General features: G+C 73.9%; 58 protein-coding genes (2 of these 58 cut by a window edge). 28 read left to right on the top strand and 30 right to left on the bottom strand.

The genetic code is table 11. From position 1 onward, the window contains the following. Positions 1-71, top strand: partial view of a HelD family protein gene (locus AC2H4J_RS20250; protein WP_487466709.1) — the 3' portion only. 2,236 nt of this gene lie to the left of the window's left edge; only the last 71 of its 2,307 coding nucleotides appear in the window; its start codon lies beyond the left edge, outside the window; the stop codon is at positions 69-71. A 32-nt stretch (positions 72-103) separates the two neighbouring features. On the opposite strand, the gene AC2H4J_RS20245 is transcribed toward AC2H4J_RS20250, so the two are convergent. Further along, positions 104-763 (bottom strand): hypothetical protein, encoded by a 660-nt coding sequence (locus tag AC2H4J_RS20245; protein WP_487466708.1) that lies wholly within the window; start codon positions 761-763, stop codon positions 104-106. A 99-nt stretch (positions 764-862) separates the two neighbouring features. On the opposite strand from AC2H4J_RS20245, the gene AC2H4J_RS20240 reads away from it, so the two are divergent. Further along, a complete protein-coding gene (locus AC2H4J_RS20240; protein ID WP_487466707.1) occupies positions 863-1,714 on the top strand; it encodes a DUF1206 domain-containing protein in 852 nt (283 codons plus the stop codon). A 3-nt stretch (positions 1,715-1,717) separates the two neighbouring features. Here AC2H4J_RS20240 and fabG read toward each other — a convergent pair whose 3' ends face one another. From fabG to AC2H4J_RS20225, 3 genes are all read right to left on the bottom strand, one after another. After that, positions 1,718-2,467, bottom strand: coding sequence for a 3-oxoacyl-ACP reductase FabG (gene fabG, locus AC2H4J_RS20235; RefSeq protein ID WP_487466706.1), 750 nt, complete (start codon positions 2,465-2,467; stop codon positions 1,718-1,720). Between the two features lie 81 nt (positions 2,468-2,548). After that, entirely contained in the window at positions 2,549-3,763 is a 1,215-nt protein-coding gene (locus AC2H4J_RS20230; RefSeq protein ID WP_487466705.1) for an acetyl-CoA C-acetyltransferase, read from the bottom strand. A gap of 99 nt (positions 3,764-3,862) precedes the next feature. Continuing rightward, positions 3,863-4,234, bottom strand: a complete 372-nt coding sequence (locus AC2H4J_RS20225; RefSeq protein WP_487466704.1) for an STAS domain-containing protein — start codon at positions 4,232-4,234, stop codon at positions 3,863-3,865. 159 nt (positions 4,235-4,393) lie between these two features. On the opposite strand from AC2H4J_RS20225, the gene AC2H4J_RS20220 reads away from it, so the two are divergent. Continuing rightward, positions 4,394-4,684, top strand: a complete 291-nt coding sequence (locus tag AC2H4J_RS20220) for a hypothetical protein (protein ID WP_487466703.1) — start codon at positions 4,394-4,396, stop codon at positions 4,682-4,684. 14 nt (positions 4,685-4,698) lie between these two features. Here the strand turns inward: AC2H4J_RS20220 and AC2H4J_RS20215 are convergent, their stop codons facing one another. Continuing rightward, positions 4,699-7,662 carry a sacsin N-terminal ATP-binding-like domain-containing protein gene (locus AC2H4J_RS20215; RefSeq protein ID WP_487466702.1) on the bottom strand — a complete coding sequence of 988 codons (2,964 nt, stop codon included), beginning with the start codon at positions 7,660-7,662 and terminating at the stop codon, positions 4,699-4,701. A 157-nt stretch (positions 7,663-7,819) separates the two neighbouring features. On the opposite strand from AC2H4J_RS20215, the gene AC2H4J_RS20210 reads away from it, so the two are divergent. The 3 genes from AC2H4J_RS20210 to AC2H4J_RS20200 are packed head-to-tail and all read left to right on the top strand — an operon-like array spanning position 7,820 to position 11,473. Then, a complete protein-coding gene (locus AC2H4J_RS20210) occupies positions 7,820-8,278 on the top strand; it encodes an ATP-binding protein (RefSeq protein ID WP_487466701.1) in 459 nt (152 codons plus the stop codon). Positions 8,279-8,300: 22 nt separating this feature from the next. Beyond that, entirely contained in the window at positions 8,301-9,854 is a 1,554-nt protein-coding gene (locus AC2H4J_RS20205) for an aldehyde dehydrogenase family protein (protein ID WP_487466700.1), read from the top strand. Then, the gene (locus AC2H4J_RS20200; RefSeq protein ID WP_487466699.1) at positions 9,851-11,473 is read left to right on the top strand and encodes a GMC family oxidoreductase; all 1,623 of its coding nucleotides are present in this window, start codon (positions 9,851-9,853) and stop codon (positions 11,471-11,473) included. Before AC2H4J_RS20205 ends, AC2H4J_RS20200 begins: the two co-directional genes overlap by 4 nt. 74 nt (positions 11,474-11,547) lie before the next feature. Here AC2H4J_RS20200 and AC2H4J_RS20195 read toward each other — a convergent pair whose 3' ends face one another. The 3 genes from AC2H4J_RS20195 to AC2H4J_RS20185 all read right to left on the bottom strand — a co-directional run bounded on the left by AC2H4J_RS20195 (position 11,548) and on the right by AC2H4J_RS20185 (position 14,413). Next, positions 11,548-12,075: a hypothetical protein gene (locus AC2H4J_RS20195; RefSeq protein WP_487466698.1), complete on the bottom strand. Its 528-nt coding sequence runs from the start codon at positions 12,073-12,075 to the stop codon at positions 11,548-11,550. A gap of 582 nt (positions 12,076-12,657) precedes the next feature. Next, complete coding sequence (locus AC2H4J_RS20190; RefSeq protein WP_487466697.1) at positions 12,658-13,065, bottom strand: DUF4265 domain-containing protein; 408 nt, start codon at positions 13,063-13,065, stop codon at positions 12,658-12,660. Positions 13,066-13,099: 34 nt separating this feature from the next. Then, positions 13,100-14,413, bottom strand: a complete 1,314-nt coding sequence (locus AC2H4J_RS20185; RefSeq protein ID WP_487466696.1) for an MFS transporter — start codon at positions 14,411-14,413, stop codon at positions 13,100-13,102. A 351-nt stretch (positions 14,414-14,764) separates the two neighbouring features. On the opposite strand from AC2H4J_RS20185, the gene AC2H4J_RS20180 reads away from it, so the two are divergent. After that, complete coding sequence (locus tag AC2H4J_RS20180) at positions 14,765-16,345, top strand: DEAD/DEAH box helicase (RefSeq protein ID WP_487466695.1); 1,581 nt, start codon at positions 14,765-14,767, stop codon at positions 16,343-16,345. An 80-nt stretch (positions 16,346-16,425) separates the two neighbouring features. Here AC2H4J_RS20180 and AC2H4J_RS20175 read toward each other — a convergent pair whose 3' ends face one another. Continuing rightward, complete coding sequence (locus AC2H4J_RS20175) at positions 16,426-16,962, bottom strand: helix-turn-helix domain-containing protein (RefSeq protein ID WP_487466694.1); 537 nt, start codon at positions 16,960-16,962, stop codon at positions 16,426-16,428. A 57-nt stretch (positions 16,963-17,019) separates the two neighbouring features. Between AC2H4J_RS20175 and AC2H4J_RS20170 the strand changes: the two genes are divergently transcribed. From AC2H4J_RS20170 to AC2H4J_RS20150, 5 genes are all read left to right on the top strand, one after another. Further along, positions 17,020-17,367 (top strand): hypothetical protein, encoded by a 348-nt coding sequence (locus tag AC2H4J_RS20170; protein WP_487466693.1) that lies wholly within the window; start codon positions 17,020-17,022, stop codon positions 17,365-17,367. Between the two features lies 1 nt (position 17,368). After that, positions 17,369-18,295, top strand: a complete 927-nt coding sequence (locus AC2H4J_RS20165; protein WP_487466692.1) for an alpha/beta hydrolase family protein — start codon at positions 17,369-17,371, stop codon at positions 18,293-18,295. 89 nt (positions 18,296-18,384) lie between these two features. After that, positions 18,385-18,894, top strand: a complete 510-nt coding sequence (locus AC2H4J_RS20160) for a hypothetical protein (protein WP_487466691.1) — start codon at positions 18,385-18,387, stop codon at positions 18,892-18,894. Between the two features lie 63 nt (positions 18,895-18,957). Next, a complete protein-coding gene (locus tag AC2H4J_RS20155; RefSeq protein ID WP_487466690.1) occupies positions 18,958-19,443 on the top strand; it encodes a cupredoxin domain-containing protein in 486 nt (161 codons plus the stop codon). Further along, positions 19,443-19,868, top strand: a complete 426-nt coding sequence (locus tag AC2H4J_RS20150) for a hypothetical protein (RefSeq protein ID WP_487466689.1) — start codon at positions 19,443-19,445, stop codon at positions 19,866-19,868. Before AC2H4J_RS20155 ends, AC2H4J_RS20150 begins: the two co-directional genes overlap by 1 nt. A 65-nt stretch (positions 19,869-19,933) precedes the next feature. On the opposite strand, the gene xylA is transcribed toward AC2H4J_RS20150, so the two are convergent. Further along, positions 19,934-21,094 carry a xylose isomerase gene (xylA, locus tag AC2H4J_RS20145; protein WP_487466688.1) on the bottom strand — a complete coding sequence of 387 codons (1,161 nt, stop codon included), beginning with the start codon at positions 21,092-21,094 and terminating at the stop codon, positions 19,934-19,936. Beyond that, positions 21,091-22,413: an ROK family transcriptional regulator gene (locus tag AC2H4J_RS20140; RefSeq protein WP_487466687.1), complete on the bottom strand. Its 1,323-nt coding sequence runs from the start codon at positions 22,411-22,413 to the stop codon at positions 21,091-21,093. The genes xylA and AC2H4J_RS20140 overlap by 4 nt, the downstream gene beginning before the upstream one ends. A gap of 193 nt (positions 22,414-22,606) precedes the next feature. Between AC2H4J_RS20140 and AC2H4J_RS20135 the strand changes: the two genes are divergently transcribed. After that, positions 22,607-24,052: a xylulokinase gene (locus AC2H4J_RS20135; protein WP_487466686.1), complete on the top strand. Its 1,446-nt coding sequence runs from the start codon at positions 22,607-22,609 to the stop codon at positions 24,050-24,052. A gap of 137 nt (positions 24,053-24,189) precedes the next feature. Next, positions 24,190-25,611, top strand: a complete 1,422-nt coding sequence (locus tag AC2H4J_RS20130; RefSeq protein WP_487466685.1) for an NAD(P)/FAD-dependent oxidoreductase — start codon at positions 24,190-24,192, stop codon at positions 25,609-25,611. A 19-nt stretch (positions 25,612-25,630) separates the two neighbouring features. Here AC2H4J_RS20130 and AC2H4J_RS20125 read toward each other — a convergent pair whose 3' ends face one another. Next, positions 25,631-26,797 (bottom strand): carboxylate-amine ligase, encoded by a 1,167-nt coding sequence (locus AC2H4J_RS20125; RefSeq protein WP_487466684.1) that lies wholly within the window; start codon positions 26,795-26,797, stop codon positions 25,631-25,633. Positions 26,798-27,043: 246 nt separating this feature from the next. On the opposite strand from AC2H4J_RS20125, the gene AC2H4J_RS20120 reads away from it, so the two are divergent. From AC2H4J_RS20120 to AC2H4J_RS20110, 3 genes are all read left to right on the top strand, one after another. Then, positions 27,044-27,997: a S1C family serine protease gene (locus tag AC2H4J_RS20120; RefSeq protein WP_487466683.1), complete on the top strand. Its 954-nt coding sequence runs from the start codon at positions 27,044-27,046 to the stop codon at positions 27,995-27,997. A gap of 62 nt (positions 27,998-28,059) precedes the next feature. Continuing rightward, the gene (locus AC2H4J_RS20115) at positions 28,060-28,989 is read left to right on the top strand and encodes a GGDEF domain-containing protein (RefSeq protein WP_487466682.1); all 930 of its coding nucleotides are present in this window, start codon (positions 28,060-28,062) and stop codon (positions 28,987-28,989) included. A gap of 63 nt (positions 28,990-29,052) precedes the next feature. Beyond that, positions 29,053-29,568: a DinB family protein gene (locus tag AC2H4J_RS20110; RefSeq protein ID WP_487466681.1), complete on the top strand. Its 516-nt coding sequence runs from the start codon at positions 29,053-29,055 to the stop codon at positions 29,566-29,568. Between the two features lie 2 nt (positions 29,569-29,570). Here AC2H4J_RS20110 and AC2H4J_RS20105 read toward each other — a convergent pair whose 3' ends face one another. The 6 genes from AC2H4J_RS20105 to AC2H4J_RS20080 all read right to left on the bottom strand — a co-directional run bounded on the left by AC2H4J_RS20105 (position 29,571) and on the right by AC2H4J_RS20080 (position 36,506). Then, a complete protein-coding gene (locus AC2H4J_RS20105; protein WP_487466680.1) occupies positions 29,571-30,752 on the bottom strand; it encodes a vWA domain-containing protein in 1,182 nt (393 codons plus the stop codon). Continuing rightward, entirely contained in the window at positions 30,745-31,668 is a 924-nt protein-coding gene (locus AC2H4J_RS20100; RefSeq protein ID WP_487466679.1) for an AAA family ATPase, read from the bottom strand. Before AC2H4J_RS20100 ends, AC2H4J_RS20105 begins: the two co-directional genes overlap by 8 nt. Further along, positions 31,652-32,545 (bottom strand): XdhC family protein, encoded by an 894-nt coding sequence (locus AC2H4J_RS20095; protein ID WP_487466678.1) that lies wholly within the window; start codon positions 32,543-32,545, stop codon positions 31,652-31,654. Before AC2H4J_RS20095 ends, AC2H4J_RS20100 begins: the two co-directional genes overlap by 17 nt. A 91-nt stretch (positions 32,546-32,636) precedes the next feature. Then, the gene (locus tag AC2H4J_RS20090) at positions 32,637-35,051 is read right to left on the bottom strand and encodes an aerobic carbon-monoxide dehydrogenase large subunit (protein ID WP_487466677.1); all 2,415 of its coding nucleotides are present in this window, start codon (positions 35,049-35,051) and stop codon (positions 32,637-32,639) included. A gap of 73 nt (positions 35,052-35,124) precedes the next feature. Further along, the gene (locus AC2H4J_RS20085) at positions 35,125-35,616 is read right to left on the bottom strand and encodes a (2Fe-2S)-binding protein (protein WP_487466676.1); all 492 of its coding nucleotides are present in this window, start codon (positions 35,614-35,616) and stop codon (positions 35,125-35,127) included. Positions 35,617-35,618: 2 nt separating this feature from the next. Next, positions 35,619-36,506: an FAD binding domain-containing protein gene (locus tag AC2H4J_RS20080; RefSeq protein WP_487466675.1), complete on the bottom strand. Its 888-nt coding sequence runs from the start codon at positions 36,504-36,506 to the stop codon at positions 35,619-35,621. 109 nt (positions 36,507-36,615) lie between these two features. Here AC2H4J_RS20080 and AC2H4J_RS20075 point away from each other — a divergent pair, with 109 nt between their 5' ends. Continuing rightward, on the top strand, positions 36,616-37,554 hold the full coding sequence (locus tag AC2H4J_RS20075) for a LysR family transcriptional regulator (protein WP_487466674.1): 939 nt from the start codon (positions 36,616-36,618) through the stop codon (positions 37,552-37,554). 61 nt (positions 37,555-37,615) lie between these two features. Here the strand turns inward: AC2H4J_RS20075 and AC2H4J_RS20070 are convergent, their stop codons facing one another. The 4 genes from AC2H4J_RS20070 to AC2H4J_RS20055 form a co-directional block, all read right to left on the bottom strand. After that, entirely contained in the window at positions 37,616-37,876 is a 261-nt protein-coding gene (locus tag AC2H4J_RS20070; protein WP_487466673.1) for a hypothetical protein, read from the bottom strand. A 64-nt stretch (positions 37,877-37,940) separates the two neighbouring features. Then, the gene (locus AC2H4J_RS20065; RefSeq protein WP_487466672.1) at positions 37,941-38,882 is read right to left on the bottom strand and encodes a hypothetical protein; all 942 of its coding nucleotides are present in this window, start codon (positions 38,880-38,882) and stop codon (positions 37,941-37,943) included. Between the two features lie 57 nt (positions 38,883-38,939). Continuing rightward, the gene (locus AC2H4J_RS20060) at positions 38,940-40,109 is read right to left on the bottom strand and encodes an AI-2E family transporter (protein ID WP_487466671.1); all 1,170 of its coding nucleotides are present in this window, start codon (positions 40,107-40,109) and stop codon (positions 38,940-38,942) included. 80 nt (positions 40,110-40,189) lie between these two features. Then, positions 40,190-40,660: an ArsI/CadI family heavy metal resistance metalloenzyme gene (locus tag AC2H4J_RS20055; RefSeq protein WP_487466670.1), complete on the bottom strand. Its 471-nt coding sequence runs from the start codon at positions 40,658-40,660 to the stop codon at positions 40,190-40,192. A gap of 100 nt (positions 40,661-40,760) precedes the next feature. Between AC2H4J_RS20055 and AC2H4J_RS20050 the strand changes: the two genes are divergently transcribed. The 3 genes from AC2H4J_RS20050 to AC2H4J_RS20040 are packed head-to-tail and all read left to right on the top strand — an operon-like array spanning position 40,761 to position 42,213. Then, on the top strand, positions 40,761-41,123 hold the full coding sequence (locus AC2H4J_RS20050; RefSeq protein WP_487466669.1) for a metalloregulator ArsR/SmtB family transcription factor: 363 nt from the start codon (positions 40,761-40,763) through the stop codon (positions 41,121-41,123). Continuing rightward, complete coding sequence (locus tag AC2H4J_RS20045) at positions 41,120-41,824, top strand: aquaporin (RefSeq protein ID WP_487466668.1); 705 nt, start codon at positions 41,120-41,122, stop codon at positions 41,822-41,824. Before AC2H4J_RS20050 ends, AC2H4J_RS20045 begins: the two co-directional genes overlap by 4 nt. After that, entirely contained in the window at positions 41,821-42,213 is a 393-nt protein-coding gene (locus tag AC2H4J_RS20040) for an arsenate reductase ArsC (protein WP_487466667.1), read from the top strand. The genes AC2H4J_RS20045 and AC2H4J_RS20040 overlap by 4 nt, the downstream gene beginning before the upstream one ends. Here AC2H4J_RS20040 and AC2H4J_RS20035 read toward each other — a convergent pair. The 3 genes from AC2H4J_RS20035 to AC2H4J_RS20025 are packed head-to-tail and all read right to left on the bottom strand — an operon-like array spanning position 42,206 to position 43,598. Next, positions 42,206-42,865 carry an HAD family hydrolase gene (locus tag AC2H4J_RS20035; RefSeq protein ID WP_487466666.1) on the bottom strand — a complete coding sequence of 220 codons (660 nt, stop codon included), beginning with the start codon at positions 42,863-42,865 and terminating at the stop codon, positions 42,206-42,208. The two genes, AC2H4J_RS20040 and AC2H4J_RS20035, sit on opposite strands and share 8 nt — an antisense overlap. Then, positions 42,862-43,329, bottom strand: coding sequence for a PTS sugar transporter subunit IIA (locus AC2H4J_RS20030; protein ID WP_487466665.1), 468 nt, complete (start codon positions 43,327-43,329; stop codon positions 42,862-42,864). The genes AC2H4J_RS20035 and AC2H4J_RS20030 overlap by 4 nt, the downstream gene beginning before the upstream one ends. Then, entirely contained in the window at positions 43,326-43,598 is a 273-nt protein-coding gene (locus tag AC2H4J_RS20025) for a PTS sugar transporter subunit IIB (RefSeq protein ID WP_487466664.1), read from the bottom strand. Before AC2H4J_RS20025 ends, AC2H4J_RS20030 begins: the two co-directional genes overlap by 4 nt. Positions 43,599-43,805: 207 nt before the next feature. Between AC2H4J_RS20025 and AC2H4J_RS20020 the strand changes: the two genes are divergently transcribed. The 4 genes from AC2H4J_RS20020 to AC2H4J_RS20005 all read left to right on the top strand — a co-directional run bounded on the left by AC2H4J_RS20020 (position 43,806) and on the right by AC2H4J_RS20005 (position 48,008). Continuing rightward, positions 43,806-45,137: a PTS transporter subunit EIIC gene (locus AC2H4J_RS20020; protein ID WP_487466663.1), complete on the top strand. Its 1,332-nt coding sequence runs from the start codon at positions 43,806-43,808 to the stop codon at positions 45,135-45,137. An 89-nt stretch (positions 45,138-45,226) separates the two neighbouring features. Further along, entirely contained in the window at positions 45,227-46,444 is a 1,218-nt protein-coding gene (locus AC2H4J_RS20015) for an N-acetylglucosamine-6-phosphate deacetylase (protein WP_487466662.1), read from the top strand. 1 nt (position 46,445) lies between these two features. Then, positions 46,446-47,228: a glucosamine-6-phosphate deaminase gene (nagB, locus tag AC2H4J_RS20010; RefSeq protein ID WP_487466661.1), complete on the top strand. Its 783-nt coding sequence runs from the start codon at positions 46,446-46,448 to the stop codon at positions 47,226-47,228. 15 nt (positions 47,229-47,243) lie between these two features. Beyond that, positions 47,244-48,008, top strand: coding sequence for a GntR family transcriptional regulator (locus AC2H4J_RS20005; RefSeq protein WP_487466660.1), 765 nt, complete (start codon positions 47,244-47,246; stop codon positions 48,006-48,008). 12 nt (positions 48,009-48,020) lie between these two features. On the opposite strand, the gene AC2H4J_RS20000 is transcribed toward AC2H4J_RS20005, so the two are convergent. The 5 genes from AC2H4J_RS20000 to AC2H4J_RS19980 all read right to left on the bottom strand — a co-directional run bounded on the left by AC2H4J_RS20000 (position 48,021) and on the right by AC2H4J_RS19980 (position 52,908). Next, positions 48,021-48,581 (bottom strand): DUF4334 domain-containing protein, encoded by a 561-nt coding sequence (locus tag AC2H4J_RS20000; protein ID WP_487466659.1) that lies wholly within the window; start codon positions 48,579-48,581, stop codon positions 48,021-48,023. Continuing rightward, entirely contained in the window at positions 48,578-49,456 is an 879-nt protein-coding gene (locus tag AC2H4J_RS19995; protein ID WP_487466658.1) for a lysophospholipid acyltransferase family protein, read from the bottom strand. Before AC2H4J_RS19995 ends, AC2H4J_RS20000 begins: the two co-directional genes overlap by 4 nt. A 74-nt stretch (positions 49,457-49,530) precedes the next feature. Further along, positions 49,531-50,811, bottom strand: a complete 1,281-nt coding sequence (locus tag AC2H4J_RS19990; protein WP_487466657.1) for a lipase family alpha/beta hydrolase — start codon at positions 50,809-50,811, stop codon at positions 49,531-49,533. Positions 50,812-50,848: 37 nt separating this feature from the next. Continuing rightward, positions 50,849-51,742, bottom strand: coding sequence for a cyclase family protein (locus tag AC2H4J_RS19985; protein ID WP_487466656.1), 894 nt, complete (start codon positions 51,740-51,742; stop codon positions 50,849-50,851). Next, entirely contained in the window at positions 51,739-52,908 is a 1,170-nt protein-coding gene (locus AC2H4J_RS19980; RefSeq protein ID WP_487466655.1) for a glycerate kinase, read from the bottom strand. Before AC2H4J_RS19980 ends, AC2H4J_RS19985 begins: the two co-directional genes overlap by 4 nt. Before the next feature lie 85 nt (positions 52,909-52,993). Here AC2H4J_RS19980 and kce point away from each other — a divergent pair, with 85 nt between their 5' ends. The 3 genes from kce to AC2H4J_RS19965 all read left to right on the top strand — a co-directional run. Next, positions 52,994-53,914 carry a 3,5-dioxohexanoate:acetyl-CoA acetone transferase gene (gene kce, locus AC2H4J_RS19975; RefSeq protein ID WP_487466654.1) on the top strand — a complete coding sequence of 307 codons (921 nt, stop codon included), beginning with the start codon at positions 52,994-52,996 and terminating at the stop codon, positions 53,912-53,914. Continuing rightward, positions 53,911-54,612, top strand: a complete 702-nt coding sequence (locus AC2H4J_RS19970; protein WP_487466653.1) for a GntR family transcriptional regulator — start codon at positions 53,911-53,913, stop codon at positions 54,610-54,612. Before kce ends, AC2H4J_RS19970 begins: the two co-directional genes overlap by 4 nt. Before the next feature lie 162 nt (positions 54,613-54,774). Then, on the top strand, positions 54,775-55,675 hold the 5' portion of the coding sequence (locus AC2H4J_RS19965; RefSeq protein WP_487466652.1) for a zinc-dependent alcohol dehydrogenase. The gene runs 155 nt beyond the window's last position; the window shows 901 of its 1,056 coding nt (coding positions 1-901); the start codon lies at positions 54,775-54,777; the stop codon falls past the right edge of the window.

The following is a 55,675-nucleotide window of genomic DNA, read 5'->3' as shown; positions in this document are numbered from 1 at the left end:
CGACGCAGCGGCTCGGCGTGGTCCAGCCCGGCGAGCTCCTGCCGGAGCTGTCCGGCCTCACGACGCGCTGAACCCGGGGGGACTTTCTGGTCCGAAAGTCCCGTCAGGTCAGGCTGCAGCCACCCGCGCCGCAGGCGCAGCCCGCGCAGGCCGACGGGACGGGCGCCGGAGGCGGCTCGGCAGCCACCCGGCGCAGCCCGACGGACGCGACGATCAGCGGCACGCCGAGCACGGCGACCGCCAGCGCGGCCACCACCGTGGCGACGTCGGCGGCCCGGGCCCAGCCCTGCGCGACGCCGGTGGCGACCAGCAGCCCGGTGACCAGGACGGTCCAGACGAGCAGCGCCTGCCCACCCCGGCGCGCGACCGCGCCCCGGCCGAGCAGCCCGACCGCTCCGGCGGTCAGGACGACGGGCACGACGACCAGCAGCACCCGCGCGGCCACGACACCCGAGGACGAGGCCACGGCCAGTGCGGCGGCGCCGAGGCCCAGGGCACCGGCGCCGAGGCTCCGGGCACGGCCCGCCAGCGATCCACCGACCGCACCGGATCGGGCCCCGCGCAGGAGCAGGGCGCCGCGGACGGCGAGGAACAGGCCCGACGCGCCGAGCAGCAGCCGCGCACCAGCGGCGTCCCAGAACACCGAGACGACCGCGACGGCGATCATGCCGATGCCGAGCGCCAGCCACTGCGGCCAGGCCCGCCGCGCGTCGTCGGGTGTCGCCACTCCGGAGCTGCCCGCGGTCAGGATGCCGTTCGCCACGCCCCCAGTGTCCCTCACCCGGAGCGGCGTTCGGCAGGCACCGTCCCCGTGTCCTGTGGCACGCTGAACCGCTGGTCATCGAGTCGGAGGAGCCTGACCATGAGCGCACGTGGAACGGCTCGGACAGCGATCGGCGATGCCCAGGAAGCGGGCAACAGCGAGACGCTCGAGAACCTGGCCCGCATCGGCCTGCTCGCCTACGGCGTCGTGCACCTGCTGGTCGCCTGGATCGCGGTGCAGTTGGCCTGGTTCGGCGGGGGCGGCAAGTCGGCGGACCAGTCCGGGGCGATGTCGACGCTGGCCGATTCCCCGGTGGGCAAGCCGCTGCTGTGGGTGATCGCCGTCGGGCTGATCGCCCTCGCCGCCTGGCAGGCCGCCGAGGTGCTCCGATGGCGCGGCCAGTGGACCGCGTCGGGGAAAGCCCGCGTGAAGGCGCTGCGCAAGTCCGGCAAGGCGCTGGTCAAGACCGTCGTCTACGTGGTGCTCGCCGTGCTCGCCATCAAGTTCGCCGTCGGCAGTGGCCAGTCCAGCTCCCAGCAGCAGCAGAAGACCACGGCCGGTGTGTTCGCGTGGCCGGCCGGCCGGTGGCTCGTCGGGGCCGTCGGCCTGGTTCTGGTCGGCGTGGGCGTCTACCACGTCTACAAGGGCCTGAGCGAGCGCTTCCTCAAGGAGATCGACACGTCCGACGCGTCGCCGTCCGCCCTGCGTCTGGTCAAGCGGCTCGGGCAGGTCGGCTTCCCCGGCAAGGGCGTCGCGCTGGCCGGCGTGGGGGTGCTGCTGCTCTGGGCAGCCATCACCTTCGACCCGTCCAAGGCTCGCGGCCTCGACGGTGCCATGCACGAGATCCTGGACCTGCCCTTCGGGCAGATCCTGCTCACGCTCGTGGCGCTGGGCATCGCCGCGTTCGGCGCGTACCTGTTCGTGCGCGCCCGCTACCCCGAGCGCACCTGAGGACTATGCGCGCGGGCCGCCGGCGACGTAGATGACCTGGCCGGAGACGAAGCCGGCGCCCTCGCTGACCAGGAACGACACCGTGTGCGCGATGTCCTCGGGCTGGCCGGCCCGGGCGACCGGGATGGCCGCGGCCCGGGCCTGCACGTAGGGCTCCCACTCCTGCCCGATCCGCGCCGCGGTGGCCTTCGTCATCTCGGTGACGATGAAGCCGGGCGCGATCGCGTTGGCGGTCACCCCGAACTTGCCCAGCTCGATGGCGAGGGTCTTCGTGAAGCCCTGCAGCCCGGCCTTCGCGGTGGCGTAGTTCGCCTGTCCGCGGTTGCCGAGCGCCGAGGTGCTGGACAGGTTGACGATCCGGCCCCACTTCTGCTCGGTCATGTACTTCTGCACGGCCCGGGCCATGAGGAAGGAGCCCCGCAGGTGTACGTGCATGACCAGGTCCCAGTCGGCGTCGGTCATCTTGAACAGCAGGTTGTCGCGGGTGACGCCCGCGTTGTTCACCAGGACGACCGGCGGCCCGAGCTCGGTAGCGATCCGCTCGACCGCGGTCTGCACCTGGTCGGAGTCGCCGACGTCGGCACCCACGGCGAGCGCGCGGCCACCGGCGGCCTCGATGGCCTGCACGGTGTCGCGGGCGTCGTCCTCCTTCAGGTCGATCACCGCCACGGCGAACCCGTCCTGCGCCAGCCGGAGCGCGGTCGCCGCCCCGATCCCCCGCGCGGCGCCGGTGACGATCGCGACCCGGGCCATCAGGCCATCCCCCCCGTTCGTTCCCGCGGAACGCTCCGCTCCTCGCTCGTTCCTCGCTGCGATGCTCACGTTCCTGTCCACTCACGCCACCCGCTCGAACAGCGCGGCCAGGCCCTGGCCGCCGCCGATGCACATCGTCTCCAGGCCGTAGCGGGCGCCGCGGCGGTCCATCTCGCGCAGCAGGGTGGCCAGAATCCGGCCGCCGGTCGCACCGACCGGGTGGCCGAGCGAGATGCCCGAGCCGTTGACGTTGGTCCGGTCGAAGTCGCTGTCGGTGAAGCCCCACTCGCGCGTCACCGCCAGCACCTGGCTGGCGAACGCCTCGTTGAGCTCGATCAGGTCGACGTCGGCGAGCTTGACGTCGGCCAGCGCCAGCGCCTTCGCCGTCGCCGGCACCGGGCCGATGCCCATCGTCCGCGGCGGCACCCCCGCCACCCCCCACGAGACGAGCCGGGCCAGCGGGCGCAGTCCGAGCTCCGCGGCCTTGTCCGGGTGCGTCACGACCGCGACGGCGGCGCCGTCGTTCTGCCCGCTGGCGTTGCCTGCGGTCACGGTCGCCTCGGGGTCGTCCTTGCCCATGATCGGGCGCAGCTTCGCGAGGGTCTCCACGTTCGCGTCCGGGCGGATGTGCTCGTCGCGCTCGACGACGGTGTCGCTCTTGCGGCCCTTCACGGTCACCGGCACGATCTCGTCGGCGAACCGGCCGGCGTCGGCGGCCGCGGCTGCGCGCTGGTGACTGCGGACGGCGTACTCGTCCTGCTCCTCGCGGGAGATCTTGTACTCGGCGCGCAGGTTCTCCGCCGTCTCGATCATGCCGCCGGGTACCGGATGGTTCTTGCCGCCCGCTGTCACCCGGCCACGCGCCAGGCCGTCCTGCAGCAGCACGCCCGGTCCGGCCTTGACGCCCCAGCGCATCGCGGTGGAGTAGAACGGCGCGTTGCTCATCGACTCCGCACCTCCGGCCAGCACGACGTCGGAGGCGCCCGACTGCACCTGCATGGCGGCGTAGAGCACCGCCTGCAGCCCCGAGCCGCAGCGCCGGTCGATCTGCAGCCCCGAGGCGGTGACCGGCAGGCCCGCGTCCAGGGCGGCCACCCGGCCGATCGCCGGCGCGTCCATCGTGGGATAGCAGTGCCCGAGCAGGACGTCGTCGACCGACTCCGGCGGCAGTCCGGTGCGCTCCATCAGCGCCCGGATCACCGTCGCGGCGAGCTCGTGCGGCGGCACGTCTCGCAGGGAACCGCCGAACCCCCCGACCGGGGTCCGCAGTGGCTCACAGATGACCGCTTCTCGCACGGTGGTCCTCCCGGCTCGTCGGCGACGTTCGTCGCCACGAGTCTGCCCCCGGGCCGAACCGGCCGCGCAGGGGCCCTGCCGAAGCGTCCGCGAGGAGGGTCAGGCGACCTGGGTGGCGTCGCCGACCTGCTCGGCCTGCAGCAGGTCCCACAGGCCGGTGATCTGCAGCGGGCGCACAACGGCGCGCGAGCCGGCGAGCACCCGCATCCGGACGTCCTGGCGGACGGCGCGGCGGTGCATCGTGGCCAGCACGCAGAGCCCGGCGGAGTCGAGGAAGGTCACCCCGCGAAGGTCCACGGTGAGCTGGCGGACCTCGGCGTCGAGCAGTTCGCTCAGGTGCTGGCTCAGCAGCGGGGCGGTGGTGGAGTCGATCTCCCCCGCGGCGCGGACGGCAGCCGAGGAGCCGGCGTGCGAGACGTCGAAGGTGACGAGTTCGTCACCGGGGCTGGGGTCAAGTGCAGGCGCGGTCACGGGATGCCTCTCAGGCCAGCCATCCGGACCAGTGGAAGAACGGTCGCGACGAAATGCGACGCAAGGACACCGACACTGGTTCACGGCTTCCTGTTGAACCGCTTCCGCTGAAGGTAGGTGATCATCGGGCCGCCTGGCAAGTGGGCGGATACTGAGGGGGTGACGATGCGGATCGTGTTCTGGGGTGTCCTGGTGGCGGCCGTCTCCGCCCTCGCGTTCGTGCTGCTGGACCCGATCGTGGCCGCGTTCCTGGTCACCCTGCTGGTGACCGGGGCGGTCATCGCGTACGTCGCCCGCGACTGGGACAAGCACCCCACCTTCGAGGAACGGGAGCAGGTCCGCGCGCGCAAGCGGTCGGAGAAGTGGGACCGCAACCAGGCCGCGCGTGATCGCGACCGGGCCCGGTGGGAGGCGCACCAGGCCAAGCACGGGGGCACGCGGAATGCCTAGGGAGGCATAGCGCCTCACTGCGCGACCGCGTCCTCCGCGGCCAGTTCAGGGCCGCGGTCGGGCGAGGCGAATGCCTCCGCGAGCGCCTGCCGCAGCGGCCACGCGCCGGCCCGCCAGGCCAGCGCCCGGCCGAGCGCCTCCGGGGTGCCGTCGACGTGGTCGACGTCGTCCTCGGGCCACCAGCTCACCGTCCGTCCGGCCACCGTCAGCCCGTCGTGCACGGCCACCTCCCCCGCGAGCTCCCCGACGCCCAGCCGGGCCGCCGCGAGCCCGGCCCCGGGCAGCTCCGCCCAGCGCAGCCGCCGCCCACGATCGGTCATCCGGCCGGCCACCTTCTCGCTCGCCAGCGGCAGGTCCAGCAGATCGGCGACCGCTCCTGGCCGCCCGCCCGCGGCCACCAGCGGCTCGTCGACCAGTGACAGCAGGTAGGGAACATCGAGGACGACGGCGTCCTCCACCACGCGATCGGGGGCCACCCGCACTCGTTCGGGCGGGTCGACGTCGACCCCGTCGAGCGCGGTCGCGAGCCGGGCGTAGACCGTCCGCAGCACCTCGGGACGGACCGTCCGGGCCGGGTCGCCGAGCCGGTCGAGCAGGTCGATGGCGCCGTCCACGTCGGCCAGGACGTCGTCGACGGTGGCGGGCGGGCGCAGCCGCTCCAGGACCTCGGCGCCCCCGGTCGCCGCTTCGTACAGTCCCTGTAACTCGGTGCCCCCCGGATGCCGCAGCCGGTCGGGCCGCGCGCCGTCCAGCACCGGGTGCACCGACAGCCACCACCGCAGGTAGCCGGGCGCGGCGACGCCCTCCAGCACGACGTCGGCCCACGCCTCGGACGGCGCGGCGGCCAGCATCGGTAGCGCGCGCCGCCAGTTCCGCACGAGCTCCAGGTCGCGTACCGCCGTTATCGGGGGCCAGACCGGCGGCGGCCCGTCCGGCGGCAGTCGGTCGAGCACCGCGTCGGCCCAGCGGTCGGCGCCGTCCACGTCCAGCTCGTCAGGCTCGTCGCCGCGTACCAGCGCGAAGGTGTCGAGCACCCCGACCGCGCGCAGCGCTGCCGGATCGGCGGTCGCGGCGGTCTCGGCGTCGAGGACCCCCAGCGCGCCCTCCTCGAGCACGGCGGCGAGCCCCGAGCCGGGGAGCACCAGCTCCCCGGCGGGCGCCCAGCCGCCTGCCGCGTCGGGCAGCGCCAGTTCGGCCAGCCACGGCAGCTCCCCGGGCTCAGGCCGGGCCGCGCTCACCAGCGCGAGGACGGCGTGCGCCAGGTCCGCGGGGTCGGGCGCGCCGTCGAGGGTGTCCTCCACGACGTCCATGGACGTCTCCACCGCAGTGCGGACGGCGGGGTCGGCGAGCACCGCGGCCGCGGTCGCGGGTACCGCCCCGAGCCGCTCCAGCAGCCGCCGGGCCGCGGGGTGCTGCACGGCGGCGGGCTCGGCGAGCCGCAGACCGAGCGGGCCGAGGCGCTCGACCGGAAGGCCCTCCTCGGGCAGGAGCACCCCGGCCGGGCCGTGCGCGGTGCGGCCGTCGGCGAGCGGCACCGGGAGCGCCGCCAGCTCCTCCCGGTCGACGCCGTCGAGGGCCTCGTACAGCCGCCCCCACCACGCGGCCGCCCGCTGCACCCCGCGGACGGCCTCGACCGCCTCGGCCGGCCCGATCCGCCGGATGCCCAGCGCCCCGAGGGCCGGGGTGTCCGATCGCCGCGACCAGTCCGCCGGCAGCAGGCCGGGCAGCACCTCGGCCAGGACGTCGACCCGTTCCTCGGTCGCGTCGTCCAGCACGGCGGCCCGCTCGGGGAGCTGCCGGTCCTCGGGTCGCCCCGCGACGGGCAGCCAGGCGGTGGAGCGGAGCCGGTCGAGCACCGCAGTCCCGAGGGCGGCGTCGAGGGCGGCCCCGGCCAGGCCGGCCCGCGGCACCAGGCGCAGCAGCACCGGATCGGGGGGCAGTGCGACGACGAGGTCGGCGAACGTGTCGGCCGCGGCGGCGACCAGCGCGTCGGTGACCGGCCCGGGTGCCACGTGCCGCCGGTCGGGAGCGAGGGGGAACGGCGCGATCAGCCGCAGCGGCAGCGACAGCGGCTCGTCGCTCGGGGTCGGCGCGTGCACCACCTGTCCCGCCGGCAGCGGCTCCGGGACGCCGTCGTCGGTCGGAACGGCCCAGGTCACCATCCACCCGCGGCGCGACCGCTCCTCGACGGGGCGGTCGGCGAGCAGGGCGGGGTCCAGCTCACCGGTGCGCTGCGCGACCCGCCAGACCGTCGTCCGCCCGTCATCGGTGAGCGCGGCCGACCCGTCGGCCCACTCGATGTCCAGGCTGCGCGGGACCCCGTCGAGGACGACCTCGACGGCCGCGAGCCCGGGCAGCGCGAGCAGCAGGTCGGCCGGCAGCTGCGCCAGGGCCGCCGCCACCGCCGACCGGGCGCCCTCGCGCAGCGGCAGCACCACCTCGGTGGCGAAGCCGGCCGGAACGCTCCCGGCGGCGGGCCAGGGCAACCGGAGCACCGGCACCACTCCCCCGCGCCGGCCCAGCTCGCCGGCCAGCGCCGGTAGCGCGGCCACCTCGGCGCGGGTGTGCTGCGCGCTGAACCGCACACCCCCGTCGATGCCGACCACCCCCGGGTCGTCGCTGACCGCGAGCACGGCCGCGAAACCGACCCCGAAGCGCCCGACGCCGGCCGCCTGCTCGCGCTTCGCCGACGCCCGCAGCGACGCGAGCCCCTGCACGCCGTCGGCATCCAGGGGGGCGCCGGTGTTCGCGGCCCGCAGCGTGTCCGCGGTCAGCTCCAGACGCAGGCGGCCGGGCACCCCGTCACGCACCGCGGCGTCGGCGGCGTTCTGCGCGAGCTCCACGAGCAGCCGGTCGCGGTAGCCGCCGCGGACGAGGTCCTCCTCGGCGTTGGCGTCCTCTCGGAAGCGCGCCGGTGAGGCCGCCCACGCGTCGAGCACGCGAGCGCGGATGCCCGCGGTGTCGAAGGGGTCGGTCACGGGGCCATCGTGGCAGCGGCCGGTTCAGCGCCGGCCCAACTTCCGGGTGACACGGGGGTTGGCGCGACCCGCGAACGGGCACCGCTCCTTCCGTAATCCGCGACCGGACCCGTGCCGCGGCGATGCGGTCTGGACGGGGCCGGGTAACGACGAGGCGGTGGCGGTGGGGCTCTGGCAACCGGCACGCCTGCCTCCGGGCTACCGGGAGATCTGGTGCCAGGAGCTCTCGCACCTGGCCGAGCTGGCGAAGCTCCGGGCCCGGCTCCGGACCACGCTCACCGGCAGCAGGACCGTCGAACGACCAGATCGCGAGCACTGGTCGGAACGCCTGGTGCTCGTCGCCGACGAGCTCGCGTCCAACGCTCTCCGGCACGCCCGTCCCCCGGTGGCCGTCGCGCTGAGCCGGCTCGCCGGCCGCTGGCTGGTCACGGTCAGCGACTGGTCCACCGAGGTGCCGCCGGAGCCGGCGCAGGGGCGGGACCCGGGCCTGGGCGGCTTCGGGCTCTACGTGGTCGCGGACCTGTCCGCCGCACACGGGTGGTCCCGGCAGCACGGCAAGAAGTCGGTCTGGGCCGTCATCGAGGCCGACCCGACGGAGAACTCGTCCCGGAAGTGACTCGCGGGTAACCTGCGACAGCATGTCGCTCGTGGATCAGCTGGACACCGTCACCGACGTCTCCGCCGGCAGCGTGGACCGCCATGCCACCACCCGGACCTTCGAGTCGACGAACCCGGCCTCCGATGCCGTCGTCGGCGTCTTCCCCGTGCACGACGCCGACGCCGTGCGCGAGACGGTGGATCGCGCACGGGCAGCCGGAGCGCAGTGGGCCGCGCTCGGCTTCGACGGCCGCAAGCAGCGGCTCGCCGCCTGGCGCGGCTACCTCGCCCGGCGGATGAACGAGCTGGCGGACCTGGTCCACCGCGAGAACGGCAAGCCGCACGCCGACGCGATCCTCGAGATCACCCTGGCCATCGACCACCTCGCCTGGGCCGGGGGCCACGCCGCGAAGACCCTCGGTCCGCGCCGGGTGCGAGCCGGGATGCTGGCGGCCAACCACGCCGCCTACCTGGAGTACCAGCCGCTCGGCGTCATCGGCGTCATCGGGCCGTGGAACTACCCGGTGTTCACGCCGATGGGCTCGATCGCCTACGCCCTGGCCGCCGGCAACGCCGTCGTCTTCAAGCCGTCGGAGTTCACCCCGGCGATCGGCGCCTGGCTGGCGGCCGCGTGGCGGGCCGCCGTACCCGACAGCGCCGACGCCTTCCAGGTCGTCACCGGCTTCGGCGAGACCGGCGCCGCCCTGTGCCGGGCGGGCGTCGACAAGGTGGCCTTCACCGGCTCGGCACCGACCGGCAAGAAGGTCATGGCCGCCTGCGCGGAGAACCTCGTGCCCGTGCTGATGGAGCTCGGCGGCAAGGACGCGATGATCGTCGACGACGACGCCGACGTCGTGGCCGCCGCCGATGCGGCCGTGTGGGGCGCGATGAGCAACGCCGGGCAGACCTGCATCGGCATCGAGCGCGTCTACGCCACGAGCGCCGTCTACGACCGGTTCGTCGCCGAGGTCACCGAGCAGGTGCGGAAGCTCCGCCCGGGCTCGGACGACGAGGCCACCTACGGGCCGATGACGATGGCCTCGCAGGGCGGCATCGTGCGCCGGCACATCGAGGACGCCGAGAGCGCCGGCGGCCGGATCGTGCGGGGGGACGCCGACCCCGGCCTGTTCCCCAGCGAGAACTTCCTCGTGCCCACGGTGCTGCTCGACGTGCCCGAGGACTCCGCCGCCATCCGCGAGGAGACGTTCGGGCCCACCCTGTCGATCGCCAGGGTGCGGGACGCCGAGGAGGCGCTGGAGCGGGCCAACGCGACGTCCTACGGGCTCGCCGGGTCGGTCTTCTCCAAGTCCAAGGCGCGCGGCCTCGACCTCGCCCGCCGGATGCGCAGCGGCATGACCTCGGTGAACTCGGTGCTGACGTTCGCCTCGGTGCCGGCACTGCCCTTCGGCGGGGTGGGCGACAGCGGCTTCGGGCGCATCCACGGCGAGGACGGCCTCAAGGAGTTCACCCGCGCCAAGTCGATCACCCGTCAGCGCTACGGGCTGCCGGTCAACCTGAGCAGCTTCAACCGTCCGGCCTCGGCCATGGACGGGGTCGCGCGGATCATGGGCATGATCCACGGCCGGCACCGGTGAGCCGGCCCCTGGACGGCGAGGAGTTCGACGTCGTCGTCGTCGGCGCCGGGTCGGCCGGCTGCGCGCTGGCCGGCCGGCTGACCGAGGACCCGACGCTGCGGGTGCTGCTCCTGGAGGCGGGCGGCTCGGACAAGGTGCTCGAGGTGCAGGTGCCGGCCGGGCTCTACAAGACCTGGCGCACCCGGCTCGACTGGAACTACACGACCGAGCCGCAGCCCGGGCTCGGCGGCCGCAAGCTGTTCTGGCCGCGGGGCAAGCTGCTCGGCGGCTCCTCGTCGATCAACGCGATGATCTACATCCGGGGTGCCGCGGCCGACTACGACGAGTGGGCGTCGCTCACCGGCGACGGGGCCTGGTCGTACGAGCACGTGCTGCCGCTGTTCCGGCGCATGGAGGACAACGCCCGCGGCGCCGACCGGTACCACGGCGTCGGCGGACCGCTGCGCGTCGAGGACCTGCGCTCGCCGCACCCGTGGACGCGCGCGGTCATCCAGTCGGCGGTCGCCGCCGGCTACCCGCGCAACGACGACTTCAACGCCGCGAGCCAGGAGGGCGTCGGCCAGTACCAGGTGACCCAGAAGCGCGGACGGCGCTGGTCGTCGGCCGACGCCTATCTGCACCCGGCGCAGGCACGGCCCAACCTGACCGTGCGCACCGGTGCGTTCACGACCCGGGTGCTGGTCGAGGGCGGCCGCGCGACCGGCGTCGAGTACCGCGCCGGCGGGCGGGTGCACACGGTGCGCGCGACCCGCGAGGTGGTGCTCTCCGGCGGCGCGATCAACAGCCCGCAGCTACTGATGCTCTCGGGCATCGGTCCCGGCGACCACCTGCGCGAGGTCCGGGTCGACGTCGTCCACGACCTGCCGGGTGTGGGCGCCGGTCTCCAGGACCACCCGCTCGTGCCGGTGGTGTGGAACGTGCGGTCGGGCAAGTCGCTGTTCCGGGCCGAGTCGCCGGCGGGCTACGCGCAGTGGTTCGGCGCCCGCCGCGGCCCGCTGACCTCCAACCTCGCCGAGGCCGGCCTGTTCACCCGGTCCAACCCCGAGCTGTCCGCCCCCGACCTGCAGTTCCACTTCCTGCCCGTGAAGTTCTGGAAGCAGGCCGAGGTCGACCCGGACGTCGACGCGTTCACCGCCGCGACCGTGCTGGTGCACGTCCACTCGCGCGGCTCGGTGCGCCTGCGGTCGGCCGACCCGACGTGGGCGCCGGCGATCGACGCCGGTTACCTGACCGACGAGCGCGATCTCGACGCCCTGGTCTGCGGCGTGGAGAAGGCGCGCGAGATCGCCTCGGCCGGTCACCTTGCCGCGGTCCTGGGCGACGAGTGGTCACCGGGTGGCACCGTGCGCGGCCGGGAAGGGCTGCGCGCCGCGGTCAGGGACACCCTCGAGTCGCTGTACCACCCGGTGGGGTCCTGCCGGATGGGCACGGACAGCCAGGCTGTCGTCGACTCCCAGCTGCGGGTGCACGGGCTCGACGGCCTCCGGGTCGTGGACGCCTCGGCCATGCCGACCCTCGTGCGGGGCAACACGAACGCACCCACGATCCTCCTCGCCGAGCGTGCCGCCGACCTGATCCTCGGCCGCACCGTCGACCCCGCGCTGGCCGCCGCCCAGTAGGTTGTCTGCCCGACGCGGAGTGAGCCGGGACCCGAAGGTCCCGGCTCACCTGTCTCTCGCCCCCGACGTACCGGTTACGGACCCGTGATGGTGATGTAGTCGCCGGTGAAACCGGTGAAGTGCAGCGTGTAGGTGAAGCTGGAGAGTGCGATCGTTCCGCCGAGCAGCTCCTTGGTCCAGTTGCCGTTGGGGCAGGTCGCCTGGGCCTCGAAGGCCGACGCCGACGGGACCGGTCCGGAACTCAGCGCCGGTACGTCGAGCCGGCCGTTCTTCGACCGGAGCTTGCCGGTCGTGGTGGGCGCTGATTTCGCCTGGGACTTGACGTCCACGATCTGACCGCCGTGGTTGCGGCACTGGACGGTGGCCGTGTAGATGGCGTTCAGGGTCGCCGTGGCGTCCGCGTTGCCGACGCCTGCGAGTTCGTATGCGGTACAGGTGACCAGGCCGGTCGAGCCGACGCCGCAGCTGATCGTTCCGGTCTGCAGGTGCGTGCCCGTGGGGGCCGCAGCTGCGTTCGTCGTCGTGACGACCGCGGCCTGCGCCGTCGTCGTGAAGAACAGTGTCATCAGAGCTGAGACGAGGATGAACAGGATTCGCTTCATGATGCCTTTCGTCGTAGTTCTAGGAAGCGGTGCCGAGCGCCGGCAGCGGCGGGGCGGCGGATATGGGCTTCTGAGACGCGGACGGCCCACCGCAGGGGCCCTCTGACGGGGGTCGGGAGGCCAACACGGCGGTCACGCTGCCGTGACCCGGCCGTTCACGGATGCGGAGAAGAGCGGGCGCGGCGAGCGGGAGGGTCGAGAACACGACACCTCTACCCTTACTCAGGGTAACCGGCCTGCTGCCTCCTCGGGCTCCCGGACGGCTTGTCAGGGCGAACCATCCACCCGCCAACAGGCGGCGTCAAGAGCCGAAAGGACCGCGCACGCGGGAGTAGCGCATTCGGGCGGCGGCGATCAGCAACTCGCGTGCGCCACTACGCTGAGTTACTAAGTGTCAACCTCTTCTGAGCAGCACATCGCACCGATGTCCGCCTGGGTGCGGCGGAGGAAGCCCCCTCAGCTCCGCCTTCCCGGCAACACCGAGCGGCCGGTCTCGTACACCCACCGTCCGGCGCGCTGCTCATCGGCGAGGACGTCGGCGACCTGCTGGGCGACCGCACCGTCGGCGGAGACGGCGACGAGCTACGGCGTGTACACGTCGAACCACCACCCCAACGGCTCAAGGTCCTGCTGGAACGCGACCCATGACCGGTCGTCCGGGTCGTGCGCGTCGGGGAACACCACACGGAAGGTGAACCGCCCGGGGTCGTGCACCGGCCGCACCGCGACCAGCGGCCCCTCGGCCGAGGACACGATCTCCACCTCGTCGCCCAGGTTGAGGTCGTTGGCGAAAACCGGGACGGCGGCGATGACCGCGAGGTCGGGCTGCGGCGTCACGGCGAGCAGCCCCTCCCAGGCGGGTTCGCCATCGGGATCCGGGCCGAGCGAGATCCACACCGTCTCGGTCGCGGTGGCGGCGTCCGGGTGCACCTCGAACCCGCCGTCCCGCCAGCGGCCGGCGCGGCTCGGGTGTTCGACGTACTGCGGCACGCACCCGACCCCAGGGTCGCCGGGGCGCCGACGCTCAGCCGTGCGCCTGGGCCGCGGCTGCTTCCTCCGGGTTGGTGGGCAGCAGGGTCTCCGTCGGCGGCGGCGGGTTGCGGCGGATGGAGATCGACGTAGTCGCGGCCACCATGCACAGGCCGCCGGCGAGGAACCAGGCGAGGTCGTAGGAGCCGGTGACGTCGCGGATGACCCCGCCGCCGAAGGCCGCGACCGCGGACCCGAGCTGGTGCGAGGCGAAGATCCAGCCGAACACGACCGGGGCGCGAGCCCCGAAGTGCTCGCGGCACAGGGCCAGGGTGGGCGGCACGGTCGCCACCCAGTCCAGGCCGTAGAAGACGATGAACGCGACCATGCTGACCTGCAGGTCGGGGCTGAACAGCGTGGGCAGCGCGAACAGCGACAGCCCGCGCAGCGCGTAGTAGGCCAGCAGCAGCACCCGCGGGTCGGCGCGGTCGGTGAGCCAGCCGGAGAAGATCGTGCCCGCGATGTCGAAGAGCCCGACGACGGCGAGCAGCCCCGCCGCGGTGGTCACCGGCATCCCGTGGTCGTGCGCGGCCGGGATGAAGTGCGGCTGCACCAGCCCGTTGGTCGACATCCCGCAGATGAAGAAGCCGACGGCGAGCAGCCAGAACGGCCGCTTGCGCGCGCCCTCGGCCAGGCCGCGGACGGCGTTGCGGGCGGCGCCGGTGCGCACCGGCTCGACGTCGTCGTCCGCCGTCCCGCCGTACGGCGTCACGCCGAGGTCGCGCGGGCGGTCGCGCAGCAGCCAGGCGACCAGCGGGATCACCGCCACCGCTGCGGCGGTGGTGCCGAGCGACGCCGCCCGCCAGCCGTGGGCGGAGTCGACGGCGGCGACCACCGGCAGGAAGATCAGCTGCCCCGCCGCGCCGCCCGCGGTGAGGATGCCCGAGACGAGCCCCCGGCGTTCGACGAACCACCGGCCGGTCACCGTGGCCACCAGCGACAGCGCCATCGAGCCGGTGCCGAGCCCGACCAGCACGCCCCAGAGCAGCACCAGCTGCCAGCCCGCCGTCATGAAGACGGTGAGCCCGCTGCCCAGCGCCACGACGAGCAGCGCGCACACGACCACGCGGCGGATGCCGATCCGCTCCATCAGGGCCGCGGCGAAGGGCGCCGTCAGCCCGTAGAGGGCCATGTTCACGGCGATGGCGGCGGAGATCGTCGAGACCGACCAGCCGAACTCGGCGCGCAGCGGGTCGATCAGCACGCCCGGGACCGCGCGGAACGCGGCGGCACCCACCAGGGCCAGGAACGTCACCGCGGCGACCCACCAGGCGGGATGGATCCGGTGGGCACGGGTCGGGACGGTCACGGCATCCAGCATGACAAGCCGCACCGACCGCCACGACGATCCGGTCTGCCGTTCGGAGCAGGAATCCGGCCAGCGGACCGCGCAGCCGTGATCCTGCGCTCACCCGATGTGACGTGTCACTCCCCCGATCCGGGACCACGCCGGGCGGCCATCTGGTTGAGTAGGACGTACCGGCGCCGCCCTCGCTCATCCGGAGCGGCAGGAATCGACGTCGGGCTGAGGCTGCGCCACCGAGGTGCGCCCGGCTGACCGACGTCTCGCCGACGACGTGAGCCCGCCCTGCCCCGTGCAGGCGCGCCTGCGCTCGCGCTCGCCGAGGTGTCGCTCGGCCACTCGAGTGTTGAGGAACCGATGACTTCACCCAGCAACGCCCCCGACCGTCCCCGCCGCAGCCGCGGCGGCCGGGGTCGCGGCGGCCGTCCCGCCGGCGACCGCCCGGTCCAGGACCAGGCCCGTACGCAGACCGCCGTCCCCACCCCGCCCCTGCTGCCGGCCGGTGACGTGGCCACCGTGCTGCCGACCGACACCACCTTCGACGCCCTGGGCGTCCCCGCGCCCCTGGTCGAGGTGCTCACCGCCAGCGGCATCACGGCCCCGTTCCCGATCCAGGTCGCGACGCTGCCCGACAGCCTCGCCGGCAAGGACGTGCTCGGCCGCGGCCGCACGGGCTCCGGCAAGACGCTGGCCTTCAGCATCCCGCTGGTCGCCCGCCTGGCCGCCTCGGACAGCCGCAGCCAGCCCAAGCGGCCGCGGTCGCTGATCCTCGTGCCGACCCGCGAACTGGCCAACCAGGTCGCCGCCGTGGTCGACCCGATGGCCCGCGCCCTCGGCATGCGGACGACGACCATCTTCGGCGGCGTCGGCCAGAACCCGCAGGTGCAAGCGCTCGCCGGCGGCCTGGACGTCGTCATCGCGTGTCCGGGCCGGCTGGAGGACCTGATCCAGCAGGGCCACTGCGACCTCGGCGCGATCGAGGTCACGATCCTCGACGAGGCCGACCACATGGCCGACCTCGGTTTCCTGCCGGGCGTCAAGCGGATCATGGACCGCACGCCGAAGGTCGGTCAGCGGATGCTGTTCTCGGCCACGCTGGACAACGGCGTCGACGTCCTGGTCCGGCGCTACCTGACCAACCCGACCACGCACTCGGTCGACCCGGCGGTCGCCCCGGTCAGCACCATGACCCACCACGTGTTCCGCGTCGACGCCGCCGACAAGGGCCGGATCGTCCAGGAACTGGCCTCCGGCCTCGGCCGCAGCGTGCTGTTCACGCGCACCAAGCACCAGGCGAAGAAGCTCGCGAAGCAGCTCACCGCGGCCGGCGTGCCCGCCGTCGATCTGCACGGCAACCTCAGCCAGAACGCGCGCGAGCGCAACCTCGAGGCGTTCACCGCCGGCACGACCCGGGTGCTCTGCGCGACCGACATCGCCGCGCGCGGCATCCACGTCGACGACGTCGCCATCGTCGTGCACGTCGACCCGCCGGCCGAGCACAAGGCCTACCTGCACCGCTCCGGCCGCACCGCGCGCGCCGGCGCCGAGGGCGCCGTCGTCACGATCGCCACGCCCGACCAGGCCGGCGAGGTGCGCACGCTGGCCCGCCAGGCCGGGATCACCCCCGAGGTGTCGGCGATCAAGCCCGGCGCCCGGGAGATCACCGCGCTGGTCGGCCCGGCCGCGCCCTACGTCGAGCCGGCCCCCGTCGCCGAGCCGCAGCCCCAGGGCAACGGCGGCGGACGGCGCCGCGGCGGCTCGGGCCGCGGCTCCTCCGGCGGCGCCTCGTCCGGTGGCCGCAACAGCTCCGGCGGTGCCGCGAAGTCCGGTGGCTCGGGCCGCGCGTCCGGTCCGGCACGCACCCGCGCCGAGCTGGCCGCCCGGGCCGGCTCGTCGTCGGCGGCGTCCTTCAGCGCCCGCTCCCGCCGGGGCCGCTGACCCGTCCGCGCGTCGACCGAGGCCCGTGGCCGTCCCCTTCCGGGGCGGCCACGGGCCTCGGTCGTTCCGTGCGGGTCGGTCTACTCGGCCGGCAGGTGGACCGTGCTGACCAGCCGTCGCCGCCGCGCTCCACCAGGCCCGTGGGCGATGCGTTCCTGCAGCACGGCCGACAGCTCGGCATGCATCTGGTCGAACTCCTCGTCGGTGACCCAGACGGCGGCCTGCCGGTAGCCCACGCGGTCGCCGGCCAGATCCGGCGTCGTCCCGGGCGGGACCCGGGCGAGATACCGGCCGAAGTCGCCGAGCAGCGCAGCGAGGAACGAGGCGAACGCGCGACCGTGCTCCTCGACGGTCATCGTCGCGGCGTCCTCGGCGGACACCGAGGCCGCCTCGGTCACCAGCCGGTAGCTGCGCTCCGCGGCGCCGCGCACCTTCCGCTCCGCTGCGACGGTCAGCACCCCGGCCTCGACCAGGGTGGCCACCTGCCGGTAGAGCGTCGCCATCGGGACGTCGGGGAGCTCCGCGCGCAGGTCGCCGGTGGTCAGCGTGCGATCGCCCAGGAACGCCAGGACGACACGCAGCCGCACCGGGTGCAGCAGCAGGTCTGCGGTCGTCACGGCAGCTCCATCGTTATCAGTCTTGACAATAGTCGCGGAAGTGATAATAGTGGGGGCATGGCAACCGTGCAACTGACCCCGACCACCGTCACCGTCCACCTCACGCTCGGCGAGAAGATCGGCGGGCTGCTGCGCGACCTCGAGATCCCCGTGACCGCCGTCCGGAGCGTCGAGGTCGTCGAGCGCCCGCTGGCCGAACTCCGGGGCCTGCGTGCGCCGGGCCTCGCCCTTCCCGGGCTGCGCAAGGTCGGCACGTGGCGCCGGCCGGGCGAGCGCACCTTCGTGAGCATCCGGAGGGACCAGCCGGCGATCCGGCTGCGCCTGTCGGGCCAGCGGTACGACACCCTGCTCCTCGGGGCCGACGACGCCGCCGGCCTCGCCGCCGCCGTCTCCCCCACCGCCTGACGTGCGCGAGCTGCCCCTGACCATGCCCGGCGATCCACCGCTGGCGGGCACGCTGACCCTGCCCGACGGCGACCTCCCCGTTCCCGGCGTGGTGATCGCCTCCGGCTCGGGTCCCCTGGACCGCGACTCCAACCATCGCCGCGGCCGGTTCGAGGTCGCCCGCCGGCTGGCCCACGCCCTGGCCGACGGCGGGCTGGCCTCGCTGCGCTACGACAAGCGCGGTGTCGGCGACAGCCCGGGCGACTGGCGCCGGGCCGGCCTGTACGACAACGTCGACGACCTCGGCCGGGCCCGGGACGCACTCGCCGCACGCCCCGAGGTCGACGCCGATCGCCTGCTGGTGGCGGGGCACAGCGAGGGCGCGATCCTCTCTGCCGCGGTCGCCGCGCGCACCCCGTCGGTCATCGGCGTCGTCCTGCTGTCGATGAGCGCCACGCCGGGCGAGGAACTGCTGCGGTGGCAGGTCCGGCAGATCGCCCCGACCCTGCCCGCCCCGGTCCGGGGACTGCTGCGGCTGTTCCGCACCGACCTGGAGAAGAAGGTGGCGGCCAACCACGACCGCATCCGGACCACCACGACCGACGTCACCCGGATCGGCGGGGCCAGGGTGAACGCCCGCTGGACGCGCGAGTTCATGGCCCACGACCCGCGCCGCGACCTGAGCCGCCTCCCCTGCCCCGTGCTGGCGATCACCGGCGACAAGGACCTCCAGGTCGACCCGGCCGACCTCGACGTCATCGAGGCCGTCGTCCCGGGGCCGGTCACCGCGCACCGGTTCCGCGACGTCACGCACACGCTGCGCACCCAGCCCGGGCTCCCGTCGCTGAGCCGCTACCGGCGAGAACTGCGCCGCCCGGTGGACGCCGAGGTCATGGCGGCGGTCGTGAGCTGGTGCCGGGAGGTGGCAGCCGGCGCCGCGACGGGCTGACCACTGGCGAGCAGGATTGGCGGGGAGCAGCCTGGGCACCGTCCCGACGTCCGGCTCCCGACAACCGCATCCCACGCAGCGAGGTCCCCATGGGTCTGCCCATCACCCTGTCCGAGATCGCTCCCCGCATCTCCGCCGGCGCGTTCATCCTCAACAGCGGCCTCGGCAAGCGCGGGGCCGACGCCGAGGCCGCGGCCGGCATGCACGGCTTCGCGGCGGGCACCTACCCGTTCCTGAAGAACCTGCAGCCGCAGCAGTTCGCCTCGCTGCTGTCGACGACGGAGATCGCCGTCGGCGCCGTCCTGCTGACCCCGTTCGTGCCGACAGCGGTCGCCGGGGCCGCGCTGACCGCGTTCTCCGGCGGTCTGCTCGGGCTCTACCTGCGGACGCCGGGCATGCGCAAGCCCGGCAGCCTCGCGCCGACCGAGCAGGGCCTCGCGATCGCGAAGGACAGTTGGCTGCTGGGCATCGGCATCGGCCTGCTCACCCGCGGCACGATCGACCGCCCGCAGCCGCGGCGGATCCGGAAGGCGGCGAAGAAGGTCGCCAAGGCCGAGGCGAAGGCCCGCAAGATCCACAAGCGCAACGTCGGCGGGTGAACCGATCGGGACCCGGCGTCGTGGTCAGGGGGGACAGGCCGCCACCGACCACGAGGAGAGCCCGTGTCCCGCATCCCCCACCTGCGCCGCATCTCCCGCCTGGCGACCGGCGCCGCGGTGCTCGCCCTCGGCCTCGGCGGGCTGACCGCCTGCGGCGGGGGCGCCTCCGGCTCGAACGCCGGCGCGAGCACGACGACCGCGTCGGCGGCCGCGTCGAGCAGCGCCGACTCCTCGGCGGCCGCGTCGTCGGACTCGGGCAGCTCGTCGGAGACGGAGGCGCTGACGGCCACCGAGACCAACTTCAAGATCAAGCTCGACGAGGACCACGTCAAGGCCGGCAGCTACACGATCACGGTGGTCAACGACGGCGAGGCCACGCACGACCTCGCCGTCGAGCAGAACGGAACCACCATGGCGAAGTCCGACAGCATCGGCCCGGGTGACAAGACGACCCTGAAGGTCGACCTCGCGCCGGGCCAGTACGTCTTCTACTGCTCCATCGGCAACCACCGGGCGATGGGGATGGAACTCACGGTCCAGGTGACCTGATGACCGCCCCCACGATCACCCGGCGTCGTCCGGGCAGCGGCGTCCTCTGGACGCTGCGGGTGCTCGGCGCCCTGCTGCTGGCGGGTATGGGCTGGATCCACCTGCACCTGTGGCTGGACGGCTACCGCTCGATCGATGTCATCGGCCCGGCGTTCCTGCTCAACACCATCGCCGGGTTCGGGCTCGCGGCGCTCCTGCTCGTGACCCCGCGGGCGCTGCTCGCGTGGGTCGCCGCACTCGGGGCGCTCACCGCCCTGGGCACGCTCGGCGGCCTGGTGGTCGCCACGACCGTCGGCCTGTTCGGCTTCAAGGAGTCCACGGACGCCGCCCTGTGGTGGGAGTCGCTGTGGGTCGAGGTCGCCACCGTCGTCGTCCTCACCGCCCTGGCTGCGCTGGCGGCACTGGCCGCCCGCCGGCGCGACTGACCGGAGCGGGCGGAACCCCCCACCCGCCCGCTCCGGTCGGTGTCAGCCCCAACCGCCCGCCGATGTCAGCGGACGCCGAGCAGGTGCTCCATGGCGAGCTGGTCGAGGCGCTCGAACCGCAGACCGCGCGCGCCGAGGGCCACGGGGTCGAACGTCTCGGCGCGCAGGTCCTCCAGCGACTCCCCCTCGCCCAGCGTCGGGACGGCGAGCTCGCTCACCCGCGCGGCCTCCAGCGCCTCGGCGACCTCGGGGTCGGCCCGGAACGCCACCGCCTTCTCCCGGAGGATCAGGTAGTTGCGCATGCAGGCCCGCGCGGTCTCCCAGACGCCGTCGATGTCCTCGGTGCGCGGAGGCTTGTAGTCGAAGTGCAGGTAGCCGTCGTACGCCCGGCCGCTCCCGCCGCCGAGCAGGGTGTCGACGGTCCAGAACGCGCCGCGCAGGTTGCCCGCGCCGAAGCGCAGGTCCTGGTCGAAACGCGGGCCGTGCTGCCCGTTGAGGTCGACGTGGAAGAGCTTGCCGTGCCACAGCGCCTGCGCGATGCCCTGGGCGAAGTTCAGCCCGGCCATCTCCTCGTGCCCGACCTCGGGATTGAGGCCCACGCGGTCGGGCTCCTCGAGGGAGTTGATGAACGCCAGCGCGTGCCCGATCGTCGGCAGCAGGATGTCACCACGCGGCTCGTTCGGCTTGGGCTCCAGGGCGAACCGGATGTCGTAGCCCTTGTCCCGCACGTAGCCGCAGAGCAGGTCCAGACCCTCCTTGTAGCGGTCGAGGGCGGCGGCGACGTCCTTGCTCCCGCCGGACTCCGCACCCTCGCGACCACCCCAGAGCACGTAGGTTTTCGCGCCCAGCTCGGCGGCCAGGTCGATGTTGCGCAGCACCTTGGCGACGGCGTAGCGGCGGACGTCGCGGTCGTTGGCAGTGAAGCCACCGTCCTTGAACACGGGCGCGCCGAACAGGTTCGTCGTGGCCATCTCGACGCCCATGCCGGTCTCGTCCAGCGCCTGGCGGAAGCGCTTGAGCGTCTCCTCGCGCGAGGCGTCGTCGGGCACCAGGTCGTCGTCGTGGAAGGTGATGGCGGCCGCGCCCAGCTCCGCGAGGCGGTGCACGGACTCCACCGGGTCCAGCGGCGGCCGGACGGGGCCACCGAAGACGTCGACGCCCTGCCAGCCCACGGTCCACAGGCCGAAACTGAACTTGTCGTCCTTGGTGGGGGTGTAGTCGGTCATGCGCTGCTCTCCGTCCGGGTCGTGCGGTCGAGGGTCGTGCTGTCGACGGACGTGCCGTCGGAGGTGCAGATGGGCACCAGGGTGGGGTCGTCGAACACCGCTTCCAGGGCCACGTGCGCGCCGCCGCGGACGGCGGCGGTGAAGCCGAGGGTGGACAGCACGACCCGGGCGCCGGCCAGCTCCGGGCCGAAGACGCGCCGCCGCAGCTCGGCGGTCATCGGCTCGGTGAAGAAGCGGCCGAGGAAGCCGAAGTAGCCGCCGAGGATGATCACGCCGGGGTTGAACAGGTTGATCAGCACGGCCGCGCCCGTGCCGAGGTTGGTGCCGACCTTCTCGAGGGCGGCCAGCGTGCGGGCGTCGCCGGCGTCCGCGCGGGCGGCGATCTCGGCCAGCCGGACCTCCAGGTCGCGCTCGGGGTCGTGCACCGGGTCGTCGGGGTCGGCGGCCTCGCGCAGCAGCGCGCTGAGGCCGACGACGGTCTCCCAGCAGCCCCGCCGTCCGCAGCCGCACACGGCATCGGCATCCCCCAGCGCGGTGTGGCCGACCTCGCCGGACAGCCCCCCGACCCCCCGGAGCAGCTGGCCGCCGGCGATCACGCCGCCGCCGACACCGACCTCGCCGGTCAGGTAGACGAGATCCGGCGTGCGGGCCTCCTCGCCCATGACCCACTCCGCGATCGCGGAGAGGTTGGCGTCGTTCTCGACGCGGATCGCGCAGTCGAGGCCGGTGCGGGCGCGCAGACCGTCGAGGACGGCGACGTCGTGCCAGCCGATGTTGGGGGCGTACGTCGCCACGCCGTCGATGCTGCGGACCAGGCCGGGCACCGCGACGGTGAGCCCGACGGGGGCGGCCCCGCGGGCATGCGCGGCGTCGACGGCCTCGGCCACCAGGGCGGCGACCGCGTCCAGGGTCCCGTCGGCACCGAGCGCCGGGACGTCGAGAGCGATGAGGTGCTCGAACAGCACCTCGCCGCGCAGGTCGAGCACCAGGGTGGCGGCGTAGTCGACGTTGAGCTCGACCCCGATCCCGCAGACACCCGCGCCGTCCAGGTGCACGATCAGCCCGGGCCGGCCGACGGATCCGGCGCGGTCGACGTCGCCGGCGGTGATCAGCCGCCGGTCGATCAGCTCGGCGACCAGGCTGGAGACGGTGGCCTTGTTCAGCCCGGTCTCCTGGGCGATCCGGGCCCGGGACATGGACCCGGCGTCACGCAGGTGACGGAGGACCAGCCCGAGGTTGCTGCGGCGGACCGTGGCCTGGTCGGCCGGGGTGTGCCGGTGTCCGGGCGAGCGGTCGAAGCGACTGCGCTCGTCGGTCATGCCACCCCCAGGTCGGTCACGACCATTTGTCGGACTGGTCAACAAATTATTTCCGCCGCGCGCCCGCGGTCAAGACGGCCCGGCGCCGTTACCGAACAGCAACGCGGGCGGGACCCGGCGGCAGCTCCAGAACAGTATGTTCGCCGCCCCGACGAAGAAAGGGTGCCGTCGCTAGGGTGCCGCCCATGATCCTGTGCTCCCCGCTCCCCCGCACTCGGCGGTGACCCTCGTCGCGGGGGTCGACACCTCCACGCAGGCCTGCAAGGTGGTCGTGCGGGACGCGGAGTCGGGCGCGCTCGTCCGGGCCGGCCGCGCCCCCCATCCCGACGGCACGTCGGTCGACCCGAGGGCGTGGTTGCAGGCGTTCACGGCGGCCGCTGCCGGGGCCGGCGGCCTCGACGACGTCGCCGCACTGTCGGTCGGGGGCCAGCAGCACGGCATGGTCTGCCTGGACGCGGACGGCGCCGTCGTCCGCGACGCCCTGCTGTGGAACGACGTCCGTTCCGCCGGCGCGGCCGCCGATCTCGTCCGCGAGCTCGGGGACGGCGACGAAGTGGTCGGGCGGCAGGCATGGGCGGACGCCGTCGGTGTGGTGCCGGTGGCGTCCTTCACCGCCACCAAGCTGCGCTGGCTCGCCGACGCCGAACCCGCGAACGCCGACCGGACGGCGGCCGTCTGCCTCCCGCACGACTGGCTGACCTGGCAGCTGTCGGACGACGGCGGCCTCGGCGCCCTGGTGACCGACCGCGGGGACGCCAGTGGCACCGCCTACTGGTCGGCGCGCACCGGGGAGTACCGGCTGGACCTCCTCGAACGGGCGATGCGCGGACGGACGCCCGCGGTGCCGCGCGTGGCCGGGCCCGCGGAGGTGGTCGGCGTGCTGCGCGGCAGCTCCGCCGTCCTGGGGCCCGGCACCGGCGACAACGCGGCGGCCGCCCTGGGCCTGGCCGCCCGCCCGGGCGACGTGATCGTCTCGATCGGCACCTCCGGCGTCGTCTCGGCCGTCTCCCCCACCGCCGTCGCCGATCCGACCGGTACGGTCGCCGGCTTCGCGGATGCGATCGGCCTGCACCTGCCACTGGTGGCCACGATGAACGCCGCCCGGGTGCTCGACGCCGCGGCGGCCCTGCTCGGGGTGGACCACGAGCGGCTCTCCGACCTCGCACTGTCGGCACCGTCGGGCGCCGGCGGCCTGGTGCTCGTGCCCTACCTGGAGGGCGAGCGGACGCCGAATCTGCCGCACGCCACGGGCTCGGTGCACGGGCTGACGCTGCGCACCTCCACGCCCGCGCACTGGGCCCGGGCCACGGTCGAGGGGCTGCTCTGCGGGCTGGCCGACGGCATCGAGGCGGTGATCGCCCAGGGCGTCAGCATCGAGCGGGTCCTGCTGATCGGCGGCGCCGCCCGGTCGCCGGCGGTCCAGCGGCTCGCGCCCGGGATCTTCGGCCGGCCGGTGCTGGTGCCACCCCCGGGCGAGTACGTCGCGGACGGCGCAGCCCGCCAGGCCGCCTGGGCGCTGTCGGGGGCGGGCGCTCCCCCGGAGTGGGACCAGCCGGGACTCCAGGAGTTCGAGTCGGCTCCGGCGGACGCCGTCCGCGCGCGCTACGCCGAGGTGCGCGGCCGCACCGACGGTCAATGAGGGGACCGCACCGCATCCGCGGTCCTCGACGGGTACGTCGCGGGAACCCCGGGTAGGCGAGACGGGAAGCAGTGTGTCCTGGATCGCTCCGGCCCTGCAGGGGCCGGGACAGGGCCAGGTGGGAGGATGGATTCATCATGACGACATCACCAGCGCGTGTCCCGGCCCCGAGTGATTCCTCGAACGGGCGGCCACGCGTCGTCATCATCGGCTCGGGTTTCGGCGGCCTGTTCGCCGCACAGGCCCTGCGCAAGGAGCCGGTCGACGTCACGGTCATCGGCAAGACGAGCCACCACCTGTTCCAGCCGCTGCTCTACCAGGTGGCCACCGGGATCCTGTCCGAGGGCGAGATCGCGCCCCCGACCCGGGAGATCCTCCGCCGGCACGAGAACACCCGGGTGCTGCTGGGCGAGGTCACCGACATCGACCTGACCGCCCGCACGGTCACCTCGTACGTCCTGGGCCGCACCACCGTGCACCCCTACGACGAGCTGATCGTCGCCGCCGGCGCCGGCCAGTCCTACTTCGGCAACGACCGGTTCGCCGAGTTCGCGCCCGGCATGAAGAGCATCGACGACGCGCTCGAGCTGCGCGGCCGCATCTTCGGCGCCTTCGAGCTGGCCGAGCTGGCCACCGACCAGGCCGAGATCGACCGGCTGCTGACCTTCGTCGTCGTCGGCGCCGGTCCGACCGGGGTGGAGATGGCCGGCCAGATCGCCGAGTTGGCGCACCGCACGCTGCGCCGCGACTTCCGGAACATCGACCCGACGACCGCCCGGGTGGTGCTCCTCGACGCCGCTCCCTACGTGCTGCCGTCCTTCGGCGAGAAGCTCGGCGGGCGCGCGCGCCGCCAGCTGAACAAGATCGGCGTCGAGGTGCAGCTCGGCGCCATGGTGACCGACGTCGATGCCGACGGCCTCGAGATCAAGGACGCCGACGGCCAGGTGCGCCGCATCAACGCCGCCACGAAGATCTGGGCGGCCGGGGTGCAGGCCAGCCCGCTGGGCCGGCTGCTCGGCGAGCAGTCCGGCGCGGAGGTGGACCGCGCCGGCCGGGTGGCGGTCCAGCCCGACCTCACCCTGCCCGGGCACCCCGAGGTGCACGTCGTCGGCGACATGATGTCGCTGGACAAGCTCCCCGGGGTCGCCCAGGTGGCGATCCAGGGCGCCCGCTACGCCGCCGACGCCATCAAGCGGCGGCTCGCGGGCAAGGCCCCCCAGGGCCCGTTCCGCTACCACGACAAGGGTTCGATGGCGACGATCTCGCGGTTCTCCGCCGTCGTGGACCTGGGCAAGCTGAAGTTCGAGGGCTTTCTCGCCTGGCTGATGTGGCTGGCCCTGCACCTGTTCTACATCGTGGGGTTCAAGAGCCGCATCACCACGGTCCTGCACTGGACGGTGAGCTTCCTGGGCCGCGGCCGCGCCGAGCGGGTCGCGACCCAGCAGCAGGTCTACGGCCGGCTCGCGCTGGAACACGTCGGCCCCCACTTCGAGGCATCGAAGACCGGCGGGCCGAAGGACATCGACCTCGAGGAGCCCGACACCGGGCGCACCGCCTGACCGGAGCCCGGCGCAGGGCTCAGCCGCTCTCCAGGGCCGTGCCCTCGCGCACGATCCCGGCGGCCACCTGGCGCCAGTCACCGGTCCGCTGCCACGTCCGGCGCTGCCGGGCGGCCGAGGTGCCCCGCTCGAAGAGCCGTTCGGTCAGCTCGACGGCGACGTCCCACTCGTCGTGGTCGCGCAGGTCGTCCTGGAGCTCGGCGAGCAGCCGGCGGACGGCGGTGCGCGCGGGGACGAGCTCGCCCCGCAGCACGTCGAACAGCTGGCCGTCCAGGCCGAACCGGGCGGCGCGCCAGCGTGCCGCGCGCAGGAGTTCGGGCCGCAGGTCGGAGCAGGCCTCCCCGCGCTCGGCCCGCGCGGCCAAGACCCGCACCAGCGATCGCGCCAGCCCGGCGTGCAGGACCACGTCGTCCACCTCGGTGCACACGTCGGCCAGCCGGAACTCCAGCGTCGGCAGGTGGCTGGAGGGGCGGAGGTCCCAGTAGAGGTGCGAACCGTCGGCGACCACGCCGGAGGTGACCAGCCCGGAGACGACCTCCCGGAACGCCTCGGCGCTGCCCAGGTACTCCGGCGGACCGGTCATCGGCCACCGCGACCACCACATCGTGCGGTAGCTGTGGTGCCCGGTGTCGACGCCGTCGTGGAACGGCGAGCTGCCGGTCATCGCCAGCAGCACCGGCAGGTAGGGGCGGGCGCGGTCCATCACCGCGACCGCGGTCTCCAGGTCGGGCACCCCGACGTGGACGTGACACCCGCAGATGTCCTGCTGCAGGGCCAGCCCGGCCCACCGGGCGACCATCGCCTCGTACCGCGGCGCCGGGGTGATGTCCTGCTGCTGCCAGCTGTCGAACGGATGGGTGGACGACGCCAGGATGCGCACCCCGGCGCGCGCCGCCGCACCCGCTGCCTCCGCTCGCGTGGTCACCAGCTCCGTCCGCAACTGGGACAGGGTGGTGCAGATGCCGGTCACCGCCTCGAGCTGCGTGGTGGTGATCTCGGCGTGCAGGTGCGGGCCGGCCTCCCGGCGCAGGACGGCCGCGGAGAGCGCCGGACTCCGGGTCAGCCGGTAGCTCCCCGGGTCGACGAGGTGGAACTCCTCCTCGACACCGAGCGTGGCGCCCGGGGGTGCGGGCCGGGCGTCGCGCAGCGGCTCCGGATGTCGTTCCACCGACTGGTCGACCACCACGCGCGCTCCTGTGCACGGAAAGGGCGCCGGGTCGGCACCGCCGCTGCCCCGGGACGCGGGGTCGGCTGGTGGTCAGCCGCAGGTGCGACGGTAGGGCCCCGCGGGGCGGCGCACCAGGTGCCTGCGATCTCGTCCGGTCGGTGGGCGGCGCGTGTTCGCTCAGGGCAGCACGAACGCCCTGTCCACCGGCCGCCACACGGCGTTCACTGGAAGCGCGTAATCGAGTAATCATCGGGGAGGCCGCAGATGAGCGCCGCACCGGAACCGGACGTCGAAGCGGCACTGGACGCCTACTCGCGGATCGTCACGGCGGTGGCGGCCGAGGTGACCCCGCACGTCGCCGCGCTGCAGGTGACCGGTCGGGACGGCCGCGGTGGAGCCGGTTCCGCCGTCGTCGTCTCCGCGGACGGGCTGCTGCTCACCAACGCCCACGTGGTCGGGCAGTCGACCCGGGGCCGCGCGGTGTTCGGCGACGGGTCGGAGGCCGACGTCGACGTCGTCGGCGCCGATCCGCTGTCGGATCTCGCGGTGGTCCGGGCCCGCAGCGCGACACCACCGCCCGCGGTCCTCGGGAGCGCCGAGAACCTGCGGGTCGGGCAGCTCGTCGTCGCCGTCGGCAACCCGCTGGGCCTGGCCGGCTCGGTGACCGCCGGCGTGGTCAGCGGGCTGGGCCGCTCGCTGCCGACGCGGGACGGCCACACGGCGCGAGTGGTCGAGGACGTCATCCAGACCGACGCCGCGCTCAACCCGGGCAACTCGGGGGGCGCGCTGGCCGACTCCGCGGCGCGGGTGGTGGGCATCAACACCGCAGTCGCGGGCTGGGGGCTCGGCCTCGCCGTCCCGATGAACGACACGAGCCGGCGCATCATCGCCGCGCTGACCGAGGACGGCCGGGTCCGGCGGGCCTACCTGGGGCTGGTCAGCACGCCGTCCCCGCTGCCGAGGACGCTGGCCGAGCGCACCGGGCGGACCCGGGGACTGCGGATCGTCGACGTCGTCCCCGGCGCGCCGGCCGACCGCGCCGGGCTCAAGCCCGGCGACCTCGTGCTCGAGGCCGCACGGCGGCCCGTGGCCGACGCCCAGAGCCTGCAACGGCTGCTCTTCACCGAGTCGATCGGGCGGCCACTGCCGATGACCGTCTACCGCAACGGCGCCATGGTCGACGTGATCACCTCGCCGTCGGAGCTCACCGGCCGGTGACCCGGGGTGACACCCCGTCCGCCGGTCGCACGGATCCGGCATTCCGGCGGGAGGATGGAGGCATGCACGCCGATCGCCGCACCCCCGTGGCGCTGCTCGCAGTGCTCTACGCGTGCAGCGGCGCGCTCTGCGTGGCCGCGGCCGTCTGGCCGCTGCATCCCCGCAGCCCCGTGCCGCTGTTCGTCGTCATCGGCGTCATCGGCCTGGGCGGCGCAGCGCTGTTCGCCGTGCTCGGCGCACGGACCCGCTGGCCGGCGATCCACGCAGCGGTGGCACTCGCCGGCGTGCTGGTGGGGCTGCTGGCCTGGCGCTCGGCGACCGCCGCCGGCATCGTCGGCCTCGGACCGATCCTGATCGCCATCGGGCTGTACGCCGCGTACTTCTTCCGGCTCGCCGCCGCCCGGCTGCACGTCCTCGCCCTCGTCGCGTTCGCCACCGCGGGCGCGATCGCCGCCGAGCCCGGGCATTTCACCGTGCCCTGGGTGGCGCTGGTGCTGGCGACCGTCTGTCTCACCGAGGCGCAGGGCCGGCTGGCGCACAGCCTGCGCACCGCAGCGACGACCGACCCGCTGACCGGGGTGGCCAACCGCCGGGCGTGGGAGGGCGAGGCCGCCCGCAACCTCGCCCGGGCGCACCGGACCGGAGAGCCGCTGAGCTTCGCGATCCTCGACCTCGACTCCTTCAAGGTGGTCAACGACCGGGAGGGACACGGAGCCGGCGACGCCCTCCTCTGCGAGCTCACCGCCGGCTGGTCGCGACGGCTGCGCGGCGCGGACCTGCTCGGACGGTACGGCGGCGACGAGTTCGTGCTCTGCCTGCCCGGCACCGACGAGGCCGGCACGTGGCAGGTCCTGCGCCAGCTGGAGGAGACCCACGACTTCCCCTGGTCTGCCGGCGTCGCGACGGCTTTGGCCGGCGACGACCTGGGCACCGTCCTCGCCCGCGCCGACGGCAACCTCTACGAGCAGAAGCGCACCGGCCGCCGCGCCTGAGAAATCGTCACCCCCCGGTCCTAGCGTCAGCAGGACCACGCACGGACGACGGAAGGCGACCCCATGACCGGCACGACCACCTCCCTCGGCGCCGAGCGGGCCGACCTCCTCGAGGCGCTGACGGCGCACCGGAACTTCCTGCGGTTCACCGTGCGGGGTCTCACCGACGAGCAGGCCACCCAGCGGCCCACCGTCAGCGAACTGACGCTGGCGGGGCTGATCAAGCACGTCGCCGGTACGGAGGCGGCATGGGTGCGGTTCATCGAGGGCGGCCCCGAGGCGATGAGCAGCGACTGGAGCCCCGAGGCGTGGGCCCGGGAATGGCGGCTCGAGCCGGGCCAGACGCTGGCCGGGCTGCTCGACGACTACGCGGCCGTCGCCGCCCGCACCGACGAGCTGGTGGCCACCCTGCCCGATCTCGACGTCTCGCACCCGTTGCCGGCGGCGCCCTGGTTCCCGCCGGGGGCGCGGCGCTCGGCGCGTCGCGTCTTCCTGCACATCATCGCCGAGACCGCACAGCACGCCGGCCACGCCGACATCCTGCGGGAGACGATCGACGGCCAGAAGACCATGGGGTGAGCTCAGTCCGCGGCGACGGCCGCCACGACGTGCTCCAGTGCGGCGAGGCTGTGCCCGCTGACGAACGCATCGCAATACGGCAGCGCCGCGGCCATCCCACCGACGAGCGGGGCGTACCCCGCTGCGGCCTTCCGCGGGTTGACCCACACGATCCGGTGCGCGAGGCGACGCAACCGGCGCATCGACTCGGCGACGTCCTCCGGGTCGTCGGTCGCCCAGCCGTCGGACAGCACGACGACGACCGCGCCCCGCGCGAGGCCCCGACGACCGTGCAGCGAGACGAACCGTCCGATGCCCTCGGCCAGCCGGGTCCCGCCGGCCCAGTCGGAGGATGTCTCCCCGGCACGGGCGAGCGCGAGGTCGGGATCGCGGCCGGCCAGCTGGCGGGTGAGCCGCGTCAGCCTCGTCGAGAACACGAACGCCTCGGCGCGCGCGCCGGCGACCGCGCCCTGCAGGAGGGTCAGGTAGACCCGCGTGTACGGCTCCATCGACCCGGAGACGTCGCACAGCAGGACCACTCGCCGGGGCGCGCTCCGCCGGGTGGCGTGGACGAGCCGGGCGGGATCGCCGCCGGTGCGCTGGGCGGCGCGGACGGTCCGCCGCAGGTCCAGGGAGTCGCCGCGGCGGGAACTGGGGCGCACCCGCCGGCTGCGCCGTTCGGGAGTGCTCAGGACCAGGCGCCGGACCAGGTCGCGGACGCCGGCCAGCTCGTCGGCGGACAGCTGCGCGAACGAGGTGTGCCGCAGGCGCTCCTCCGGCGACGCGGCGGCCAGCAGCACCTCGCGCTCGCTGCCCTCGCCGTCCTCCCCGCCGCCGGCGACGCCCGTGCCGGAACCGCCGTCTCCGGGCGTGGCGGGCCGGTCGTCAGGGGGCACCGGCCGGGTGCGCGGTTCGGACCCGATCGGCGGCGGCGCGTTGGGGTCACCGCGGCTGTCGGCGGGGTCGAGCCGACCGTCGAAGACCGCGGAGAACACGGCGTCGAACACCGGCAGCTGCGCGCGGTCGGTGACCAGGCTGACCCGGCAGGCCCAGTACAGCGCCGCCCGGTCGACCGGCGGGACCAGCGCCAGGGCGCGGGCCAGGCCGGCCGCGCGCTCGGGCGGGGCGGGCAGCCCGGCCCGGTGCAGGGCCGTCGTGAGCGCGACCGCCAGCGGCCCGGGTCCGATGTCGGGGAGGTCAGGCACCGGCCAGCCAGGCGGCGCCGCGCGTGCGGGCGAGCTCCTGGTCCTCGCGGTTCTTCAGCACCGAACCCCACGTCGCCTCGACGGCGACCGGATCCAGCCGTTTCAGGCCGAGCACGCTCAACGCGGCGACCCAGTCGACGACCTCGGCGATGCCGGGCGGCTTCACCATGTCCAGGGACCGGAGCCGGCCCACCGCGGCCGCCACCGGAACCGCCAGCGACGCGTCGCTGCCCGGCACCCGCCGCCGCACGATCTCGGCCACCCGCTCCGGTGAGGGGTAGTCGATCCAGTGGTAGAGGCACCGGCGGGTCAGGGCGTCGTGCAGGTCCCGGGTCCGGTTGGACGTCAGGACGACGACCGGCGGGTGTGCCGCCCGGATCGTGCCGAGCTCGGGCACGGTCACCGCCGCCTCGGCCAGCACCTCGAAGGTGAACGCCTCGAACTCCGCATCGGCCCGGTCGATCTCGTCGAGCAGGAGCACCGCGGGCCGCGGTCCGGGGTGCTCGATCGCCTGCAGCAGCGGCCGGCGCAGCAGGTAGTCGGCGCCGAACAGGTCGTCCTCGCCCAGCGGTGTTCCGTGGGACTCGGCGACCCGGATGCCCAGCAGCTGCCGGGGATGGTTCCACTCGTACAGCGCCTCGGCGGCGTCGATGCCCTCGAAGCACTGCAACCGGTAGAGCGGCGTGTCCAGCACGCGGGCCAGCGCCTTGGCCGCCTCGGTCTTGCCCACCCCCGGCTCGCCCTCCAGGAGCAGGGGCTGGGGCAGGCGGACGCCGAGGAACAGCGCCGTCGCGAGTCCTGGGTCGGCCAGGTAGTCGACGTCGTCCAGGGCAGCGGTCAGCGCCTCGACGTCGGGGACGCGCGCCCGGACGTCGTCCTCGGCGCCGGCCCGCGCCGGCTCAGGAGGCGCGGGCATACCGGTCCGGGTCGGCGAGGAACGTCGTCCGGCAGCCCTCGCAGCAGAACCACGTCGTGACGCCGTCCACCGTGGCGTGCGGCGAGGTGTCGACCGCCGCGACGGTCATGCCGCAGACGGGGTCGAGGGCGCCGGCCGGGCCCTGCGGCGGGGCGGCCACCTTCTCCGCCGACCGCCGTTCCGCGACCAGCTCGGTGAGCACCGAGAGCGCGATCTCCGCCGCCGTGCGGGCGCCGATGTCCAGCCCGGCGGGGCTGTGCACCCGGCTGCGCTGCTCGTCGCTCACGTCCAGGGCGGCGAGCACGGCGGCGCCCCGGATGCGGCTCGCGATCAGCCCCACGTAGGGGACGCCGAGCTCCAGCGCCGCGGTGAGCGCCGGCTCCTCGCCCCGGCCGTGGGAGGCGACCACCACCGCGGCGTCGCCCGCCTCCGGCCGGGCCTGGTCACCGGACACCAGGTGCACGTCGAAGCCGAGCGGCCGGCCGAGGTCGGCGAGCGCGACGGCGATCGGGCTCTCCCCGACCACCAGCACCCGGGGGGCGGGCACCCGCGGCTCGAGAAAGATCTCGACCGAGCCGCCCGACAGGCACGGGTTGGCCACGGTGACCGCGCCCTCCTCCGAGCTGGTCGGGGCCACCTCGCCGGGCACGATGCGCAGCAGCAGCGGCTGGTTGGTCGACAGCGTCATGAGCCCGTACTCGCGCACCGACGCCTCGGCGCACGTGCCGCCGACGAAGCCGTCGATCGACCCGTCGGCCCGCACGAGCGCGGTGTCGCCGGCGTGCGCGCTGGTCGGCTTCTGGGCGCGGACGACGGTGGCCTGGACGAACGGCTCCCGGCCGCGGGTCAGCTCCGCGGCGGTGTCGGGAACGCTCATGCGGAGAGACCTCCATTCCGGTGGTCGGTTCGGCCCCGCTGCAGGGGCCCACCGCGAGCCTGCGAGCGGTGGGGGGCAGCGGGGTCCTTCTTCAGATCGGCGGGGTCGGGTGGCCCTGCATGGCCTCCCAGACCCGCGCCGGGGTGCAGGGCATGTCCATGTGCGTGACGCCGAACGGCGCGAGCGCGTCGACGACGGCGTTGACCACGGCCGGCGGCGAGCCGACGGTCGCGGACTCCCCGATGCCCTTGGCGCCGATCGGGTGGTGCGGCGACGGGGTGACCGTGTAGCCGGTCTCCCAGTCGGGCACCTCCATGGCGGTCGGGATCAGATAGTCCATGAACGAGCCGCCCAGGCAGTTGCCCTGCTCGTCGAAGCCGATGAACTCCATGAGCGCCATGCCCACGCCGTCGGTCAGCCCGCCGTGGATCTGGCCCTCGACGATCATCGGGTTGATCCGGGTGCCGCAGTCGTCGACGGCGACGAACCGCCGGACGTGCACCTTGCCGGTACCGGCGTCGACGTCCACGACGCAGATGTAGGCGCCGAACGGGAACGTGAGGTTCGGCGGGTCGTAGGTGACCTCGGCGTCGAGGTTGCCGTCGATCCCCTCCGGCAGCGTGACGGTGCCGTGCGCGCCGAGGGCGACCTCCTGGATCGTCTTGGCCGCCGACGGGTCACCGGTCACGAAGAAGCGGCCCTTCTCCCACTCGAGGTCCTCCGGGCGCGTCTCGAGCATCGCCGCGGCGATCGCCTTCGCCTTGTCCCGGACCTTCCGGGCGGCCAGGGCCACCGCCGCGCCGCTGACCGGGGTCGAGCGGCTGCCGTAGGTGCCCAGGCCGAACGGCGTCTGGTCGGTGTCGCCCTGCACGACCTGGATGTCCTCGGTCGGGATGCCGAGCTCCTCCCCCACGATCTGCGCGAACGTCGTCTCGTGGCCCTGCCCCTGGGTCTGCACCGACAGCCGGACGACGGCCTTGCCGGTGGGGTGCACCCGCACCTCGGCGCCGTCGGCCATGCCCAGGCCCACGATGTCCATGTGCTTGCGGGGACCGGCGCCCACGGTCTCGGTGAAGAACGAGACGCCGATGCCCATCAGCTGGCCGCGGGCCCGCTTCTCCTCCTGCTCGCGCCGCAGGTCCGGGTAGCCGACCTGCTCCATGCACATCCGCAGCGCCGGGGCGTAGTCACCCGAGTCGTACTCCCACCCGGTCTTGTTCTTGTAGGGGAACTGCTCGGGGCGGATGAAGTTCTTCAGCCGCAGTTCGGCGGGGTCCATCTCCAGCTTGCGGGCCAGGATGTCGACCATCCGCTCGACCAGGTAGACCGCCTCGGTCACCCGGAACGAGCAGGCGTAGGCCACTCCGCCGGGCGCCTTGTTCGTGTAGACGCCGGTCACCGAGCAGTAGGCGGCCTCGAGGTCGTAGCTGCCGGTGAAGATGGAGAAGAACCCGGCGGGGTACTTGGTCGGCTGCGCGGTCGCGTTGAAGGCCCCGTGGTCGGCCAGCACGTGCGTGCGGACGGCGAGGATCTTGCCGTCCTTCGTCGCCGCGACCTCGCCCTTCATGATGTAGTCGCGGGCGAACGAGGTGCTCATCAGGTTCTCGGACCGGTCCTCGACCCACTTGACCGGCTTGCCAGTGACGATCGATCCGACGACCGCGCAGATGTACCCCGGGTAGATGCCGACCTTGTTGCCGAAGCCGCCGCCGATGTCGCCGGCCAGGATGCGGATCTTGTGCTCCGGGATCCCCGCGACCATCGCGTACAGGGTGCGGTGCGCATGCGGCGCCTGGGTGGTCTCGTACAGCGTCAGCTTGCCGTCGATCGGGTCGTAGTCCGCGACGGCGCCGCAGGTCTCCATCGGGGCCGGGTGCACCCGCGGGTAGACCACCTCCTGGCTGACGACGACGTCGGCCCGCGCGAAGACGGCATCGGTCTCGCCCTTGTCGCCGGCCTCCCAGTCGAAGATGTGGTTGTCGGTCTGCCCCTCCTTGTCGTCCCGGATGACCGGCGTGCCCGGGTCCAGGGCGCGGCGGGCGTCGATGACCGGGGGCAGGTCCTCGTACTCGACGTCGATCAGCTCGAGCGCGTCCCGGGCGGAGTACCGGTCGTCGGCGACGACGAACGCCACCTCCTGCCCCTGGAACCGCACCTTGTCGGTGGCCAGCACCGCCTGCACGTCGGCCGACAGGGTGGGCGCCCAGGCGAGGTTGAGCCCTTCGAGGTCCTTGCCGGTGATGACGGCATGCACCTTCGGGTGGGCCAGCGCCTCGGTGGTGTCGATGGAGACGATCCGGGCGTGCGCCAGCGGCGACCGGAGGATGGCGCCGTGCAGCATGCCGGGCAGGACGACGTCGTCGATGTAGTGGCCCTTGCCGCGGATGAAGCGCGGGTCCTCCTTGCGCTGGATGCGCCCGTAGCCGATCGGCCGGTCCGGGGCGCCCTGGGCGGGGTTGGGCTCGCGCTCCTGCGGCATCGGCGAGCGTTCCTGGACGGTCGTCATGACTCCTCCTCGCTGGCGCTCGTCGTCGCCATGACGAGTCGTGCTCTGTTCCTGGATGACCTCGCAAGCTCGGTCATGCAGGCACCTCCTGCTCGGTGGTCGCGGCGGCCGGGTGGGCGGCGGCCCACTGGACGGAGCGGACGATCGTGGCGTAGCCGGTGCAGCGGCAGATCTGGCCGGAGATGGCCTCGCGGATCTCGGACTCGTCCGGATGGGGATTGCGGTCGAGCAGCGCGCGGGCGGTGAGCATCATCCCGGGCGTGCAGAAGCCGCACTGCAGGCCGTGCTCCTCCATGAAGCCCTGCTGCACGGGGTCCAGGGTGGCGCCGTCGGCCAGCCCCTCCACCGTGCGCACCTCGTGCCCGGCGGTCATGGCCGCGAGCGCGGTGCAGGACTTCACCGGTTCGCCGTCGACGAGCACGACGCAGGTGCCGCAGTTGCTGGTGTCGCACCCCCAGTGGGTGCCGGTGAGGCCGAGCGACTCGCGCAGGAAGTGCACGAGCAGCAGCCGCGGTTCGACGTCGCGGGTGACCTCGGTCCCGTTGACGGTCATCGTGACCTGCATGGTCAGCCTCCCTGGACAGCGGTCGGGTGGGCGGCGCGGTCGAGCGCCCGGGTCAGCACGCGGCGGGTGAGCTCGGCAGCCAGGTGGCGCTTGTAGTCGACCGGTCCGCGCTGGTCCTCGATCGGCGAGCTGGCGGCGCGGGCCAGATCGGCCGCCTCGGCGAACAGGTCCTCGCTGGGCCGCTCGCCCACGAGGACGGCGGCTGCGTCGGTCGCCAACCCCTCCAACCCGAGCGCGGTGAGCCCGATCGTGGCGTCGGCGATCGTGCCGTCCTCGGCCATCCAGAGCGCGGCGCCGGCCGCCCCGACCGCCCAGTCGCCGACCCGCCGCTCGACCTTCTCGTAGGCGCTGCCCTGGCGTTGCCCGATCGGGAAGCGGATCTCGGTGAGCAGTTCGTGCTGCTCGCAGGCGGTCTCGTAGGGCCCGCGGTGGAACTCGTGGATGTCGACCATCCGCTCGCCGGTCCGCGCGGTGATGAAGACCTGGGCGCGCAGCACGTCACAGACGGTGGTGAGGTCCTCGGCCGGGTCGGCCTGCCCCAGCGAGCCGCCGATGGTGCCGCGGTTGCGCACGACCGGGTCGGCGATCACCCGCTCGGCGTCGTGGATCATCGGGAACAGCCGCGCGATCACGTCGGACGCCAGCAGATCGGCGTGGCGGGTCAGCGCGCCGACGCGCAACCAGTCGCCGTCCACGGTGATGTGCCGCAGCTCGGTGAGGTCGTTGATGTCGATGATCCACTCGGGCCGCGCCAGCCGCAGTTTCATCATCGGCAGCAGGCTGTGGCCCCCCGCGATCACCCGGGCCTCGGGGCCGTGCCGTTCGAGGAGCTCGAGGACGTCGCCGACGCTCGTGGCACGCACGTAGTCGAACGGAGCAGGTACCTGCACGGGGACACCCCCTCACCCGGGCCCCGACGCTGAGGACCGGTGCTCTGGACCTTGTCCGTGACCTGCGTCACTGTCAACATCGTCCTAAGCGACCGCTTATGAGGCCTGATTGACGTTCACCCAGCTCCGCACGTTCGCCCTCGTGGCCGAGCTCGGCTCGCTGCACGCGGCCGCCGCGGCGCTGGGCGTGAGCGAGCCCGCGGTCTCCGCCTCCGTCGCGGCGCTGCGCGCGGACCTGGGTGATCCGCTGTTCCGCCGCACGGGCACCGGCATCGCGCTCACGCCCGGAGGCACCGCGCTGGCCACCCGCGCCCGGGAACTCGTCCGCCTGGCCGAGCGGACCCGCCGCGAGGTGGCGACGGCGACCTCCGCGCAACGGCTGCGGGTGCTCGCGACCGCCGCCTGCGCCGAGCACGTCGCCGAGGCGGTCGTCACCGAGTTCGCGCGGCGGGCGCCGCGGACCCCGGTCGACCTGGCGGTCGGCTCGGCCGACTGCGCCGCCACGGCGCTCGACGACGACGTCGCGGACGTCGTCCTCGGGGCCCGCCCCACCGCCATCGCCGGGCAGCCGGTGGACTCGGTGCCGTTCCTGCGCTACCAGCGGGTGGTCGTCGTCGGTCCGGACCACCCGCTCGTGTCGCGCACCTGGCTGCAGCCGGAGGACCTGGCCGGATCCCGGTGGGTGACCGGGCCGGGCGGGACCGACCGGGGCAGCACGGAGCAACCCTGGGCGGGGCCTCTCGCCGCAGCCGAGGAGTACGACAGCGAGGCTGCGGCACTGCGGGCCGTCCGCGCGGGCCGCGGTGTCCTGCTCGCGCTGGCGCACAGCGTCCGGGACGACGTGCGGCGCGGCACCCTGGTCCGGCTGCCGGTGGACGGCACGCCGGTGACCGGGATGTGGTGGGCGACCGTGCCCGGCGACGGGCGGGCGACGACCGCGGCACGGGCCTTGCAGCGCTTCCTCACCACGCGGGACGCGACCACGGCGCTGCTGTCCCGGCCGGCCCGGCGGGCAGCGCCGACCGTCCGGGTCGGCCTCTGGACCTAAGCAAGGACCCCGCTGCCCCCCGCCACTCGCACGCTCGCGGCGGGCCCCTGCAGCGGGGCCACTAACCCTCGGCGGGATCGTCGGCCGGCCGGTGGCGGCCCCCCTCGCCGTCGCCGAGGACGACCTGGCCCTCGGTCATCTCGGGGTCGCCGTAGGTCTGCTCGACCGGCGCCTGTCCGGTGGTGTTCTCCGTGCCCCGGTCGTGCACGGCCTCGACCTGGCTGCCGTCCTCGGCGACCTCGATCGCCTCGGCGATGTCGGCGCCGCTGCGCGAGTGGTCGGGTGCCGTGTCGCCGGTCCGCGGTTCCTCGGGTGAGCTCATGACGACCTCCACGTCGACGGTGCGCGCAGTGTCGACCCGCCCGGGCCCCTCGGCAACTCCCCGATCAGGGCCGCTCCTGCTCGAGCTGCGCCACGCGTGCGAGCGCACGGCCGCGGGCCTCGGCCGCGTCCGCGACCTCGTGCTCGGCGGCGCTCCGTCGGCGCTCCTCCCGCTTGAGCGCCGCGGCGGCCTCCGCGACCTCGCGCTCCGCGGCCGCCAGCTGGTCGGCGAGTTCGTCGACCCGCGCCTGCAGCTCGCCGTGGCGGGCGGAGAGCTCCCCGGCCTGCCGCCGGTGCTCCTCGAGCGCGGCCGCCGCCTCGTCGGCGGCGGCCGAGGCCTCGTCGGCGGCCGCCCGGGCCGCGGCCAGCTCCCGCTCGCGCGTGGCCTCCGCGGCGCGCCGGCGCTCCTCCTGTTCGCGGCGCCGCCGCTCGGCGGCGGTCTCCCCGCGCGCCGTGGGCGCCTTCTCCCGGGCCGGTCTCGGTGGCGCCGCGGGCCGGGGCGGCTTCACCAGCCGCAGCGCGGGCCGCGTGACCGTCATCCCCATGCCGCTGTAGGACATCGGCGAGGTCAGCCGTCCCGACAGGAGAGCCTCGCCCGCCTCGGGGTCGGACATGGCCGCGCGGAGGGTGTCCTCGATCTGGGTGGCCACCGCGGTGCTGACCGGGTGGCCACGGTCGTTGGCCAGCGCCCGGGCCTGCCGGGTCAGCGCCGCGACCAGCTGGCGCCGCTGGACGTCGAGGGCGCGCAGCTGGTCGCCGGCGAGGTTCTCCTGCGCCTCGCGGAGCAGCGTGCCCAGCTCCACGAGGTTCTCGATCTCCTCCCGGTGCTCCCGGACGAGGAGGTTGCTGACCCACGCGGCGGCCGACGGCTTGGGCAGCGCGCCGATCTCCTTGGCCAGGGCCTTGTCCCCGTCGGCCTTCGCGGCGTCCTGGCGCTCCTTGCGCAGGGCGATGAACTCCTCGGGCGGCACCTCGTAGAGCTCGTCGGCGATGTCATCGAGGCCCACCTGGCCTGCACCTCCTGGTCCGGCTCCGGGCAGACTGCCACGGCGGGACGACGGAGTTCAGGCCGCGTCCAGTCGGGGCCACAGCACCCGGGTGACCAGGAGCTGGATCGCGGCTGCCGCCGGGATGGCCAGGAATGCCCCCACGATGCCGAGCAACGACCCGCCGATCACCAGCGCCACGATGGTGAGCACGGGCGGCACGTCGACGGTCCGGACCATGATCCGCGGTACCAGCAGGTAGTCCTCGACCAGCCGGTAGACGACGTAGAAGACGAGGCTGGCGATCGCGACACCGGTGGAGACGCTGAAGGCGACCAGCGTGACCAGGATCCCGCCGATGGTCGACCCGATGACCGGGATCAGGTCCAGCACGGCCACCAGGACGCCGAGCGCGAGGGCATACGGGACGCGCACGATCTCGAGGAACACGAACGTGCCGACGCCGGCGACCGCCGAGGTCAGCAGGTTGCCCAGGACGTAGCCACCGACCCGGACGCTGATCTCGTCCGCGAGGCCGGTGACCCGCGCCCGGCGGCTCGCCGGCACCGTGCGGGCGAACACCCGCCGGATCGTCGGCAGGTTGGCCAGGAAGTAGATCGTGAGGACCAGCACGGTGACCGAGGCGGCGAGCGTGCCGAACACGGCGAGGCCGATGTTCAGCACCCCGCCGAACGACAGGCTCCCGCCCCCACCCGTGAGCTGCCGCTGCAGGGCGTCGAGGAGGTGGTAGCGCGCGTTCAGCCGGCCCATCACGCTGCTGCGGTCCTGCAGTTCCCGGATGAGCCCGGGGACGGCGCGGATCAGCTGCTCCACCTGGCCCACGATCGGCGGGATGATCACCGCGAAGACGCCGATGACGACGAGCAGGAACGCGCCGGTGACGGCCGCGACCGCGACACTGCGGCTCCACCCGTGGCGGACCAGCCACGCGACGACCGGGTCCAGCCCCAGGGCGAGGACCAGGGCGAGCAGGATCAGGATCAGCTCGCCGGCGACGCCCCCGATGGCGGTGAGCACCACGTAGGCCAGCACGACCGCCGTGCCGGCCGTGAAGGCGACGCCGAAGACGCGGCGGGTCGGCCAGCGCGGGTCCCACGTCGCCGGCCGTGGGCGGGCCGGCGGCAGGGTCGTCGCCCGGAGCTCGTCGGCGGCCGGGATCGCGACGGGAGACCCCTCCGGCCCGGGCGGGGGCATCGTCGGGTCGACACCTTCGTGGATGGGACGCATGGCTCCTCCCTCCGCGGCCCGGCCCATCGGCCGCACGGGGAAAGGATGCGCCTCACCCTGGTTCCGCGTGGGCACGTCGGTCAGCAGCAGGCAGCGGCCTCCGCCCGGTCCGGAGTGGCGCAGCAGGTGCCGTCGCCGGCGACCTCGGACAGCTCGACCTCCGTGCGGCCCTCCAGGTCCGGGCGCGCGTCGCCGGTCACGGTGTAGACCTCCCACGGTTCCCCACCGGGCCCGGTGACCCAGACCTTGTCCTGGACGGCGTAGCAGCAGGTGGTGTCGTCCTCGACGCGGGTGGCCAGACCGGCGTCCGCGAACCGGGACGTCGCGGCGGTCACCTCGTCGGTCGTCGGCACCTCGACGCCGAGGTGGTCCAGGCGGGTGGGCTCGCCGGCCTCGCCCTCGAGCAGCACGAGCTTCAGCGGCGGCTCGGCGACGGCGAAGTTGGCGTAGCCGGGGCGACGCTTGGCCGGGGCGGTGTCGAACAGCCGCGAGTAGAAGTCGACTGCGCCCTCCAGGTCGGCGACGCGGAGAGCCAGCTGGACACGGGACATGGGATTCCTCCTCCGAAGGACATCGACACACATCGATGTCTGCATTCATCGGAGCACTATGCATTGACAGTTGTCAATATGACGGACGACGATGTCCGGCATGCCCTCACCGCTTCCGCTGCTCGAGCCGGTGGTCGCCTGCTGCACGCCGCTGATCGGGACGCCCATGCCGGCGGACCAGGCCGAGCAGGTGGCGCCGCTGCTCAAGGCCCTCGCCGACCCGGTGCGGCTCCGGCTGGTCAGCCTGATCGCGGCGAGCGCCGGCGGGGAGGCCTGCGTCTGCGACCTGAACGCCGCCTTCGACCTCACGCAGGCGACCATCAGCCACCACCTGAAGGTGCTGCACTCGGCCGGGCTGCTCGACCGCGACAAGCGCGGGGTGTGGGTCTACTACGCCGTGCGCCCCGGCGCGCTGGCGGCGATCGCGAACCTCTTCGACACCGCCGTCCCGACCTCCGCGTGAGGCCGCTCGCCCGGCAGGCGCTGGCCGAGTTCCTGGGCTCGGCCGGCCTGGTCACCGTCGTCATCGGCTCCGGGATCGCCGCGCAACGGTTGTCGCCGGGCGACGTCGGCCTGCAGCTCCTGGAGAACGCCCTGGTCACCGGAGCGGGGCTGGTCGCGCTGATCCTGGCGTTCGGACCGGTGTCGGGCGGGCACTTCAACCCGGTCGTCACGCTGGCCGACCGCGTCTTCGGCGGGGTGACCGGCCGGCAGGTGGCCGCCTACCTCCCCGCCCAGGTGCTCGGCGGCGCCGTCGGGGCGGTCGCGGCCAACCTCATGTTCGACCTGTCGGCGGTCTCGATCTCCGGCACCGACCGCTCGGGCGCCGGCCGGTGGCTCTCGGAGGCGGTGGCCACGTTCGGCCTCGTGGTGCTGATCTTCGGGCTGGCCCGCTCGGGGCGTGCCGCGTCGGCCCCCTTCGCGGTCGGCGCGTACATCACGGCCGCCTACTGGTGGTCGTCGTCCACGAGCTTCGCCAACCCGATGATCGACCTCGCCCGCACCCTGTCGGACACGTTCGCCGGCATCGCACCGTCGTCGGTGCCGATGTTCGTGCTCGCGCAGGCCGTCGGGGCTGCGGCCGCCGTCGGCACCGTCGCCCTCCTCTATCCGCGGGTCGCGGCCGTCGCCGACGACGTCGTCGTACCGAGGGAGACAGCGTGAGACCCAGCGTGCTGTTCGTCTGCGTGCACAACGCCGGGCGCTCGCAGATGGCCGCCGGGTGGTTGCGCCACCTCGCCGGCGACGCGGTCGAGGTCCGCTCGGCGGGCTCGCTGCCCGCCGACCGGGTCAATCCGGCGGCGGTGGAGGCGATGGCAGAGGTCGGGATCGACATCTCCGACCAGCAGCCGACGGTGCTCACGACCGACGCGGTCGAGGCGTCCGACGTCGTCATCACCATGGGCTGCGGCGACGCCTGCCCGGTCTTCCCGGGCACGCGCTACCTCGACTGGGCGCTGGAGGATCCCGCCGGGAAGGGTGTCGCCGCCGTCCGGCCCATCCGGGACGAGATCGAGCGACGGATTCGGGGTCTGCTCGCCGAGCTCAGCTGACCAGCGAGACCAGCAGCGGGTCCCGCAGATCGGCGACGGTGAGCTGCGCCCCGGCCGCCAGCAGGTCGGCCGCCGGTGAGGTGGTGGTGACCCCGACGACGGCGCCCACACCGGCCCCGAGGAGGGCGCGGATCCCGGACGCCGAGTCCTCGACCCCGAGGCACGCGGCCGCCTCGACACCCAGCCGGCGGCAGGCGGCGAGGTACCCGTCCGGGTCGGGCTTGCCCGTGGCGACGTCCTCGGCCGTGACGAGCACCTGCACCCGGTCGCGCACGTCGAGCACCGGTCCGAGCACCTCCTCGGTCCAGCTGCGCGCGGCGCTGGTGACCACGGCGACGGGCAGGCCGGCCGAGGCCGCGGCCCGGATGAGGTCAGCGGCACCGGGGACCGGGTCGACGTCGTGCCCGAGCGCCTGGGCGTGGGCCATCATCTCCGCCTGGATCGCATGCAGGTCGCGGCCGGTCCACGATCCCCGCACGGTGGCGAGCACGTCGCTCGCGCGGCGCCCCATGAAGGTCTTCTCGTACTCGTGCTCGTCGACCTCGGCGCCCCAGAGGCCGAAGAAGTGGCGCCACGTGCGCCGGTGCACCGGCTCGCTGAGCACGAGCGTGCCGTCCAGGTCGAGGAGCAGGGCGGCCGGTGCGCCCGTCACGTCGCCGGCGACCAGCTGAACAGCTCCGCCCCGGCGACGACGGCACTCCCGGCGGCGACTGCCGTCTGCACGCTGTCGGCGGGCGAGCCGAGGATCACCACCGGGCAGACGGCGGAGTAGCCGGCCGCCCGCACCGCCGTGGGATCGAAGGTGATCACCGGCGCCCCGAGGTCGAGCTCGTCGCCGTCGGCGACGTGCACCGTGAATCCCTCGCCGTGCAGCTTGACGGTGTCGATGCCCAGGTGGACCAGGACACCGGTGCCGGACTCGTCGGCGATGGCCAGGGCGTGCGGATGCACCTTCGCCACGCGACCGGCCACGGGCGAGGTGACGAGCACCTCCGTCGCGCCGTCCTCGGGCTCGATGGCCACGCCGGAGCCGACGATCTGGCCGGCGAACACCGGGTCGGGCACGTCGGCCAGCGGCACGACCTGCCCGGCCAGTGGTGCGTGGACCACCGTCACAGAAGGTCCTGCACGTCGTCGGCCAGGGAGTCGGCCTCGGGGCCGACGACGACCTGCACGGCCGTACCGGACACCAGGACGCCGTGCGCGCCGACGCGCTTGAGCGCCGCCTGGTCGACCTTCCCCGGGTCCTTGACCTCGGTGCGCAGCCGGGTGATGCAGCCCTCGACCTCGACGATGTTGTCCGCACCGCCGAGGCCGGCCACGATGTCGCTCGCCTTGGACATGGACGTCCTCCCTTCATTCGGCCCGGCCCCTGGCCGGGTCACGCTCCCGTCACGACTCGCTGCCGCGCACTTGACTCTGCCAGGAATTTGAGAGCAAAGTCTCACCACTGGTCATGACAGGACCCTACCGGTGTTGCGGAGCCCGCGGCAACGACAGGGAACCCGGGAGGAAGCCCGGGGTCGGACCGGCCGCACCGACCGTCCCCCACCCACAGACACAGCGTCCTCAGACTCTCCGAGGCAGGTCCCATGAGCACGACCGTCAACCCGACCGCCGACGCCTCCCCGGGAACCGGGAAGAGGCGGATGAACCTGGCCGGCCTGCAGCGGCTCGGCCGCAGCCTGATGCTGCCCATCGCCGCCCTTCCCGCCGCCGGCCTCCTGCTGCGCCTGGGGCAGGCCGACATGATCGGCCGCTTCTCCCCGCTCAAGACCGTCGCCGACGTGATCGCCGCGGCCGGCGGCGCCCTGTTCGACAACCTCCCGTTGATCTTCGCGGTGGGCATCGCGATCGGCTGGGCGAAGAAGGCCGACGGCTCGACCGCGCTGGCCGCCGTCGTCGGTTATCTCGTCCTCGCCGGCGTCTTCAAGGCCATGAGCCCGGTCGTGCTGGAGGGCAAGACCGACCAGACCGGCGCCCAGGCGCTGATCAACTTCGGCGTCCTCGGCGGCATCGTCACCGGCCTGGTGGCCGCCATGCTGTGGCAGCGCTACTACCGCATCAAGCTGCCGGACTTCCTCGGCTTCTTCGGCGGCCGTCGCGCCGTGCCGATCATCACCGCCGTCGTGATGATGCTCATCGGCGTCGTCATGAGCTTCATCTACCCGGTCTTCGACAAGCTGCTGACCTCACTCGCCAACGCGGTCAACGCCAACACCGTCATCGGCGGCGGCATCTTCGGTGTGGTCAACCGACTGCTGCTGCCGCTGGGCCTGCACCACATCGTCAACTCCGTCGTGTGGTTCGTCCTCGGCGACTTCGACGGCAAGCACGGCGACCTGACCCGCTTCTTCGCCCACGACCCGTCCGCGGGAACGTTCATGACGGGCTTCTTCCCGATCATGATGTTCGCGTTGCCCGCCGCCGCCATGGCGATCTGGCACGAGGCCCGGCCGGGGCAGCGCAAGCTCATCGGCGGCATCATGCTGTCGACGGCGCTCACCTCGTTCCTGACCGGCATCACCGAGCCGCTGGAGTTCTCGTTCCTGTTCGTCGCGTGGCCGCTCTACGTCATCCACGCGATCCTCACCGGCACGTCGCTCGCCCTGGTCAACGGCCTGGGCATCCACGACGGGTTCTCGTTCTCCGCCGGGGCGATCGACTACCTGCTGAACTTCGGGCAGGCGCAGAGACCGCTGTGGCTCATCCCGATCGGCCTGGTCTACGCGGTGATCTACTATGTCGTCTTCCGGTTCGTGATCCGCAAGTGGAATCTGAAGACGCCCGGCCGCGAGGACGAGACGGCCGACGACGGTCAGCCGGCGCTGGCCGACCCGTCCGCCACCGACGCCGCCGTGGGCAACGCACCCATGGAGGACGCCGCCCGCGGGGGCGAACCGGCGCGCGGCAGCACCGTCTGACGTCGAGTGCGCGGGACCGGCGGGAGCGACGCCGGTCCCGCGCACTCCCGTCCGAGCGAGATCCGAACCGAGTCACCTGGAGCCACCCCGTGCCCGTGCCGCCGCAGCGGAAGCTGGTCCGGGGCGACCTCATCAGTTCCGGCCGCCGGCTGGACGACGCGCTCGTCGTGGTGGAGGACGACCGCATCGCCTGGGTCGGCCCGGCCACGGACGGGGGTGCGGACGACGAACTCCCCGCCCCTGCGCCCGGTCGGCTGATCCTCCCCGGCCTGGTCGACGTGCACTGCCACGGCGGCGCCGGGCACGGGTTCCCCGAGGCGGACGCCGCCGGGATCCGCGCCGCCGCCGGCCACCACCTGGCGCACGGGACGACGACGTTGCTCGGCAGCCTCGTGGCCGCGCCGGCCGACGTCCTCGAACGACGGGTCGGCGTCCTGGCGTCGCTGGTCGCGGCGGGACACCTGGCCGGTGTGCACCTGGAGGGACCGTTCCTCTCGGTGGCGCGGTGCGGCGCGCAGGACCCGCACGCGATCGTGCCCGGCGACCCCGGCCTGCTGCACCGGCTGCTCGACGCCGGGCAGGGCGCCGTCCGTTCGATGACGCTCGCGCCGGAGACCCCGCGGTTCGCCGACGTCCTCGGCGCCCTGACCGCCGCCGACGTCACGCCGTCCTTCGGCCACACCGACGCCACCGCTGCCCAGACCACCGCCGCCGTCGCCGCGGCGGGCGGCCGGCAGCTGGGCGCCACCCACCTGTTCAACGCCATGCCCCCGCTGCACCACCGGGCGCCGGGCCCCGTGGCCGCCTGCCTGGCCGCGGCGGCCCGGGGCGCGATGGTGGTCGAGCTCGTCGGGGACGGCGTGCACCTCGCCGACGAGACCGTGGCAGCGGTCTTCGCGCTGGTGGGCCCCGGCCAGATCGCGCTGGTCACCGACGCCATGGCCGCGGCCGGGATGCCCGACGGCCGCTACCCGCTGGGCCCGATGACCGTCGACGTCGAGGGCGGCGTCGCCCGGCTGGCGACCGACGACGGCACCCGGGGCGCGATCGCCGGGGGCACCGCCCGGCTGATCGACGTCTTGCGCCGCACGGTCCACGGCGCCGGCGTCCCCCTGACCGACGCGGTCACCGCCGCCACGGCGACCCCCGCGCGGCTCGTCGGCCTGGACGGCGAGGCCGGCGATGTCGCGGTCGGCCGCCGGGCCGACCTGCTCATCACCGACGACGACCTGCTGCCCCGCGCCGTGATGCGCGCGGGCCGCTGGGTCGGCGACCCGTACCCGACCGGACCCAGGGAGGCCCGCTGACATGGAGGTCGTCATCCTCCCCACGCCCGAGGACTGCGGCCGGGTGGTGGCCGACATCCTCGCCGCCGCGGTGACCGGGGGATCCCGGCCCGTCCTCGGACTCGCCACCGGCTCGTCCCCGCTGTTCGCCTACCGGGAGCTGATCCGTCGCCACCGCGAGGAGGGGCTGTCGTTCGCGGGGGTGCGCACGTACAACCTCGACGAGTACGTCGGCCTGCCCGCCGACCATCCGGAGAGCTACCGGTCGGTGATCCGCCGCGAGCTCACCTCGCACCTCGACATCGCCGACGTCGACGTGCACGGCCCGGACGGGGCGCACCCCGATCCGCTCGCGTCCGCCCGCGAGTACGAGCAGCGGCTGCGGGACGGCGGACCGGTGGCCGTGCAACTGCTCGGCATCGGCGCCAACGGCCACATCGGCTTCAACGAGCCGGGTTCGTCGCTCTCCTCGCTCACCCGCGTGAAGACGCTGACCGAGCAGACCCGCCGGGACAACGCCCGCTTCTTCGACCGCCCGGAGGATGTGCCGCGCCACGTGATCACGCAGGGACTGGGCACGATCGCCCGTGCCGAGCACCTGGTGCTGACCGCGACCGGCCCGGGCAAGGCCGCCGCGGTGGCGGCCGGGGTCGAGGGGCCGCTGACGGCCAGCTGCCCGGCCTCGGTGCTGCAGCTGCACCCGCACGCCACGGTGGTCGTGGACGAGGCGGCGGCGGCCGGGCTCGAGCGGGCCGACTACTACCGCTACACGCTGGCGCACAAACTGCCGTCCCAGCCGTTCTGAGAGAGAGGTGATCCGATGACCGGTCCGCTGCATCTCGTCGACGGCGTGGTACCCAAGCACCAGCAGCTGCGCAACATCCTCGCCGAGCTGGCCACGACGCAGCTCGAGCCGGGCGACATGCTGCCCAGCGAGCGCCAGCTCTGCGCCGACTACGGCGTCAGCCGGATCACCGTGCGCGAGGCCCTCGGGCAGCTGGTCAGCGAGGGCCTGCTCGTCCGCACGCAGGGCAAGGGCACCTTCGTCGCCCACCGCCCGGCCCGGTCCCGCCTGCACATCGCGTCGTTCCACGAGGACATGCGGCGGATGGGGCTGGAGCCCTCGACGGTGGTCCTGGTGGCCGCACCGGTCGTCCCACCCCCGCAGACCCTCGCCCGGCTGCGGCTCGCGCCGGGGAGCACGGCCTACCACGTCCGGCGGCTCCGGCTGGCCGATCGCGTGCCGATGTCGGTCGACGACGCCTGGTACAACGCCGAGCTGCTGCCCGGCCTCGACCAGCGCGACCTCCAGGCGTCGCTCTACGACACCCTCGCCCGGCACTACGGGCGCCCGATCGACCATGCCGAGCAGACGGTGAGCGCCGCCCTCGCCGGCGAGGAGATGGGCCGGCTGCTGGGCATCCCCGGTTCCGGGCCCGTCCTCCGGTTCGACCGCGTCTCCTACAGCCGCGGCGAGGCCGTCGAGCACGCCCGGTCCTGGTACCGGGCCGACCGGTACGAGTTGTCCATGGACCTGGACAACGCGGGGCTGGAGACGGAGCCGGTCCGCGGCGTCGTCGGCTGAGCGAGCCCCCGCTCAGCCGTCGTCGCGGCGCAACACGAACAGGAACGGCGCGGGCAGCCCGCGCATGTCCATCGCACCCAGCCGGACGTCGTCACCGACCCGCCGGAAGACGTCGATGATCGGCAGCGAGTCGTAGACCATCGCCGCGGTGACCACGCCCCGGTGGGCGACCTCCCGCAACCGCGCCTTCGGCCGGCTCGTGTACAGCAGCGGCCGGAACGTGGTGAGCGCGGTGCGCAGCGGCCAGAGTTGCAGGAACCCGGCGTAGTCGCGCAGCAGGTTCACCGGCAGCAGCGTCGGGTCGACCGCGCGTGGCCTGCCGGAGCGGTCGGCGAACAGCAGCGGGTGCACCGTCTCGTCGTCCAGGAACTCCTTGCCGTACCAGCCGTAGGCCTCCAGCAGCCCGTCGAGCGGGGAGCCGGTGAGCAGCCCGCTCCCCCGCCAGCGGCCCAGCATCTCGTCGGGCGTCACCACCGGCAGCGAGTCGAACCAGGCCAGCGCCTCGGCCGGATCGACCCCGTCGGCGTGCTCGGTCAGCCAGTTCTCCGCCCGCGCGGCTCCGATCGACGTCACGCCAGCACCGGCAGCTTCCGCTTGGCGGCGAGCCGGTCCATCCCGCCCTGGATCGCGGCCTCGACCTGGTCGTAGATCTTCTGCACGTAGGCCGCGTCGTCCACCCGCTCGGGATCGTGGTCGACCTCGATCGGGTCCAGCAGCTCGGTGCGGATCTTCGCCGGCAGCGGCACGTGCGCCGGCAGGATCTCCACCGCGATGGGGAACGGGAAGCCGGCGATGATCGGCAGGTTCGACCCGCGCAGCGTCTTCTTCAGGCCGAGGACCTTGTCCAGCGCGTTCGCCAGCCACTTGCCCTCGTTCAGCACGAAGACCGTGTCGTGCCCGCCGACGGTGGCGACCGGCAGGATCGGGACGCCGGACCGGATCGCCTGCTTCACGAAGCCCGTGCGGCCGCCGAGCGTCGCGACGTCCCGCTTCCACCAGCTGCGCATCGAGTCCACCTCGCCGCCGGGCCACACGACGACGTCCTCGCCCCGTGCGAGCGCCTCCCCGACGCTCTTCCGGTTGGCCGCGATCACCCCGACGGCGCGGAAGTAGTCACCGAGTCCGAGCGAGGCCATGAGGACGTCGTGCGCGGTGCCGTGCAGGAAGCGCTCGCCGTCGAAGTGCTTCTGCCAGGCGTTGACCAGCGACCACGCATCCATCGTGAGCGCCCCGCCGGAGTGCACGCCGATCACCAGGCACGTCTCGTCCGGCACGCGCTCCCAGCCGTCGACCTCGACCCGGAAGTAGTACTTCTCCAGCAGGTCGACGAACGGCTGCTGGAGCTTCAGCACCGTCTCGTTCGGCGGGTGCGGCTCCATGGCGGCGCCCACCCGCCAGTTGATGATGCGCTGGACGATGTTCAGGTCCTCGTCGGCGTCACTGCCCACGGTGCCTCCTTCGGCTCGCAAGGATCAACGGCCGAGTCCGCCTGCGGTCACGGTGTCCGCGCCAGAATGCCTGCTCAGCCCTCCGGCGGCATGTCGGGCGCGGCCGGGCGCGGCCCCTCGGGCCGGTCCTGCAACCAGTCCCTGATCCGCGCGTAGACCACGGGATGGTCGAGCAGGTCGAAGTGGTGCAGGCCCCCGATCCGGTGCACATGATCGGGCGGGAAGGCCAGCCGGTCGTCGTCCCCGGTGTCCCCGCTGGCGCTGCGGGGCGGGACGAGCAGGTCACCGAGCAGGTCGGCCAGCCGGCCCTCGGGGTTGCGGCTCAGCGTCGCCAGGACGACGAAGTGCCGGGCGCCGTCGTGCAGCGGGACGTGGGTGTGCCCGCCGGGAGCGAGCGCGTCGAGGTCGCGGCCGGTCCAGTCGGCCTCGACCAGGGTGCCGCGGCGGAGATCCTTGATGCCGACGCTGCGCAGGGTGAGCAGCGTGGCCAGCGGTCGGGTCTCGGGCAGCCGGGCCAGCCGGGCGGTGAGCCGGTGCACGCCGCGCTCGAGCGGCGCCCCCAGGTGCGGGGAGCCGAGGGTGACCGTGTCCCGCACGAGCGACGTCCAGCGGCGGGCGTCCGCCGTCGCGCCGCCGGCGGAGTGCAGCGCGCTGCGGGCGACCAGCCCGCCCATGGAGTGCCCGATCAGGACGACGTCCTCCACCGGCACCGGCCACCGCTCCACCAGGTCGCCCAGCAGCTCGTCGAGCGCGCGGCCGTTCTCCGAGATGTGCAGACCGGTGTTGTAGCGGACGTAGACCGGCGTGAGCCCCAGATCCTGGCGCAGCCGGCTGCCGTAGGTCACCGACCGGTCGCCGTGGTGCCGCTGCGCGCCATAGCCCCAGGAGTCCTCTGTCTCGGTGAGGCCGTGCAGGAAGACCGCGAGCCGCCCGGTCGCCTCCGGGAACGCCCTCCCCAGCGCGTCGGCGTCCGGCGGCACGGCCCGGCCGGCCACGCGCACCGTCATGCCGAGCGCGAGCGCGGGGGCCTCGCGCTGGAGGAGGTCGCCGTGCGCGCCGTTGAGCACCGCCAGCGCCACGCGGCCCGCGCGGCCGGCATCGAGATCGCCGCCGCCCGCGCGCAGCGACGCCGCTCCCCCGGCCACCCGCGCGCCGGCGCCCAGGGCGAAGCGGACGGTCGAGTAGGTCAGGCCGGTGATCGCGTCGTGCACGACCTGCACCGGCCGCCCGGCCGAGCCGAGGGCTCGGAACGCGCGGTCGGCGATGCCCTGGTGCACCTCGTGGATCCGGTCGGTGCTGCCGCGCAGGGTGATCCGCGCCAGCCGGCCCAGTCCGTCGGCCTCGTCCGCCCGCACGTCGGCAGCCTCCCACGTCCGAGCGGCAGGCCGCCGCTCAGACGATCGCGACCGGGTCGAGCATGGAACCGGTCGCACCCGCGATCTTCAGCGGCAGCGCGACGAACAGGAACTCGTACACCCGCTCGCGGGAGATCTCCTCGAGGTAGACGGACTCGAAGAGGTAGATGGCGTTCTCGATGAGCAGCAGCGTGTGCACCGGCTGCGGGTTGGCCGGCGTCCCCGGGTCCGGGGCGGGTTGCACCTCGAAGGTCTCGGTGTCGCTGCCCACCGCCACCACGCCCTGCTCGAGCAGCCAGCGCGCCGCGGTGATGTCGGGGCCGGCGGTGACGTGCCGGGCGAGCCCCTCCGGGTCCGGCCACTGGCTCAGGTAGCCGGACCGGATGAGGACGACGTCCCCGGGGCGCACGGTCACGCCCTGGTGCGCGGCGACCGCCTGCAACTCCCCGGCGTCCACCGGCTCGTGCGCCGGCAGCGCCTCGATCCCGCGGTAGGCCGGCACGTCGAGCAGCACGCCCCGGGTGATGAACGGCGGGAGCTTGGCTCCGTCGCCGTGCTTGGGTCCGCGGTCGCCGAGGTGCTCGCGGGCGTTGCCGCCGCCGTACCAGTGGTCGTCCTCGCCGATGGTCATGTGGGCGAGCGCGTCGACGTGCGCGCCGCTGTGCGAGGTGCCGCTGACGATCTCGGCCATGTAGCCCAGGTTGACCTCGTTGATCGGGCCCCACGGGCGGATGCCGTCGCCGCGCAGCCCGCCGGGGGTGCGGTACATGCTCACGTCGAAGGGCGGGTGCGCGCCGAACAGCGGCATGCCCGTGTAACGCGGCAGCGCCAGCGAGTACGTGGTGCCGCGGGTGGGCAGCGCCAGCGCGGCGAGCAGGTCCTCCGGTGACTGGCGGGCGGCGGGGCCGCGCTCCGGGTCGATGTGCGTCATGCGTTCCTCTCGGCTCGGTCGCTCAGCCAGTCGGCGGCGATCCGTTCGGCGGTGGTCTCCAGCAGGTCCGCGGCGTGGCGCATGCTCAGCTCGGCGTCCGGTTCGAGCTCGCTCAGGGTGTGGACGGCGTCGATGCCGACGGCGCGCGCGTCCGCGGGCGTGACGGTGCTGCGACCCGCGACGGCGACCACGCGTACGCCGGCGCGCCCCGCCGCCGCGGCGACGCCCACCGGGCCCTTGCCGCGCAGGCTCTGCTCGTCGAACGATCCCTCGCCGACGATCACCAGGTCGGCGCCGGCGACCGCCCGGGTGAAGCCGCTGAGCTCGAGCAGCATGTCGACGCCCGACCGCACCTCGGCGCCGAGCAGCGCCGCCGCGCCGAACCCGAGGCCGCCGGCGGCGCCGGCTCCGGGCAGGTCGCGCAGGTCGCGGCCGGTGGTGGCGGCGACGACGTCGGCCCAGTGCTCCAGCGCCCGGTCGAGCAGCGCGACGGTCGGCGGGGTCGCGCCTTTCTGCGGGCCGTACACGGCCGCCGCGCCGGCGGGCCCGGTCAGCGGGTTGTCGACGTCGCAGGCGACGACGACGGACGCGTCCGCGAGCCGGGCGTCCAGGCCGTCGAGGTCGAGCCGGTCCACGGCGAGCAGTCCGGCGCCGCCATGGGGCGCCTCCGGTCCGGACGACGTCGTGAACCGGGCCCCGAGCGCCGCCGCCATGCCCGCGCCGCCGTCGGTCGTGGCGCTGCCACCGACCGCGAGCACGATCCGGCGGGCGCCGCCATCGAGCGCGTGCCGGATCAGCTCGCCGACGCCGTAGGTGGACGCCGTCCCTGCGGTGCGGTCGTCCGGCACCCCGCCGGGCAACCGCCCGAGTCCTGCGGCCGCGGCCATCTCGACCAGCGCGTCCTCGCCGTCCAGCGCGTACGTCGCCTGGACGGGGTCGCCGGTGGGTCCGTGCACCTCGCAGCGGACCGGCCGGAACCCGTGCGCGAGCACCATCTCCAGGGAGCCCTCGCCGCCGTCGGCGATCGGGTGCTCGACGACCCGGGCGCCGGGCAGCCGCCGGCGCAGGCCACGGGCGAGCGCCGCGGCGGCCTCGGGAGCGGTGAGCGAGCCCTTGAACTTGTCGGGTGCCACCACGACGACGGGGGCGAGCGGGTCGGCCGTCACGATCCCCTCCCCTGGATGTTCCCAAGCGTCGCCGCCGAAGGCTACGCTCGATAATCGAGAATGCTCATCGTAGGGGGAGGGCCCCATGGCCAAGCAAGCGTCGTCCGCGATCATCACCTGCGCTCCGACCGGCGCGATCCACACGCCGACGATGTCGGCCGCCCTGCCGATCACGCCGGAGCAGATCGCCGAGGCCGCCATCGGCGCCGCCGCGGCCGGTGCCGCGATCGTGCACCTGCACGTGCGCGACCCGAAGGACGGGCACCCGGTGCAGGACGCGGGCCTGTTCAAGGAGGTCCTCGCGATCGTCCAGGATCGTTCCGACGTCGTCGTCAACCTGACCACGGGCGGCAGCCCGCACATGACCGTCGACGAGCGCATCGCCCCCGCCGTCCAGCTGGCCCCGGAGCTCGCCTCGCTGAACATGGGCTCGATGAATTTCGGCCTGTTCCCGATGCTCGACCGCTACCCCAGCTTCCAGCACGAGTGGGAGCGCGAGCGGCTGGCCGACAAGGACGTCGTCTTCAAGAACACCTACGCCGACATCGAGCGCATCCTGAAGCTCTGCGGCGACCAGGGCACCCGGTTCGAGTTCGAGTGCTACGACACCTCGCACCTGTACAACCTCGCCAACATGCTCGACCGCGGTCTGGTCCGCCCGCCCCTGTTCGTCCAGACCGTGTTCGGCCTGCTCGGCGGCACCGGTGCCGACTTCGAGGACCTCGCGCACATGCACCGGACGGCGCACCGGCTCTTCGGCGCCGACTTCGAGTGGTCGGTGCTGGGCGCCGGCTCCGCCCAGATGCGGCTGGGCACCATCGCCCTCTCCCTGGGCGGCAATGCCCGGGTGGGGCTGGAGGACTCCCTGTGGGACGGTCCCGGCCGGCTGGCCGAGTCCAACGCGGCCCAGGTCGAGCGGATCACCGCGATCGCGCGGCTGCTGCACCGCGAGATCGCCACTCCGGAGGAGGCGCGGCGGCGCCTGGACCTGCGTGGCGCGCAGTGAGCCAGGCCGGCGCCGACTTCGGCGGCGAGCTGCTCTCGGCGACCGTGAAACGCCTGGTGCTGGACCGGATCATCCAGGGGCATTACCGGCCGGGTGAGCGGATCGTCGAGTTCAAGCTCGCCAAGGAGCTCGGGCTCAGCCAGTCCCCCGTCCGGGAAGGGTTGCGCGAGCTCGCCGCCGTCGGCATCGTCACGATCCACCCCCGGCGCGGGGCCCGGGTGCGGCTGCCCAGTGCCAAGGAACTGGTCGACGTCAGCGTGGTCCGCGCCGAGATCGACGCGCTCGCCGCCCGTCTCGCGGTCGACCGCATCTCCGACGCCACGCTCGACACGCTGGAGGGGCTGGTCGAGGAGATGTTCACCCGCCTGGAGGCCGGCGACTTCTCCGGCGTCACCGAGGCCGACGTCCGGTTCCACCACCTCATCGCCGAGGCGTCGGAGAACCACGCCCTGGAGCGCGCGTTCGAGCAGCTGGCCCCCTTCGCCCGCACCTTCATCACGCTGACCCTGCCCGGTGTCGACGTCCGGGGAATCGTCCTCGAGCACCGCCCGATCCTCGAGGCGCTGCGGGCCCGCGACGCGGAGCGGGCGGCCGAGGCCGCCCGCGTGCACCAGCTGTCGGTCAGCCGGCTCCTGCAGACGCACTTCCCGGCTGCCCTGGGCGACCCCGCGACGGGCCAGGGCGACGACGTCAGCTGACCTCCGACCCGCATCACCGATTATCGAGAAGTCTTGACGAGGTCGGGTGCCCAGCCCTAGTTTCGATAATCGGTGAAACACGCCGCGGGATCGGGGAGCCCGGTCGCCGTCCGGCCCCGCTCCGCCGCCGCATACGAACCAGAACCACCGGGAGACCCGCGAATGACCGACACGATGCAGGCTCTGGTGGTCCTCGAGCCCGACGTCCTGGAGATCCAGGAGAAGCCGGTCCCCGTGCCGGGCCCGGGCGAGGTGCTCGCCCGCGTCCGGGCGACCGCCATCTGCGGCACGGACGCGCACCTCATCCACGGCGACTACCCCGGCTTCTGGCCCCCCGCCTTCCCCTTCACCCCCGGCCACGAGTGGGCCGGCGAGATCGTCGCGCTCGGTCCCGGCGCCGAGGCGTTCGGCTGGCAGATCGGCGACCGCGTCGCGGGCACCAGCCACAACGCCTGCGGCGCCTGCCAGAAGTGCGTCGAGGGCCAGTACAACCTGTGCGAGAACTACGGCAAGCCCGGCCTGCACGCCCAGTACGGGCACAACGTCCAGGGCGTGGACGCCACGTATGCGGTGCACAACGTGAAGTGCATCTTCCGGCTGCCCGACGAGGTGTCCTTCGACGTCGGCGCCGTCATCGACCCGGCGAGCATCGCACTGCACGTGGCCCGTCGCGGCAACATCAAGGCCGGCGACACCGTCGTCGTCACCGGCGCGGGTTCGATCGGCCTGCTCGCCGCCGACGCGGCGTTCATCTGCGGCGCGGCCCGGGTCGTCGTGGTCGGCCGCGGCTACCGCCTGGAGAAGGCGGCCGCGATGGGATTCGAGACCGTCGACAGCAACGCCGGCGACCCGGTGGCCGCGGTGCGGGAGCTGACCGGCGACCTGGGCGCCGACGTCGTCCTCGAGTGCGCCGGGGTGCCCGACACCCTTACGTGGGCCATGGCGATGCTGCGCCGCGGAGGCCGCTGCGCGATGGTCGGCATCCCGACGCAGGACGTCTCCCTGAGCGTCCAGCCGCTCGTGCTCGACGAGCTGGAACTCGTCGGCTCGCGCGCCTCGGCCG

The sequence above is a fragment of the Blastococcus sp. OS1-29 genome (assembly GCF_057628075.1).
The sequence above is the reverse complement of the archived record's forward strand: the minus strand, read 5'-3'. Positions and strand labels throughout refer to the sequence as shown.

Excerpts from the sequence above, each read along its gene's own strand:
- AC2H4J_RS20170 (WP_487466693.1), top strand. The coding sequence starts at position 17,020 with ATGGCAACCGTGCAACTGACCCCGACCACCGTCACCGTCCACCTCACG.
- AC2H4J_RS20130 (WP_487466685.1), top strand. The coding sequence starts at position 24,190 with ATGACGACATCACCAGCGCGTGTCCCGGCCCCGAGTGATTCCTCGAAC.
- kce (WP_487466654.1), top strand. The coding sequence starts at position 52,994 with ATGGCCAAGCAAGCGTCGTCCGCGATCATCACCTGCGCTCCGACCGGC.
- AC2H4J_RS20100 (WP_487466679.1), bottom strand. The coding sequence starts at position 31,668 with ATGCCCGCGCCTCCTGAGCCGGCGCGGGCCGGCGCCGAGGACGACGTC.
- AC2H4J_RS19985 (WP_487466656.1), bottom strand. The coding sequence starts at position 51,742 with ATGACGCACATCGACCCGGAGCGCGGCCCCGCCGCCCGCCAGTCACCG.
- AC2H4J_RS20095 (WP_487466678.1), bottom strand. The coding sequence starts at position 32,545 with ATGAGCGTTCCCGACACCGCCGCGGAGCTGACCCGCGGCCGGGAGCCG.
- AC2H4J_RS20115 (WP_487466682.1), top strand. The coding sequence starts at position 28,060 with ATGCACGCCGATCGCCGCACCCCCGTGGCGCTGCTCGCAGTGCTCTAC.
- AC2H4J_RS20020 (WP_487466663.1), top strand. The coding sequence starts at position 43,806 with ATGAGCACGACCGTCAACCCGACCGCCGACGCCTCCCCGGGAACCGGG.
- AC2H4J_RS20085 (WP_487466676.1), bottom strand. The coding sequence starts at position 35,616 with ATGCAGGTCACGATGACCGTCAACGGGACCGAGGTCACCCGCGACGTC.
- AC2H4J_RS20205 (WP_487466700.1), top strand. The coding sequence starts at position 8,301 with ATGTCGCTCGTGGATCAGCTGGACACCGTCACCGACGTCTCCGCCGGC.
- AC2H4J_RS20150 (WP_487466689.1), top strand. The coding sequence starts at position 19,443 with ATGACCGCCCCCACGATCACCCGGCGTCGTCCGGGCAGCGGCGTCCTC.
- AC2H4J_RS20140 (WP_487466687.1), bottom strand. The coding sequence starts at position 22,413 with ATGACCGACGAGCGCAGTCGCTTCGACCGCTCGCCCGGACACCGGCAC.
- AC2H4J_RS20060 (WP_487466671.1), bottom strand. The coding sequence starts at position 40,109 with ATGCGTCCCATCCACGAAGGTGTCGACCCGACGATGCCCCCGCCCGGG.
- AC2H4J_RS20160 (WP_487466691.1), top strand. The coding sequence starts at position 18,385 with ATGGGTCTGCCCATCACCCTGTCCGAGATCGCTCCCCGCATCTCCGCC.
- nagB (WP_487466661.1), top strand. The coding sequence starts at position 46,446 with ATGGAGGTCGTCATCCTCCCCACGCCCGAGGACTGCGGCCGGGTGGTG.
- AC2H4J_RS20195 (WP_487466698.1), bottom strand. The coding sequence starts at position 12,075 with ATGAAGCGAATCCTGTTCATCCTCGTCTCAGCTCTGATGACACTGTTC.
- AC2H4J_RS20180 (WP_487466695.1), top strand. The coding sequence starts at position 14,765 with ATGACTTCACCCAGCAACGCCCCCGACCGTCCCCGCCGCAGCCGCGGC.
- AC2H4J_RS20055 (WP_487466670.1), bottom strand. The coding sequence starts at position 40,660 with ATGTCCCGTGTCCAGCTGGCTCTCCGCGTCGCCGACCTGGAGGGCGCA.
- AC2H4J_RS20240 (WP_487466707.1), top strand. The coding sequence starts at position 863 with ATGAGCGCACGTGGAACGGCTCGGACAGCGATCGGCGATGCCCAGGAA.
- AC2H4J_RS20120 (WP_487466683.1), top strand. The coding sequence starts at position 27,044 with ATGAGCGCCGCACCGGAACCGGACGTCGAAGCGGCACTGGACGCCTAC.
- fabG (WP_487466706.1), bottom strand. The coding sequence starts at position 2,467 with ATGGCCCGGGTCGCGATCGTCACCGGCGCCGCGCGGGGGATCGGGGCG.
- AC2H4J_RS20090 (WP_487466677.1), bottom strand. The coding sequence starts at position 35,051 with ATGACGACCGTCCAGGAACGCTCGCCGATGCCGCAGGAGCGCGAGCCC.
- AC2H4J_RS20005 (WP_487466660.1), top strand. The coding sequence starts at position 47,244 with ATGACCGGTCCGCTGCATCTCGTCGACGGCGTGGTACCCAAGCACCAG.
- AC2H4J_RS20110 (WP_487466681.1), top strand. The coding sequence starts at position 29,053 with ATGACCGGCACGACCACCTCCCTCGGCGCCGAGCGGGCCGACCTCCTC.
- AC2H4J_RS20070 (WP_487466673.1), bottom strand. The coding sequence starts at position 37,876 with ATGAGCTCACCCGAGGAACCGCGGACCGGCGACACGGCACCCGACCAC.
- xylA (WP_487466688.1), bottom strand. The coding sequence starts at position 21,094 with ATGACCGACTACACCCCCACCAAGGACGACAAGTTCAGTTTCGGCCTG.
- AC2H4J_RS20050 (WP_487466669.1), top strand. The coding sequence starts at position 40,761 with ATGCCCTCACCGCTTCCGCTGCTCGAGCCGGTGGTCGCCTGCTGCACG.